41 protein-coding genes, 1 rRNA gene and 1 pseudogene (1 of these 43 running past the window's edge) are annotated in these 57671 nt (G+C 73.8%); 12 read left to right on the top strand and 31 right to left on the bottom strand.

The window, feature by feature from the left end; genetic code table 11:
* The 4 genes in view from ACFVVA_RS31070 to ACFVVA_RS31055 are tightly spaced (at most 9 nt apart) and all read right to left on the bottom strand, a layout consistent with a single transcriptional unit that may run on beyond the window.
* Nucleotides 1-1322 carry the 5' portion of an IucA/IucC family protein gene (locus tag ACFVVA_RS31070; protein ID WP_387694082.1) on the bottom strand. It extends 502 nt beyond the left edge of the window, so only the first 1322 of its 1824 coding nucleotides appear in the window; its start codon is at nucleotides 1320-1322; its stop codon lies beyond the left edge, outside the window.
* Nucleotides 1300-2700 carry a lysine N(6)-hydroxylase/L-ornithine N(5)-oxygenase family protein gene (locus ACFVVA_RS31065; RefSeq protein ID WP_387694081.1) on the bottom strand — a complete coding sequence of 467 codons (1401 nt, stop codon included), beginning with the start codon at nucleotides 2698-2700 and terminating at the stop codon, nucleotides 1300-1302. Before ACFVVA_RS31065 ends, ACFVVA_RS31070 begins: the two co-directional genes overlap by 23 nt.
* 9 nt (nucleotides 2701-2709) lie before the next feature.
* Nucleotides 2710-3438, bottom strand: a complete 729-nt coding sequence (locus ACFVVA_RS31060) for a GNAT family N-acetyltransferase (protein WP_387694113.1) — start codon at nucleotides 3436-3438, stop codon at nucleotides 2710-2712.
* Complete coding sequence (locus tag ACFVVA_RS31055; RefSeq protein ID WP_387694080.1) at nucleotides 3330-5126, bottom strand: IucA/IucC family protein; 1797 nt, start codon at nucleotides 5124-5126, stop codon at nucleotides 3330-3332. The genes ACFVVA_RS31060 and ACFVVA_RS31055 overlap by 109 nt, the downstream gene beginning before the upstream one ends.
* A gap of 431 nt (nucleotides 5127-5557) precedes the next feature.
* Between ACFVVA_RS31055 and ACFVVA_RS31050 the strand changes: the two genes are divergently transcribed.
* On the top strand, nucleotides 5558-6754 hold the full coding sequence (locus ACFVVA_RS31050) for a trypsin-like serine peptidase (protein WP_387694079.1): 1197 nt from the start codon (nucleotides 5558-5560) through the stop codon (nucleotides 6752-6754).
* Nucleotides 6755-6828: 74 nt separating this feature from the next.
* Complete coding sequence (locus ACFVVA_RS31045) at nucleotides 6829-7947, top strand: trypsin-like serine peptidase (RefSeq protein ID WP_387694078.1); 1119 nt, start codon at nucleotides 6829-6831, stop codon at nucleotides 7945-7947.
* A 67-nt stretch (nucleotides 7948-8014) separates the two neighbouring features.
* Here the strand turns inward: ACFVVA_RS31045 and hflX are convergent, their stop codons facing one another.
* From hflX to miaA, 5 genes and pseudogenes are all read right to left on the bottom strand, one after another.
* Entirely contained in the window at nucleotides 8015-9517 is a 1503-nt protein-coding gene (hflX, locus tag ACFVVA_RS31040; RefSeq protein ID WP_387694077.1) for a GTPase HflX, read from the bottom strand.
* A 232-nt stretch (nucleotides 9518-9749) separates the two neighbouring features.
* Nucleotides 9750-11987, bottom strand: coding sequence for a RelA/SpoT family protein (locus ACFVVA_RS31035; RefSeq protein ID WP_387694076.1), 2238 nt, complete (start codon nucleotides 11985-11987; stop codon nucleotides 9750-9752).
* 201 nt (nucleotides 11988-12188) lie between these two features.
* Complete coding sequence (dapF, locus tag ACFVVA_RS31030) at nucleotides 12189-13094, bottom strand: diaminopimelate epimerase (RefSeq protein ID WP_387694075.1); 906 nt, start codon at nucleotides 13092-13094, stop codon at nucleotides 12189-12191.
* 92 nt (nucleotides 13095-13186) lie between these two features.
* Nucleotides 13187-13699, bottom strand: a complete 513-nt coding sequence (locus tag ACFVVA_RS31025; RefSeq protein WP_387694074.1) for a hypothetical protein — start codon at nucleotides 13697-13699, stop codon at nucleotides 13187-13189.
* Between the two features lie 250 nt (nucleotides 13700-13949).
* Nucleotides 13950-14888 (bottom strand): annotated as a pseudogene (miaA, locus tag ACFVVA_RS31020) (tRNA (adenosine(37)-N6)-dimethylallyltransferase MiaA); the annotation flags it as partial.
* A 165-nt stretch (nucleotides 14889-15053) separates the two neighbouring features.
* Between miaA and ACFVVA_RS31015 the strand changes: the two are divergent.
* Nucleotides 15054-15314: an antitoxin gene (locus ACFVVA_RS31015; protein WP_359907083.1), complete on the top strand. Its 261-nt coding sequence runs from the start codon at nucleotides 15054-15056 to the stop codon at nucleotides 15312-15314.
* Nucleotides 15315-15370: 56 nt separating this feature from the next.
* On the opposite strand, the gene ACFVVA_RS31010 is transcribed toward ACFVVA_RS31015, so the two are convergent.
* Both ACFVVA_RS31010 and miaB read right to left on the bottom strand, forming a co-directional pair.
* On the bottom strand, nucleotides 15371-16069 hold the full coding sequence (locus tag ACFVVA_RS31010; RefSeq protein ID WP_387694073.1) for a class III extradiol dioxygenase subunit B-like domain-containing protein: 699 nt from the start codon (nucleotides 16067-16069) through the stop codon (nucleotides 15371-15373).
* A 78-nt stretch (nucleotides 16070-16147) separates the two neighbouring features.
* On the bottom strand, nucleotides 16148-17650 hold the full coding sequence (miaB, locus tag ACFVVA_RS31005) for a tRNA (N6-isopentenyl adenosine(37)-C2)-methylthiotransferase MiaB (RefSeq protein WP_387694072.1): 1503 nt from the start codon (nucleotides 17648-17650) through the stop codon (nucleotides 16148-16150).
* 95 nt (nucleotides 17651-17745) lie between these two features.
* On the opposite strand from miaB, the gene ACFVVA_RS31000 reads away from it, so the two are divergent.
* Nucleotides 17746-18765 (top strand): TAXI family TRAP transporter solute-binding subunit, encoded by a 1020-nt coding sequence (locus ACFVVA_RS31000; protein ID WP_359907091.1) that lies wholly within the window; start codon nucleotides 17746-17748, stop codon nucleotides 18763-18765.
* Between the two features lie 50 nt (nucleotides 18766-18815).
* Here ACFVVA_RS31000 and ACFVVA_RS30995 read toward each other — a convergent pair whose 3' ends face one another.
* Both ACFVVA_RS30995 and ACFVVA_RS30990 read right to left on the bottom strand, forming a co-directional pair.
* Complete coding sequence (locus ACFVVA_RS30995; protein WP_387694071.1) at nucleotides 18816-20240, bottom strand: sensor histidine kinase; 1425 nt, start codon at nucleotides 20238-20240, stop codon at nucleotides 18816-18818.
* Between the two features lie 6 nt (nucleotides 20241-20246).
* The gene (locus ACFVVA_RS30990; RefSeq protein ID WP_387694070.1) at nucleotides 20247-21005 is read right to left on the bottom strand and encodes a response regulator transcription factor; all 759 of its coding nucleotides are present in this window, start codon (nucleotides 21003-21005) and stop codon (nucleotides 20247-20249) included.
* Between the two features lie 391 nt (nucleotides 21006-21396).
* Here ACFVVA_RS30990 and ACFVVA_RS30985 point away from each other — a divergent pair, with 391 nt between their 5' ends.
* The 5 genes from ACFVVA_RS30985 to ACFVVA_RS30965 all read left to right on the top strand — a co-directional run bounded on the left by ACFVVA_RS30985 (nucleotide 21397) and on the right by ACFVVA_RS30965 (nucleotide 26589).
* Nucleotides 21397-22170 carry an amino acid ABC transporter ATP-binding protein gene (locus ACFVVA_RS30985; RefSeq protein ID WP_359907100.1) on the top strand — a complete coding sequence of 258 codons (774 nt, stop codon included), beginning with the start codon at nucleotides 21397-21399 and terminating at the stop codon, nucleotides 22168-22170.
* A gap of 115 nt (nucleotides 22171-22285) precedes the next feature.
* On the top strand, nucleotides 22286-23191 hold the full coding sequence (locus tag ACFVVA_RS30980) for a glutamate ABC transporter substrate-binding protein (protein WP_387694069.1): 906 nt from the start codon (nucleotides 22286-22288) through the stop codon (nucleotides 23189-23191).
* 52 nt (nucleotides 23192-23243) lie between these two features.
* The gene (locus ACFVVA_RS30975) at nucleotides 23244-23894 is read left to right on the top strand and encodes an amino acid ABC transporter permease (protein WP_387694068.1); all 651 of its coding nucleotides are present in this window, start codon (nucleotides 23244-23246) and stop codon (nucleotides 23892-23894) included.
* Nucleotides 23891-24739 (top strand): amino acid ABC transporter permease, encoded by an 849-nt coding sequence (locus tag ACFVVA_RS30970; RefSeq protein WP_387694067.1) that lies wholly within the window; start codon nucleotides 23891-23893, stop codon nucleotides 24737-24739. The genes ACFVVA_RS30975 and ACFVVA_RS30970 overlap by 4 nt, the downstream gene beginning before the upstream one ends.
* Before the next feature lie 122 nt (nucleotides 24740-24861).
* Entirely contained in the window at nucleotides 24862-26589 is a 1728-nt protein-coding gene (locus tag ACFVVA_RS30965; RefSeq protein ID WP_387694066.1) for an FAD-dependent monooxygenase, read from the top strand.
* A gap of 83 nt (nucleotides 26590-26672) precedes the next feature.
* On the opposite strand, the gene rny is transcribed toward ACFVVA_RS30965, so the two are convergent.
* From rny to ACFVVA_RS30930, 7 genes are all read right to left on the bottom strand, one after another.
* Entirely contained in the window at nucleotides 26673-28142 is a 1470-nt protein-coding gene (gene rny, locus ACFVVA_RS30960) for a ribonuclease Y (RefSeq protein WP_387694065.1), read from the bottom strand.
* Between the two features lie 134 nt (nucleotides 28143-28276).
* The gene (gene recX / locus ACFVVA_RS30955) at nucleotides 28277-29284 is read right to left on the bottom strand and encodes a recombination regulator RecX (RefSeq protein WP_387694064.1); all 1008 of its coding nucleotides are present in this window, start codon (nucleotides 29282-29284) and stop codon (nucleotides 28277-28279) included.
* 4 nt (nucleotides 29285-29288) lie between these two features.
* Nucleotides 29289-30413 (bottom strand): recombinase RecA, encoded by a 1125-nt coding sequence (recA, locus tag ACFVVA_RS30950; RefSeq protein WP_387694063.1) that lies wholly within the window; start codon nucleotides 30411-30413, stop codon nucleotides 29289-29291.
* Nucleotides 30414-30610: 197 nt separating this feature from the next.
* Entirely contained in the window at nucleotides 30611-31756 is a 1146-nt protein-coding gene (locus ACFVVA_RS30945) for an AI-2E family transporter (protein ID WP_387694112.1), read from the bottom strand.
* A gap of 118 nt (nucleotides 31757-31874) precedes the next feature.
* A complete protein-coding gene (locus tag ACFVVA_RS30940; protein WP_359907122.1) occupies nucleotides 31875-32069 on the bottom strand; it encodes a DUF3046 domain-containing protein in 195 nt (64 codons plus the stop codon).
* Nucleotides 32066-32656, bottom strand: coding sequence for a GNAT family N-acetyltransferase (locus ACFVVA_RS30935; protein WP_387694062.1), 591 nt, complete (start codon nucleotides 32654-32656; stop codon nucleotides 32066-32068). Before ACFVVA_RS30935 ends, ACFVVA_RS30940 begins: the two co-directional genes overlap by 4 nt.
* A gap of 112 nt (nucleotides 32657-32768) precedes the next feature.
* The gene (locus ACFVVA_RS30930; protein ID WP_387694061.1) at nucleotides 32769-34367 is read right to left on the bottom strand and encodes a S8 family serine peptidase; all 1599 of its coding nucleotides are present in this window, start codon (nucleotides 34365-34367) and stop codon (nucleotides 32769-32771) included.
* 210 nt (nucleotides 34368-34577) lie between these two features.
* Here ACFVVA_RS30930 and ACFVVA_RS30925 point away from each other — a divergent pair, with 210 nt between their 5' ends.
* Entirely contained in the window at nucleotides 34578-39287 is a 4710-nt protein-coding gene (locus ACFVVA_RS30925; RefSeq protein WP_387694060.1) for an ATP-dependent helicase, read from the top strand.
* A gap of 94 nt (nucleotides 39288-39381) precedes the next feature.
* On the opposite strand, the gene ACFVVA_RS30920 is transcribed toward ACFVVA_RS30925, so the two are convergent.
* The 9 genes from ACFVVA_RS30920 to ACFVVA_RS30880 all read right to left on the bottom strand — a co-directional run bounded on the left by ACFVVA_RS30920 (nucleotide 39382) and on the right by ACFVVA_RS30880 (nucleotide 52713).
* Nucleotides 39382-39690 carry a hypothetical protein gene (locus ACFVVA_RS30920; RefSeq protein ID WP_387694059.1) on the bottom strand — a complete coding sequence of 103 codons (309 nt, stop codon included), beginning with the start codon at nucleotides 39688-39690 and terminating at the stop codon, nucleotides 39382-39384.
* Nucleotides 39691-39745: 55 nt separating this feature from the next.
* Nucleotides 39746-40114: a helix-turn-helix domain-containing protein gene (locus tag ACFVVA_RS30915; protein WP_387694057.1), complete on the bottom strand. Its 369-nt coding sequence runs from the start codon at nucleotides 40112-40114 to the stop codon at nucleotides 39746-39748.
* 319 nt (nucleotides 40115-40433) lie between these two features.
* On the bottom strand, nucleotides 40434-40916 hold the full coding sequence (locus tag ACFVVA_RS30910; protein ID WP_387694111.1) for a CinA family protein: 483 nt from the start codon (nucleotides 40914-40916) through the stop codon (nucleotides 40434-40436).
* A 47-nt stretch (nucleotides 40917-40963) separates the two neighbouring features.
* A complete protein-coding gene (gene pgsA / locus ACFVVA_RS30905; protein ID WP_387694056.1) occupies nucleotides 40964-41602 on the bottom strand; it encodes a CDP-diacylglycerol--glycerol-3-phosphate 3-phosphatidyltransferase in 639 nt (212 codons plus the stop codon).
* On the bottom strand, nucleotides 41599-43119 hold the full coding sequence (gene rimO / locus ACFVVA_RS30900) for a 30S ribosomal protein S12 methylthiotransferase RimO (RefSeq protein WP_387694054.1): 1521 nt from the start codon (nucleotides 43117-43119) through the stop codon (nucleotides 41599-41601). Before rimO ends, pgsA begins: the two co-directional genes overlap by 4 nt.
* 96 nt (nucleotides 43120-43215) lie before the next feature.
* Nucleotides 43216-44079: a helix-turn-helix domain-containing protein gene (locus ACFVVA_RS30895; RefSeq protein ID WP_387694053.1), complete on the bottom strand. Its 864-nt coding sequence runs from the start codon at nucleotides 44077-44079 to the stop codon at nucleotides 43216-43218.
* A gap of 281 nt (nucleotides 44080-44360) precedes the next feature.
* A complete protein-coding gene (locus ACFVVA_RS30890) occupies nucleotides 44361-47033 on the bottom strand; it encodes a DNA translocase FtsK (protein WP_387694052.1) in 2673 nt (890 codons plus the stop codon).
* Nucleotides 47034-47179: 146 nt separating this feature from the next.
* A complete protein-coding gene (locus tag ACFVVA_RS30885) occupies nucleotides 47180-47818 on the bottom strand; it encodes a response regulator (protein ID WP_359913916.1) in 639 nt (212 codons plus the stop codon).
* A 293-nt stretch (nucleotides 47819-48111) separates the two neighbouring features.
* Nucleotides 48112-52713, bottom strand: a complete 4602-nt coding sequence (locus ACFVVA_RS30880; protein ID WP_387694051.1) for a HAMP domain-containing protein — start codon at nucleotides 52711-52713, stop codon at nucleotides 48112-48114.
* 481 nt (nucleotides 52714-53194) lie between these two features.
* Between ACFVVA_RS30880 and ACFVVA_RS30875 the strand changes: the two genes are divergently transcribed.
* Nucleotides 53195-55756 carry a SpoIIE family protein phosphatase gene (locus ACFVVA_RS30875; protein WP_387694050.1) on the top strand — a complete coding sequence of 854 codons (2562 nt, stop codon included), beginning with the start codon at nucleotides 53195-53197 and terminating at the stop codon, nucleotides 55754-55756.
* A 338-nt stretch (nucleotides 55757-56094) separates the two neighbouring features.
* Nucleotides 56095-56658 (top strand): GPR1/FUN34/YaaH family transporter, encoded by a 564-nt coding sequence (locus tag ACFVVA_RS30870; protein WP_387694049.1) that lies wholly within the window; start codon nucleotides 56095-56097, stop codon nucleotides 56656-56658.
* Between the two features lie 20 nt (nucleotides 56659-56678).
* Here ACFVVA_RS30870 and ACFVVA_RS30865 read toward each other — a convergent pair whose 3' ends face one another.
* Both ACFVVA_RS30865 and rrf read right to left on the bottom strand, forming a co-directional pair.
* The gene (locus ACFVVA_RS30865) at nucleotides 56679-57524 is read right to left on the bottom strand and encodes a phosphatase PAP2 family protein (protein WP_387694048.1); all 846 of its coding nucleotides are present in this window, start codon (nucleotides 57522-57524) and stop codon (nucleotides 56679-56681) included.
* 59 nt (nucleotides 57525-57583) lie between these two features.
* Nucleotides 57584-57671 (bottom strand): 5S ribosomal RNA (gene rrf, locus ACFVVA_RS30860); the annotation flags it as partial.

Below are 57671 nucleotides of genomic sequence, written 5' to 3'. Positions count from 1 at the left end.
ATGGCGTTCTCGCCGTGCGGGGAGAAGACCAGCCCGTAGCGGTAGAGGAAGTGCAGCAGCGGCGGCATCGTCGCGGCGAACAGCCGGGCGGTCCAGTCGCCGGGGAGCAGGCCGGAGCGGTCGATCAGCTCGGCGGCGAGCGCCCGCCCGTCGGAGCCGGTCTGCAGCAGCGCGGCCAGGGTGCGGGCCCGCTCGCCGCCGTCCAGGAAGGGGCCGAGCGGCTGGCGCCAGATCGCGCCGAGCAGCTCCTTGTACTGGTACGGAGCCTCGGGCAGCTCGCGGTAGAGCGGGTGGTCGACGGTGACGGAGGCGATCTCGCCGAGCAGGATCACCCGGCACTCGTCGCGCAGGTACGGGTCTGCGTCGCGCAGCCCGAGCAGCCAGGCGGTGACGGCGGGCGCGGCCAGCGTGCGCTCGACCGGCAGGCCGCGCCAGACCAGGGTGTTCAGGACGGACAGCGGCAGCTTGACGGTGCAGCGCTCGGGGTGGGCGGTGTTGAAGAAGGAGCGGATGGACTGCTGGGGCAGCCGTGGGTCGCCGTCCGAGGGCAGCGGGACGATCTCGCCGGAGGCGATCCAGGGGGCGAACAGCGGCAGGATCGTCTCGTCCCACTGCCAGGGGTGGACGGGCAGCAGCAGGTAGTCCCCGGCGTCCGGGCCGAGCGCGGCGCGCAGCGCGTCGACGTCGTCCAGCTCGCGGGCGTACAGCTGCTCGGGCCGTTCCAGGCCGGGCACCCCGCGGTACTCGGCGAGCCGGCGGTGGACGGCGATCCAGGGCAGCGGGCGGGGGCTGCGGGCCTCCGGGGCCCAGCGGGCGGCGTCGGTGCCGGAGAAGCCGATCCGGCCCTTGTTGGGCACGATCCAGGGGTGGCCGGTCTGCCGGCCCTCCAGGGCGGCGTGGTCGAGGTCGGCGAGTTCGGCGGCGGTCAGCGCGGTGGCGAGCTGGCGGGCGTCGGCGGTCAGGGTGGCGCAGAGCTCGCGGATCAGGTGGCCGGTGGTCTCGCCGCGCATGCCGAGGGTCTGCCGGGCGTACGGGAGGAAGCGCAGCGGGTCCAGGCCGTCCGGGCGGGTGCAGCGGACGGACTCGGGGTCGACCTGCCAGCTGTCGTAGGCGCCGCGCCGGGCGGTGAAGCGGTACTCGGCCTCGGGCAGCTCCAGCCGGTACTCGCCGGGCGCCTCGCCGGGGACGGGCCGGAGCAGGTCCTCGTAGGCGAACTCGCCCAGCATCTTGGCCAGCAGGGCGCGGCCGGCCCGCTGCCAGTGCCCGGCGGTGAGGTGCGGGGGCAGGTGGAGCGGCGGTTCAGCGGCCGACGGTTGCGGCACGGGTCAACTCCTGGGGGCGGGGGACGACGGGGGTCCGGTGGTGGGACGCGGGGTCGGCGGCGGGTACGGGCGGTGCGAAGCCGGTCCAGGCGGTGCGGTCGGGCAGCCGGTGGACGGTGCGCCCGGTGACGGCGTTGAGGATCACGGCGGCCCGGTGGGCGCCGAGTCCGAGGTCGGGGGTGCCGACGCCGTGGGTGTGGAGTTCGGCGTTCTGGACGTACAGCCCGCCGGTGAGTTCGGGGCGGGTGGCGACCCGGTGGTCCAGGTCGACCCGGTAGCGCCCGGCCTCGTCCCAGTCGATCAGCTCGGCGAGCGGTTCGAGGGCGGCCGGGCGGGCCGCCCGGTAGCCGGTGGCGAGCACCAGGGCGTCGGTGCGCAGCAGGTGCTCGGCGCCGGAGTCGGTGTGCCGGCAGTGCAGTTCGAGGCCGCCGCAGGGGCCCGGTCGGGCGGCGGTGACGGCGGTGCCGGGGGTGATCTCGACCGGGGCGGTGCCGATCGGGCGGCCGATGGTGCGCTCGTAGAGGTGGTCGTGGATCTCGGCGAGGGTCTCGGTGCTGGCGGCCTTGTGCAGCTGCCACTGGGCGGCGACCAGCGCGTCCCGGACGGGGGCGGGCAGGCTGTGGAAGTAGCGGGTGTAGTCGGGGGTGAAGTGCTCCAGGCCGAGCTTGGAGTACTCCATGGGGGCGAGCGCCCTGGTGCGGGTGAGCCAGCGCAGCCGGACGCCGTCGCCCTCGTGGCGCCGGAGCAGGTCGAGGAAGACCTCGGCGCCGGACTGTCCGCTGCCGATCACGGTGATGTCCCGGGCGCCGGCCAGGTCGGCGCGGCGGTCCAGGTACTCGGCGGAGTGGAAGGCGTGCGGGTGGCCGGCCAGCGCGGCGAAGGCCTCGGGGAGGACCGGCCGGGTGCCGACGCCGAGGGCGAGGTTGCGGGCCCTGACCTCGGAGCGCCGGCCGGTCGCGGTGTCGGTCAGCTCGGCGCGGTACCAGGGCGCGTCCCAGTGCAGGGCGGTGACCTCGGTGCCGAAGCGGCAGCCGGCCAGCCGTTCGGCGGCCCAGCGGCAGTAGTGGTCGTACTCGCGGCGCGGCAGCTGGAAGCGCTCGGCGAAGTAGAACGGGAAGAGCCGGTCCTGGTCGCGCAGGTAGTTGAGGAAGGACCACGGGCTGGTCGGGTCGACCAGGGAGACCAGGTCGGCGAGGAACGGCACCTGCATCCGGGCCCCGTCCACCAGCATCCCGTGGTGCCAGCGGAACTCCGGGCGCTGGTCGCAGAAGAGGGTGCGCAGGCCGGGGACGGGCTCGGCGAGCGCGGCGAGCGAGAGGTTGAACGGGCCGATGCCGACGCCGAGCAGGTCGTACGCGGGGGGTGTCGAGGTGTCCACAGGGGTTTCCTAGGCGGGGAGTTGGGCCTGCGCGGCGGGCCCGTCGGCCCGGTCGCGGACCATCAGGGCGGCGCGCTTGCCGGGCAGGTCGAGTTCGGCGGCGGCTCGGAATCCGGCCCGTTCGAAGGCCCGGACGGACCGCCGGTTGCGGACGTCCGGCTCGGCCACCACCCGTTCGCAGCGCGGATTCCCACGAAGAATCAATTCTGCGAGGGCGGCGAGGAGGACGGCGCCCAGCCCTCGGCCGCGGCTGGCGGCGGGGCCGAGCAGCAGGTGCACGCCGGTGTCGTGCGGCCGGGCGGGGTAGTGCGCGGCGAGCGGGTCGAGGTCGGCGCGGTAGACCTCCCAGTAGCTCATCGGCTCGCCGTCGAGCAGGCCGAGGCAGGGCAGGCTCCGGCCGTCGCCGTCCTGCTGGGCCCGGACGTGCCGCTCGGTGACCTCCGGCGGCCCGGCGAGCTCCCAGAAGGCGTCGACCTCCGGGTCGTTCATCCAGCCGGCGAGCAGCGCCAGGTCGGCGGGCAGCAGCACCGGGCCGAGCCGGAACTCGCCCGCCGGGGTGGGCACCGGACCGAGCCGGAACTCGCCCGCCGGGGCGGGCACCGGTGCCCGCCCGGGCAGCTCGTGCGGCATCAGGCGCCCGCCACCGGGTTGGGGATGTCCACGTACACGGACTGGCTGGCGACCGGGCCGACCAGCTCGTCCATGCCGTTGATCCGGGTGAGCAGGTTGGCCTTGCAGGGCAGTGTGGGGGCGTCCAGCAGCAGGGCGGGGAGCGCCGAGCCGGTGGCGGCGGCCCGCGGACCGGCCAGGAACCGGCGCAGCGCCGCCAGCAGCACCGTTTCGTCGGCGAGCCGCTGGGAGCCGAAGGCGCCGATCAGGCCGAGCACGTGGTTGATGCCGAGGTAGTAGGCGAAGTGGTGGTCGATCACCTCGTCCGGCAGGAAGGTGTCGCTGTCCGTGCCGAGCCCGGGCAGCCGGGCGGCGAGCGTGCCGGCGGCGCTCTCCCGGTAGTAGTAGCCCTGGTTGTCGCGGTAGCGGCCGCCGCACGGCCAGCCCTCGGCGTCCAGCAGCACGAGGCTGTTCTGCTGGTGCGCCTCCAGGGCGATGCCGCCCCGGCCGTCCAGCCAGAGGATGGGCAGCACGACCGCGTCCAGGTAGCGCAGGAACCATTCGGCGGCCACCGTCCGCAGCGGGCGGGCGCAGCGCAGGGCCAGCGCCCGCAGGAGGTCGCCGAGCCGGGAGGGCACGGTGTCGCCGCCGCCGAGCGGTTGTTCGGCGACCAGCCCGGCCACGCACAGCGCGCGGTCGGTGGGTGCGAAGGGCTGGGCGCGCAGCACGGTGTCCAGGCCGTTGGGGTCGCCGAGGTCGGGGTGGTCGACGCCGATCCAGGCGGGGTCGCGAACGATGTCGAAGCCGGGGTGGGCGGCCCGCCACTCGGCGGCCAGCCCGCTCTCCAGCAGCCGGTGCATCTCCAGGCCGCGGTGCAGTTCCTTGCGCAGGTTCTCCCGGCGGGAGTTGGTGATCCGCAGGCCGAGCGAGAGCTTGAGCATCCACGGGGTGCCGGGCCGGTAGACGGTGCGCACCGAGGAGGTGGGGTACCAGGGTTCGCCGGCCGGGCCGAGGTCGTGCAGCAGCCCGTCGGCGAGCAGGGCGGCGACGGCCGGGCGGTGGGCGAGTTCGCGGGCCTGCCAGGGGTGCAGCGGGACGGCGGCGGTGCCGGGCGGCAGCGCCGGGCCGCCGTCGAGCAGGCCGGCGGTGAGCTGCTCGGCGCTCTCGGCGACGGCGGAGCCGGCCGCGAGCAGTTCGCGGTCCACCGCGTACCAGTGCAGTTGGAAGGAGCCGTGCAGTTCGGGCGAGTAGGCGGCGCTCTGGGCGGGGCCGAGGCCGTCGCGGCTCTTGGGCGTGGGGTGCAGCGGGTGGCCGAGCAGCAGGGACTGTTCGGCGGCGAGGAAGTGCGAGCGCTCCGGCCCGCCGGGTACGGCGGCGGTGCGGCGGTGGGCGAGGATCTCGGCGGTGCGCACGACCGAGTCGGCGACCCGGCCGGCCAGGTCGGCGACCTGCCCGGGGTCGGGCCGTTCGGCGGCCGCGGCGGCGAGCAGCGCGGCGGCGGTGACGGCGTCCACCGGGGCCTCGGCGCCGCCCTCGCCGGCCGCGAGGGTGGCGGGGCCGAAGCGGTGCCAGCCGCCGGGCGACCAGTAGCGGACCGGGGCGGTGAGCCGGGCGGCCCCGCCGAGGACGGCGATCCGCAGTCGGCCGTCCGGGCCGGGCCGGGCTCCGGTCTCCCGCGTCCAGCAGCGCAGCAGGGCCTCCAGTCCGGCCTGTTCGGCGGCGACGGCCGGGTCGGGGTGCAGCAGCAGGTCGTGTCCGAAGGCCCGTGCCGCGGTGGGCGGCGGTACGGGCGGGGCTCCGGTGAGGGCGGTGCTCAAGGCTGCTCCTTGGGGCGCGTGGGGGTGCGGACGCGCACTGTGGTGGAGGGGATCGGCGGGCACTCGCACCGTCGCGTCAGGTAAGGGTTACCTATCCATGACGGGTGATCACAAGGAGCGCTCACTCGTCCGGGTGAGAATCGGCGATTGTGCACATTCGGGACCGGATGCCCTGCTGGGCCGGTGCACCGGCCGGGCCCGGATCACGGATCGGTGACCTCCGGCCGGCGCCGCAACCCGGGGGGCGGGCACCGCCGTCCTCCTGTGCGATGGAAGACTCCACGACGGCGGACCGCCGCACCGCGAACCGGCCGGGCACCCACCGCCCCGGTGTGCGGCCGCCCACCGCGGCACCGTCCGGCGAGCCGGGACCACCCGGTGACCCGGCACCGCCCAGCACCCACCGCCCGAGCACAGGGGGAAGCGCACAGATGCCAACGATCCACCGGTCAGCCCTGGCCGCCGCCCTGGCCGCGGGCACCCTGCTCGCCGTGAGCGCCTGCGGACCCGACGGCCCGGCGGGCGTCGGGACCAGCCCCGCGCCGCCGCCCTCCTCCGCGGCGGCCCAGGCCGCGGGCGCGGGCGGGGCGATCGGCGGAATCACCCTCCCGTCCGGGCTGCCGACCAGCCTGCTGGAGGGACTGCCCAGGAGCTGGGACGACCTGAAGAAGTGGAAGTTCGAGGACTGGGACAAGTGGGCGTCCACGCACGTCTTCAACAACCCGGTGGTGAAGGACTTCTGGGACCCGGACAAGATGGGCGACTCCAAGCCCGCCGAGCCGGCCCCGCCCGCCGCCAAGCCCGCCCCCGCCACCCCCGCGCCGTCCACCGACGACGGCGTGACCGACCCCGAGCCCCCGGTGGTCAAGGCCCTGGCGGTGCCCCGCCCGTACACGAAGCAGCCCTCCGGAAAGGTGTTCTTCTCCGCCCAGGGCGGCCGCGGCAACTGCTCGGCGACGGTGATCACCGACCCGCAGCACCCGGGGAAGAGCAACCTGGTCTGGACGGCCGGCCACTGCGTGCACGAGGGCAAGGGCGGCAACTTCTTCAAGGACCTGGTCTTCGTGCCCGCCTACAACAACTCGGGCGCCTCCAGCGGCGGCAAGCGGGCCCCGCTGTCCGAGCTGGCCCCGCTGGGCACCTGGTGGGCCGACCAGGTCACCGCCTCGCCGCAGTGGATGGTCGAGGGCGGCGGCAGCGGCGACGCCGCCAACCAGTACGACTTCGCGGTGATGCGCGTGCGCAACCAGAACGACACCGGCAAGTCCCTGGAGGAGACGGTCGGTTCGGCTGTTCCGGTCTGGTTCGACGCGCCGCGCGACCAGCTCAGGGTCTCGGCCGTCGGCTACCCGCTCGTCAAGCCGTTCGACGGCCAGGAGCTGTACAAGTGCGACGGCGGCAAGCCGACCCGGCTCTCCTTCGACGCCAAGCGCCCGACGATGCTGACCATCGGCTGCACCATGACCCAGGGCGCCAGTGGCGGCGGCTGGTTCGCCACCATGCCCGACGGCAGGACCGCCCTGGTCAGCAACACCTCGATCGGCACCCAGGAGCACACCTCGCTGAGCGGCCCCTACCTGGAGGCGGTCGCCCGGCAGGCACTGGACTGGATCTCGAAGAAGAAGTAGCAGCCGTACGAGGGAAGCAGCCGCCGCCGGGGGGCGGCACGGGACCACCAGCACAGCACGGGGGACGAGCCAGCATGCCGACAACCACCAGCCGGCGGCGCCGGGCCAGGGCGGCCGGCGCCGCGCTGCTCGCCGCGCTCGCGCTGGGCGCCGCCGGGTGCGGCCCGGACGGCCCGGCCCGGCCCGCCACCGCGCCCCTCGCCCTGCCCCGCTCCGCGCCCACCAGCCTGGGCGACCTGACCGGCTGGAAGGTGGAGGACTGGGACCGCTACGTCGCCGACAGCGCCTTCGCCGGCGACGCGGCGCCCGGTTTCTGGACGGCCGCCCGGATGGACACCGCCAAGCCCCGGCCCACCCCGGAGTACTCCCTGACCGCCCCCGCGGCGGCCGGTGTCGAACAGGACGCCGCGCCGGCCGCCGTCCCGGCCCAGCCGCTGCCGCACCCGTACGCCCAGGCCGGCGCGGTGGTCGGCCGGCTCTTCATGACCACGCCGCAGGGCGACGCGGCCTGCTCCGCCACCGTGGTCTCCGACCCGGTCAACCCCGGCCGCAGCAACCTCGTCTACACCGCCGCGCACTGCCTGCACGACGGCAAGGGCGGCGGCTGGCTGAAGAACCTGGTGTTCGTCCCGGCCTTCAACCGGGACGGCCGGGTGGTCCACGGCAAACCGAACCCGGACCAGCAGGCCGCCCCGTACGGCCGGTGGACGGCGGTGCGCGCGCTGGTCTCGCCGACCTGGCGCCAGGAGAGCGGCGTCGGTGCCCGCAACCAGTACGACTACGGCGTGCTGCGGGTGCGCGGCGAGGACGGCTCCGGCAGGTCCCTGGAGGAGACGGTCGGCGGCTCGGTGCCGATCTGGTTCAACGCCCCGCGCGAGCAGATCACCGCGGCCGCCGCCTACGGCTACCCGGCCGAGCGGCCGTTCGACGGCCTGGAGCTCGAACACTGCGACTCCCCGGCCGCGCCCGGGCGGCTCTCCTTCGACCGGACCCGCCCGCCGATGTACGTGATCGGCTGCTCCATGACGGCCGGCGCCTCCGGCGGCGGCTGGTTCGTCATCAGGGACGGCAAGCCCAACCTGATCAGCGTCGGCGCGGTCGGCAACCGCAACCCGGCCGGCTACCAGGCCGGGCCCTCCCTGCACGACCAGGCGAAGCAGGCCTTCGACTACTTCGCCAAGAACGTCCGGTAGCCCCCGCGGGGCACGGGAAGGGCCCCGGGACGGCGAACCGTCCCGGGGCCCTTCGTTCGCTCCGGCCTCAGCCCTGCAGGGCCACCGCGAAGTACTCCAGCTCGGCGGCCAGCTCGGCCTGCACCTTGGCGTGCAGCAGGGTGCCCTCGCCGGTGTGCTCGGCGGAGAGCAGCTCCCCCTCGGCGTGCACCCGGGAGACCAGCGCGCCCTGGGTGTAGGGCACCAGGGCCCGCACCTCGACCGCCGGACGCGGCAGCTCGTCGTCGATGAGCTGCAGCAGCTCCTCGATCCCCGCGCCGCTGCGGGCCGACACCACGATGGCGTGCGGCTCGCGGCGCAGCAGGCGCTGGAGCACGTGCGGATCGGCGGCGTCCGCCTTGTTGATCACCACGATCTCCGGCACGTTCTGCGCGTCGACCGAGACGATGACCTCGCGGACGGCGGCCAGCTGCGTCTCCGGCTCGGGGTGCGAGCCGTCCACCACGTGCAGGATGAGGTCGGCGTCGGCGACCTCCTCCATGGTCGAGCGGAAGGCCTCGACCAGGTGGTGCGGCAGGTGCCGGACGAAGCCGACGGTGTCCGCCAGGGTGTAGAGCCGCCCGCTCGGGGTCTCGGCCCGGCGCACGGTCGGGTCCAGGGTGGCGAACAGCGAGTTCTCCACCAGGACGCCCGCACCGGTGAGCCGGTTGAGCAGCGAGGACTTGCCGGCGTTGGTGTACCCGGCGATGGCCACGGACGGCACCTGGTGGCGCTTGCGCTCCTGGCGCTTGGTGTCGCGGCCCTTCTTCATGTCGGCGATCTCCTTGCGGAGCTTCGCCATCTTCTCGCGGATCCGGCGCCGGTCGGTCTCGATCTTGGTCTCACCGGGACCACGGGTGGCCATGCCGCCGCCCGAGGTGCCGGAGCCACCGCCACCCATCTGCCGGGACAGCGACTGACCCCAGCCGCGCAGGCGCGGCAGCATGTACTGCATCTGCGCGAGCGAGACCTGCGCCTTGCCCTCCCGGGACTTGGCGTGCTGGGCGAAGATGTCCAGGATCAGGGCCGTCCGGTCGACGACCTTGACCTTGACCACGTCCTCCAGGTGGATCAGCTGGCCGGGGGTGAGCTCACCGTCGCAGACGACGGTGTCGGCGCCGCTGGCGGCGACGATGTCGCGCAGTTCCTTCGCCTTGCCGGAGCCGATGTAGGTGGCCGCGTCGGGCTTGTCGCGGCGCTGGATGACGCCGTCCAGCACCTGGGAGCCGGCCGTCTCGGCAAGCGCGGCGAGCTCGGCCATCGAGTTCTCCGCCTCCTCCAGCGTGCCGTCCGTCCAGACGCCGACGAGCACCACGCGCTCCAGACGGAGCTGGCGGTACTCGACCTCGGTGACGTCTTCGAGTTCGGTGGAGAGGCCGGCGACACGGCGCAGGGCGGCTCGCTCGCTGCGGTCGTACTGGTCGCCGTCGTAGTGGTGGCCGAGGTCCTCGTCGATGGCCGCGAGGTCCTCGTCCATGAGGGCTTCCGCCCGCCGACCGTCGAGGCGGCGCGGAGCGTCGGCGTGGTCGCGGGTGTCGAACGTGGAGGTCATTCTGTCCTTTGGCTCGCTGGTACGGGTGGCCTTCGGGGACCGCTTCCGCGCTCCCGTACGGAGTCTGCCCAGCTGCCGCCCCGGTTACCGTCCGGGCGGGGGTGAGCTGCCCCTCGGGTCCTCGGATGAGACCCGGGCTCCTGTGCCCGGACAACGCCGTGGACCGGCCGTGAATTCCCCATGATGGTCGCACGCCCGGCGCGGGCCGGTCATCCCCATTTCCGCGGGCCGGTCATCCCCGTTTTCCGCGGGCCGCCGGGCCGAGCGGCCGCTCCCCCGGTTCCCGGCCGCCGTCCGGGGCCTGCGGGCGGCTCACGTCGTACACCCCGGAGACCTTGAGCATCGCCCGCATCAGCCGCGGCAGGGCGGCCGGCTCGGGCAGTTCGACGGTGTAGGTGTGCCGGACCCGGGACTCCTGCGGCGGCTCGACCTCGGCCGAGACGATGCCGACGCCGGCGCCGGCTCCGGAGATCGCGGCGGTGAGGTCGGCGAGCAGCCGGGGCCGGTTCAGCGCCTCGGCCCGCAGGGTGACCCGGTGCCCGGTCGCCGGGGCGTCCTCCGGCCGCCAGCGGACCTCCAGCTCGGCCCGCCCGTCCGCGCGCATCCGCTCCCCCGCCGGGCAGCCGGTGCGGTGCACCGCGACCGCGCCGCCGCGGATCGGATAGCCGGCCACCTCGTCCGGCGGCACCGGGGTGCAGCAGCGCGCCAGCCGGACCGGCGCCCCGGGCCGGCCGGCCACCGCGACCGGGGCGGCCCGCCGCTCGGCGGTCGGGCGCCCGGGCGGGGCGGGCTGGCCGCCGGTCGGGCCGGTGCGGACCACCGGCTGCCGGGCCGGGTGGTCGGCCAGCCAGCGCTCGATGGCCAGCCGGGCGCCCGGGGTGCGGGCGTGCGCCAGCCACTCGGGGGCGGGGCCGGAGGGCTGGCCGCCGCCGGCCGGGGGGGATTCGGTGAGCACCGCGATCTGGTCGCCGTCCTCCAGCACGGTGGACAGGGCGGTGAGCCGCCCGTTGACCCGCACCCCGATACATCGGTGGCCGGTCTCCTCGCCGAGCAGGTAGGCCGCGTCCACGCAGGTGGCGCCGGCCCTCAGCTGAAGCGTTTCGCCGCTCTCCGTCACCACGGTGATCTCGCGGTCGCCGGCCAGGTCGGCGGTGAGCGCGGACCAGAAGGCGTCCGGATCGGGCGTCTCCTGCTGCCACTCCAGCAGCCGGCTGAGCCAGCCCGGGCGGGCCGGGTCGGTACGGTCCAGCTCGTCGGCGTCCTGCACGGCTCCGGCCGGGGACGGGTCCCCGAGCGCGACCACCCCGGTCTCGGCCACCTCGTGCATCCGCCGGGTGCGGACCAGCACCTCGACCACCGCGCCGCCGCTGAGCGCCACGGCGGTGTGCAGCGACTGGTAGAGGTTGAACTTGGGCGCGGCCACGAAGTCCTTGAACTCCCCGGGCAGCGGCGTCCAGCAGGTGTGCAGCTCGCCGAGCACGGCGTAGCAGTCGGCGTTCTCCTCGACCACCACCAGCAGCCGCCCGAAGTCGGCCGGCCGCGGCCCCTGCGGCCGGCCGTCCGGCCCGGGCACGGCGGCCCGGCGGAGCAGCACCCGGTGCAGCGAGACGCAGTGCCGGGGGCGGACGGTCACCTCGGCGGTCACCCCGGCCTCGGCCAGCTGGCGGGCCAGCTGCCGGGCGAAGGGCTCCAGCAGGGTGTCCGGCTCGGCCTCGTGACCGGTCATCAGGGCGCGGGTGCGGGCGTGTTCCTCGGGGTGCAGGGTGGCGAAGACGATGTCCTCCAGCTCCGCCTTGAGCACCTGGATGCCGAGCCGCTCGGCCAGCGGGATCAGCACGTCCCGGGTGACCTTGGCGATCCGCACCTGGCTGGCCGGCTTCATGTGCCGGATGGTGCGCATGTTGTGCAGCCGGTCGGCCAGCTTGATCACCATCACCCGGACGTCGTCCCCGGTGGCGACCAGCATCTTGCGGAAGGTCTCGGCCTCGGCGGCGGCGCCGAAGTCGACCTTCTCCAGCTTCGTCACCCCGTCGACCAGGTAGGCGACTTCGGGCCCGAACCCGGCGCCCACCTGGTCCAGCGTCAACTCGGTGTCCTCGACCGTGTCGTGGAGCAGCGAGGCGACCAGGGTCGTCGTCCCGGCGCCGAGTTGGGCCAGGATCATGGTCACGGCCAGCGGGTGGGTGATGTACGGCTCGCCGCTCTTGCGCTTCTGGCCGCGGTGGCTGGCCTCGGCGAGCCGGTACGCCCGGGCGAGCAGGCCGAGGTCGGCCTGCGGGTGGTGCCGGCGGTGGACCTGGACGAGCGGCTCCAGGGCGTCCGGCACCGGCGGCCGGCCGGTGGCCAGCAACGCGGCCCGCCCGGCCCGGCCGAGAGCGGCCCGGCCGAGCTCCCCGAGGGGCCGCCTGGCCCCGGCCTGCCGTACGGTCGTCGGCTGCCCCGTCAGGGACTGCCCGGCTTCGATGGTCATCGGCACCTCCGGCAACGGTCGCCGGGCGCCGCCCCGTCCGAGGGGGTGATCTCGACACCCCTCCCCATGGGGTGATCGACCCGGTGGTCCATGCTACCGAGCAGAGCACGTTCCGCGACGCCCTGATTCCCGTCCGCGACCGGTATCACCCGATCGGGGGGATTCGTCACCACACGAATTGGGCAAACCGGGCCGCAGGCCTCAGCGCACCGACTCCCACCAGTGCCCGTCCAGCCGCCCCTCGGCCACGATCACCGCCGACCCGGTCATCTCCACCCGGCCGTCCGGGTGCTCGGTGATGACCAGTCGCCCGCCCAGCACGTCCACGGTGTACGCGACCGACTCGCCGGTGACCGCCGGGTCGGCGCCGTCCCGGCGGATGGCCGCCACCGCCACCGCGCAGGCGCCGGTGCCGCAGGAGCGGGTCTCGCCCGAGCCGCGCTCGTGCACCCGCATCGCGACGTGCCGCGGCCCGCGGTCCACCACGAACTCGACGTTGACGCCCTCCGGGTAGGCGCTCGCGGGGCTGGTGAGCGGCGCGGCGAACAGGTCGCCGGCGTGGTCCAGGCTCTCCACGAAGGCCACCGCGTGCGGGTTGCCCATGTTGACGTTCAGGGCCGGCCAGCGCCGCTCGCCGACCGCGACCTCGATGCCGTCCGGCCCGGGCAGCCGGGCCCGGCCCATGTCGATGGTGACGTCGCCGGGCGTGCCGTCCTCGGCGGCCTCGGCGACCTTCGCGGTGAGCACCCCGGAGCGGGTGGCGACGGCCAGCTCGCCCGGCTCGGCCAGGCCGGCCTCGACCAGGAAGCGGGCGAAGACCCGCAGGCCGTTGCCGCACATCTCGGCGACGCTGCCGTCCGAGTTGCGGTAGTCCATGAACCACTCGGCCCGGTCGGCCATCGCCGCGGCCGCCGGGTCGGCGGCGGCGCGCACCACGCGCAGCAGCCCGTCCCCGCCGAGGCCGGCCCGCCGGTCGCACAGCGCGGCGACGGTCTCGGGACCGATCTCCAGCGCGCCGTCCGGGTCCGGGACGATGACGAAGTCGTTCTGGGTGCCGTGCCCCTTGAAGAAGGGGATGCCGCCCTGCTGGGGAGAGGATGCGCTCACCCCTCCGATGGTACTGAGCGGCGACCCGCCCGCTCGGGGCGGGAGGCTCCCGGAGCGGGAGGCACCGCGGAGGTGCTCCCGGCGGGAGGCGCTCAGCGCAGGTAGGCGACCCGCCAGACCGCGAGCGCGCAGGCGGCCAGCGCGATCAGGGTGTAGACCGCGATTGCCTTCCAGCCGGCCCGCTGCCCGGAACCCCGCCGCGGCAGCCCCGGCCACTTGTAGCCGGCGTGCCGGGCGGCCATCGCGCCCCAGCCCATCGAGGCGGCGGTGAACAGCAGCCCGAGCATCCCGACCATGGTGGCGCGCGCCCCGGCCGAGCCGAAGGCGAGCGGGAAGGCGAACATCAGCGAGCCGAGGGTGCCCAGCAGGGCGATCGGCAGCGTCTGCCACCAGCGCAGCCGGCGCAGCGGACGGATCTCCCGTTCGTGCACCGCGGCGTCGGGCGGCGTGCGGGTGTCCAGGGCGGGCACCGCGGCCGCGTAGGAGGTCGGCGCCTCCAGCCCGGTCAGCACGGGGAGGTCACCCATCGTCGACTCGTCGAACTCCTCGGCCGGCGCGGTGACACTTCCGCCCTGGCCGGATTCGGGGCCGGTACCCGTCGACACGCGGCCTCCCCTGACAGTTCGACACGAGCGGACTCGCGGCCGGGCACGGTCGGCCCGTTTCGGCCGACCCCTACGGCATCGATGATGGCATGTCCAGAGAGGCGTTCCGGGCCTGACCGGGGTCGACGGGTGATCCGTGGCCATCACGTGATCGGGCCGTGACCGCCGGTTCGTCCTGCACGGTCGCCTGCGCGCGCAGGTGCACCGCCGGATTGGCCAAAAACCCGTCCTGTACGGCCGGAACCGCCTGACGGCCGATCAGTTCGAGGGATCGTTCCAGCAGCTCGACGGGGTCGGTTCCGGCCGGCCGGGAGAGCCATTCGATGCGGTCGTCGCGGCGGAACCAGGACTCCTGACGCCGGGCGAATCGCTTGGTCGCCCGGACGGTCTCGGCCCGGGCCTCGTCCTCGGTGCACTCCCCGGCGAAGTGGTCCAGCACCTGCTGGTAGCCGAGCGCCCGGGAGGCGGTCCTGCCCTCGCGCAGCCCGGCCCTCTCCAGCTCCCGCACCTCGTCCAGCAGTCCGTCCTCCCACATCCGGTCGACCCGCAGCGCGATCCGCTCGTCCAGCTCCGGACGCGGCACGGCGACGCCGATCTGCACCGCCTCGTACACGGCGGTGTTGCTCGGCAGGTTGGCGGTGAACGGCTGCCCGGTGATCTCGATGACCTCCAGGGCGCGGACGATCCGCCGGCCGTTGCTGGTGAGGATCGCCTCGGCGGCCGCCGGGTCCAGCTCGGCCAGCCGCCCGTGCAGCGCGGACGGGCCGACCAGCTCCAGCTCGGCCTCCAGCCGGGCCCGCACCTCCGGGTCGGTGCCCGGGAACTCCATCTCGTCGATCGCCGCCCGGACGTACAGCCCGGAGCCGCCGACCAGGACGGGCGTGCGGCCGGCCGCGAGCAGCCGGTCGATCTCGGCCCGGGCCAGCCGCTGGTACTCGGCGACGCTGGCGGCCTCGGTGACGTCCCAGACGTCCAGCAGGTGGTGCGGCACTCCCCCGCGCTCGGCCGTGGTGAGCTTGGCGGTGCCGATGTCCATGCCCCGGTACAGCTGCATCGAGTCGGTGTTGATCACCTCGCCGTCGAGGCTGCGGGCGATGGCGACGGCCAGGTCGGACTTGCCGGCGGCGGTCGCGCCGACGACGCAGACCACACGGGGAGGGGCGACATGCGGGGTACGGGAGCTGCTCACCGTTCCAGTCTCCCAAAACCGCCGGGCCACCGGGGACCGGGCTGCCGCCCGCCCGCGACTGCGCGACGATATGACTGTTTCCCGGACATTTTCCGGCCGTTTCCCCGGCTTGGGCCCGTTTTGCGAACGCTTTGCCCGGCCCGCTCGTTGTGCGGGGAACAGCGGATGAAGGAGATCGTCATGGGCCTGATGGACAACCTCAAGGGCAAGGCCGAGGAGCTCAAGGGCAAGGCCGGCGAGTTCGCGGGCAAGCACAGCGACCAGATCGAGAAGGCCGTGGACAAGGCCGGCGGGGCCATCGACAAGGCGACCAAGGGCAAGTACAGCGACAAGATCGAGCACGGCGCCGAGAAGGCCAAGGACGCGGTCGGCGACTTCGCCCAGAAGCCCAAGCCGGGCGACGAGGGGCAGCCCCCTCGGTCCTGACTCCGCGGTCCTGACCCCGCGGTCCCGGTCCTGGCCGGTCCGGCGGCCCCGACCGGCTAGGACCAGGACGCCACGACGTACCCGACCCCGTACGGCGCCTCCTGGTAGCCCAGCCGCCCGGTGAGGCCGGCGCCCTCCGCGGCGCCGGCCAGCACCTGCCAGGGCGCCCGGCCGTCGGCCTTGAGCTCGGCGGCCAGCCCCGGGTCCAGCGCGGCCAGGGCGGGCAGGTCGGCCGTGCCCAGGGCGGCGGCCAGGGCGGTGTCGAAGCCCTCGGCCCGCTCGTCCAGGTAGCCGGGCGCCTTCACCGAGCGGCAGGCGCTGCCGTCGCCGAGCACCAGCAGGGCGACCCGCTCGGCCAGGCCGGCCAGGCCCTGGCCGAGGCCGAGCATCCGGTCGGCGGGGGCGTCGGCGGGCACCGCGCAGGCGTGCGTCGGCAGGGTCACCCCGGCGCGCTCCAGCAGCCAGGCGCCGACGGTCAGCGAGGGGGCCAGCTCCGGCCCCTCGACCCGGTCGCCGGGCAGCTTGGCGACCAGCGGCACCCCGTAGCGGCGGAAGGAGCCGGCTCCGCCCTCGGTCCAGACCTCGGCCGTCGGCCCGGTGCCGACCACCACGACCAGCTGCGGCCCGGCCGCGACCAGCGCCGCCAGCGCCTCGTCGCAGGCCGTGCGCAGGGCGTCCAGCTCGGGCGCGGCCCCGGCGGCGACCTCGGGGACGAGCAGCGGCGGACAGGGGCACACGGCGGCGGCTACCAGCATGTGAATCACTCTAGCCAAGAAGCCGGGCGGCCCGGCCGGAGCCGAAGCTCCCGCCGGGCCGCCCGGAACACCCGCGGGTCAGTCGCCGCAGCAGGCCCCGCCCGCCGGCGCGGCCAGCGGCAGCTCGGCCGGGGCGCCGATCTTCGGCAGCCCGAGCATCACTCCGGCCGGCTTGGCGGCGGGCGCGGCCTGGCGCTTCTCCCAGGCGTCGCCGGCGCGGGTGCGGCGCACCGCGAGCGCCGGGCCCTCGGCGAGCAGGTGGTGCGGGGCGGCGTAGGTGATCTCGACGGTCACCACGTCGCCGGGGCGCACCGGCTCGTCCGGCTTCGTGAAGTGCACCAGCCGGTTGTCGGGGGCGCGTCCGGAGAGCCGCCGGGTCTGATCGTCCTTCTTGCCCTCGCCCTCGGCGACCAGGATGTCCAGGGTGCGGCCGACCTGCTTCTTGTTCTCCTCCCAGGAGATCTCCTCCTGGAGGGCGATCAGCCGGTCGTAGCGGGCCTGGACGACCTCCTTCGGCACCTGGTCCGCCATGTCCGCGGCGGGGGTGCCGGGGCGCTTGGAGTACTGGAAGGTGAAGGCGTTGGTGAAGCGGGCCTCGCGGACGGTGTGCATCGTCTCCTCGAAGTCCTCCTCCGTCTCGCCGGGGAAGCCCACGATGATGTCGGTGGAGATGGCCGCGTCCGGCATCGCCTCGCGGACCTTGCGGATGATCCCGAGGAAACGGTCCTGCCGGTACGAGCGGCGCATCGCCTTGAGGACGCGGTCCGAGCCGGACTGCAGCGGCATGTGCAGCTGGTGCATCACGCTCGGCGTCTCGGCCATCGCGGCGATCACGTCGTCGGTGAAGTCGCGGGGGTGCGGCGAGGTGAAGCGGATCCGCTCCAGGCCCTCGATCTGCCCGGCGGCGCGCAGCAGCTTGGAGAAGGCCTCGCGGTCGCCCAGGTCGGAGCCGTAGGCGTTGACGTTCTGGCCGAGCAGGGTCACCTCGATGACGCCCTCGTCCACCAGCGCCTCGATCTCGGCGAGGACGTCGCCGGGGCGGCGGTCCTCCTCCTTGCCGCGCAGCGCGGGGACGATGCAGAAGGTGCAGGTGTTGTTGCAGCCGACCGAGATGGCGACCCAGGCGGCGTACGCGGACTCGCGGCGGGTCGGCAGGGTGGAGGGGAAGGTCTCCAGCGACTCCAGGATCTCGACCTGGGCCCTGCGCTCGACCGCGGCCCGCTCCAGCAGCGCCGGCAGGTGGCCGATGTTGTGGGTGCCGAAGACCACGTCGACCCAGGGGGCGCGCTTGACGATGCTCTCGCGGTCCTTCTGGGCCAGGCAGCCGCCGACGGCGATCTGCATGCCCTTGTGGCGGGTCTTGACCGGCGCGAGCTGGCCGAGGTTGCCGTACAGCTTGTTGTCGGCGTTCTCGCGCACCGCGCAGGTGTTGAACACCACCAGGTCCGGGTCGCCCTCGGGCCCGGCCTTGACGTACCCCGCGTCCTCCAGCAGGCCGGACAGCCGCTCGGAGTCGTGGACGTTCATCTGACAGCCGTGCGTGACGACCTTGTAGCTCTTCAATCCGCTCTCACCGCTCACCAGACCAGGGTACGGGCAGCGGCGAAGGGCTTTTCCCTGAGCTTCCACCACCCGTTCCACTCCCGTTCGGCCGGAGCGCCTGGCAGTATCCCTGCATGACCCCCACCACTGCGTCCCGTCTCGGCGCCGCCGTCCGCACCGCGGCCCGGAGCCCGCTGTGGCGCACGGTGCTGGTGGTGGTACTGCTGGTGGCCGGGTTCGGCGGCTGGTGGCTGTCGGCGGGCCGCTCGCCCGGGTACCCGCGCGGCGAGGTCCGCTTCGCCACCGGCGTGCAGCGCGGCGTCTACGACCGGTACGGGCAGCTGCTCCAGGCCCACGTCTCCCGGACCATGCCCGGGGTGCGGCTGGCCCTGGACAACTCCGAGGGCTCGATCGACAACCTCACCCGGGTGATCAGGGGCCGGGACGCCTTCGCGATAGCCACCGCCGACGCGGTCGCCGACTACCAGGGCCAGGGCAAGGAGAAGCTGCGGGCCATCGCCCGGCTGTACGACGACTACCTGCAGCTGATCGTCCCGGCCTCCTCCCCGGTGCGCCGCACCGCCGACCTCAAGGGCCTGCGGGTCGGCGTCGGCCTGCCGCAGTCGGGGGTGAACCTGGTGACCAAGCGGCTGCTGGGCGCGGCCGGCCTGGACCCGGACCACGACATCGTCCCGGTGCCGAAGGGGATCGGCGAGGCCGCCGACGACCTGCGCGCGGGCAGGCTGGACGCCTTCTTCTGGTCCGGCGGCCTGCCCACCAGCGCGCTCACCGACCTCTCCGACCACTTCCCGATCCGGGTCGTGCCGCTGAGCGACCTCGCCGAGGCCCTGCACAAGGCCGAGGGCGGCGGCACCGACGCCTACCGGGCGGCCACCATGCCCAAGGGGACGTACCCGAACGCCGAGCCCAAGGACGCCGTCGCCACGGTGGCCGTGCCCAACCTGCTGATCACCCTGGACGACGCGGACCCGCGCCTGGTCGAGGGCATGACCCGCGCGGTGATCGACAGCCGCGACCAGATCGGCGCCCAGGTGCACGCGGCCCAGCTGGTCGACCTGCGCACCGCCGTCTACACCGACCCGCTCCCGCTGCACACCGGCGCGGCCCGCTACTACCGCTCGGTGAAGCCGTAGCGCGCGGCCGCCGCCCGGTGAAGCCGTAGGCGCAGGGCGTGCCCCGGCGGCTACTTCTCCGGCCGGGGCACCGCCAGCGTCACCGCGAGCCCGGTCGGCCTGACCGGCGCGAAGCCGAGCGTGCCGCCGCCGGCCGCCAGCAGGGTGCGGGCGATGGACAGCCCGAGCCCCGAACCGTCCACGTTCTGGTGCCGCGTGCTGCGCCAGAACCGGTCCCCGGCCCGGGACAGCTCGTCCTCGGTGAGACCGGGCCCGGCGTCGGTGACGGTCACCGCGACCTCGTCCCGGCGCACCGTCACCCGCAGCCGCACCTCGCTGCCGGCCGGGCTGAACTTGAGCGCGTTGTCCACCACGGCGTCCAGGGCCGAGCCGAACCCGATCGGGTCGGCCATCCCGATCGCCAGCGCCGGGCCGTCCCAGCGCAGCCCGATCCCGCGCTGCTCGGCCACCGGCCGCCAGGCGTCCACCCGGGACAGGGTGAGCTCGGCGAGGTCGGTGCGCTCCGGTTCGGGGCGGGCGTGCTCGGCGGTGGCCAGGCCGAGCAGGTCGTCCAGCACCCGGGCCAGCCGGGCGCCTTCCTCCCGTACGCCGCTGAGCTCCTCCTCGTGGCCCTCGGGCAGTTCCAGGCCGAGCAGCTCGACCCGCAGCAGCAGTGCCGACAGCGGGTTGCGCAGCTGGTGGGAGGCGTCCGCGACGAAGGCCTTCTGCTGGTCCATGGCGAGCACCACGTGGTCCGCCATCTCGTTGAAGGAGCGGGCCAGCCGCTGGAGTTCGGGCGGTCCGCCGCCCGGGGCGACCCGGGCGGCCATCCGGCCGGTGGCGATGTCGTGGGTGGCCCGGTCCAGGGTGCGCACCGGGCGCAGCACCCACTCGGTGAGCCGGACGGCGAGCAGCACGGCGACGATCATCGCGGCGGCCTCGCCCGTGCCGATCACCAGCCACTTGTGCACCACCCGGGTGCGCAGCGCCTGGGCCGGGGATTCGCTGAGCACCACCGCGACCACGTCGCCGTCGCGCACCACGGGGGCGGCGACGGTGATCGTCCGGTCCGGCGTCCACGGCCAGACCTGCGGCGGGTTGTGGCTGCGCCGCCCGTCCAGTGCCTCCTGGAAGGCCTGGGCGCCCCAGCCCCCGGAGGGCACCCGCCAGTCGTCCGGGGCGACGGCGAGCGGAACGCCGTCGCGCTGGAAGATGCCCAGGCGCACGCCGTACAGGTCGTGGTAGCGGCGGACCTCGGCCTCGATCGCGCGCTGCCGGCTGCCGTCGCCCGGGGCGGGTTCCGGGTCGCCCTTGCGGGCGGAGTCGGCGGCGCCGGAGGTGGGCAGGTCCTGGGCGAGGCGGGCGGCGTCGTCGAGCCGGTCGACGACCACCTTGGTCTGCTCGGCCGCAGCGACCGCCGCCGCGAGCGGCAGCCCCAGGGCGGCCAGGACGCAGAGCATGAGGGCGATCAGGATGCCGAGCAGGCGGGTGCGCACGTGCGGTCAGTGCTCCGCGGGGGCGCTCGGGGCCGGTTCGGCCGCGGCGGGCGCCGGGCAGTCGGGGATCAGCCGGTAGCCGACCCCGCGCACGGCCTCGACCAGGCCGGGCAGTGCCAGCTTGTTGCGCAGCGAGCCGATGTGCACCTCCAGGGTGCGCCCGTTGCCCTCCCAGCCGCTGCGCCAGACCTCGCTGAAGATCTGCTCGCGCCGGTAGACGACGCCGGGGCTCTGCGCGAGCAGTGCGAGCAGGTCGAACTCCTTGCGGGTGAGCGGCACGTCGCGGCCGTCCACGCTGACCCGGCGGCGCTCCCGGTCGATCCGGATGCCGCGGGACTCCAGCGGGCCGCGCTGCTGCGGCACGGTGTCGGGCGCGGGCGCCGCCACCGCGGCGGGGGCGGCGCCGCGGCGGGCCACGGCGTGGATGCGGGCGAGCAGCTCGCCCATGTCGTACGGCTTGGTGACGTAGTCGTCGGCGCCCAGGTTGAGGCCGTGGATCCGGGAGCGGACGTCCGCGCGGGCGGTGACCATGATCACCGGCACGCCGCTGCCGGCCCTGATCCGGCTGCACACCTCGAAGCCGTCGCGGTCGGGCAGTCCGAGGTCGAGCAGCACCACGCGGTACGGCTCGTTGCCGTCCGGCACCAGGGCGTCCAGCGCCTCGTGCCCGCTGCGGGCATGCCGGACCTGGAAGCCGTGCCGGCCCAGCACCGCGACCAGCGCGGCGGCCACGCGTTCGTCGTCCTCGACGAGCAGCAGTCGCATCCTGTCCTCCTCCTTCCCCCACGTGATCACCGATGATCACCGGGCCGATCGTTCAGGTCCCGGTCCTGCGCAGTATGGGCCAGCGAACGGCCCGGCGCCAGGTTCGACCGCGCACCGGGCCCGGGGGGAACGGGGAGCACCGGAGCGGATTCCCGCTGTGACATGCCCCGTCGGCGCCCGCGCGAACAGCGTGCGAGCGCCGTGTGGCCGTTTCGTGATCCTCAAGTTCCGCTCAGATCGGCTGACGGCGCGCGGTCATGGCTCCTAAGGTCGGCCCACCGGGGGCCGCGGCTCCGCCGGCCTCGGCCCCCGGATCCGTACCACCATTGCCTGTCAAGGGAGTTGAGACTTCTCGGACAGGCGTGATTCGACGACAGAGGGAGCAGGCGCGATGACCGAGAGCCCGGTCGAGGACTCCACCCCCGCAGCCGCCCCACTGGTCGTGCTGAGCAACGTCAACAAGCACTACGGTGCGCTGCACGTCCTGCAGGACATCGACCTCCGGATCGCCCAGGGCGAGGTGGTCGTGCTGATCGGCCCGTCCGGCTCGGGCAAGTCGACGCTCTGCCGGACGATCAACCGGCTGGAGACGATCGACTCCGGCGCGATCACGATCGACGGCCGGCCACTGCCCGACGAGGGCAAGGAACTGGCCCGGCTGCGCGCCGAGGTCGGCATGGTGTTCCAGAGCTTCAACCTGTTCGCGCACAAGACCGTGCTGGAGAACGTGGTCATCGGCCAGGTGAAGGTGCGCAAGGTGCCCCGCCCGCAGGCCGAGAAGACCGCCCGGGAGCTGCTGGAGCGGGTCGGCGTCGGCGCGCAGGCGGACAAGTTCCCGGCCCAGCTCTCCGGCGGCCAGCAGCAGCGCGTGGCGATCGCCCGCGCGCTGGCGATGAAGCCCAAGGTGATGCTCTTCGACGAGCCCACCTCGGCGCTGGACCCGGAGATGGTCAACGAGGTGCTGGAGGTCATGCGCCAGCTCGCCGCGGACGGCATGACGATGGTCGTGGTCACCCACGAGATGGGCTTCGCCCGCTCCGCCGCCAACCGGGTCCTGTTCATGGCCGACGGGAAGATCGTCGAGCAGAACACCCCGGACGCCTTCTTCACCGCGCCGCGCTCCGAGCGCGCCAAGGACTTCCTCTCGAAGATCCTCCACCACTGACGCTTCGAGACCGGCGGGACCGCCCCCGGCCGCAGTGCCGGCCCGCCCCGCCCGTGCACGCCTTCCAGACGCCAGAGCCCGGTTGACACCGCGGCCCAGCCCCAGGAGAACCCTCATGAGGACGTCCCGCACCCTCGCCGTCGCGCTCTGTGCCGTCGCGCTCACCGCCACCGCCGCCTGCGGCAAGGACGGCACCCCCGGCGCCACCGCCGCGAGCAGCGGCGCCGGCGCCCCGAAGCTGCCGAGCTACACGGTCAAGACCGACGTCAAGGTGGACTCCGCGATCCTCGCCGAGGCCAAGAAGCGCGGCCAGCTGATCATCGGCGCCAAGGCCGACCAGCCGAACCTCGGCTGGGAGGACGTCGCCAGCGGCGACCGCAGCGGCTTCGACATCGAGATCGCCAAGATGATCGCCGCCGACCTCGGCTTCACCCCGCAGCAGATCAAGTGGCAGACCCTGGTCTCCTCGCAGCGCGAGCCGGCCATCGCCAAGGGCCAGATCGACTTCTACGTCGGCACCTACAGCATCAACGACGAGCGCAAGAAGAGCGTCTCCTTCGCCGGCCCGTACTACATCGCCGGCCAGGACCTGCTGGTGAAGGCCGACAACACCACGATCACCGGCCCGGAGAGCACCGGCGGCAAGAACGTCTGCACCGCCACCGGCTCGACCTCGATCAAGAACATCCAGCAGTACAACCCGAAGGTCACCCAGTTCGACACCTACTCGGCCTGCGTCGAGAAGCTGATGTCCGGCGAGGTCGACGCGGTCACCACCGACGACGCGATCCTCAAGGGCTACGCCTCCAAGTACAGCCCCAAGCTCAAGGTGGTCGGCAAGCCGTTCACCAAGGAGAACTACGGCGTCGGCCTCAACAAGGACGACAAGGCGCTGCGCGACGCGATCAGCGACGCCCTCAAGGCCCACGAGGACAACGGCGACTGGAAGAAGGCCTACGACGCGACCCTGGGCGCCTCCGGCTCCCCGGCGCCGGACGTCCCGGCCCTCGAGCGCTACTGATCCGCCCGCCGTACGTCGACTCCCGACCATGAACTGAGAGGAGGGCCGCCGGATGGGGTTCCTGTTCGAGGACGACAACTTCGCGTTGTTCCGCGACGGCTTCCTACAGACGATCGAGGTGAGCGCGCTCAGCGCTCTTCTCGCCCTGCTGCTGGGCACCCTGCTGGCGGCCTTCCGGGTCTCCCCGGTGCCGGTCCTGCGCGCCTTCGGCACCACCTGGGTGACGCTCTTCCGCAACACCCCGCTGACCCTGCTGTTCTTCGCCGTCACCTTCGGCCTGCCGCCGCTGGGCGTGCACTTCAGCCACCTGGCGTTCGCGGTGCTGGCGCTCGGCGGGTACACCGCCTCGTTCGTCTGCGAGGTCATCCGCTCCGGCATCAACACCGTGCCGCTGGGCCAGGCGGAGGCCGCCCGCAGCCTGGGCATGACCTTCGGCCAGACCCTCACCCTGGTCGTCCTGCCGCAGGCCGCCCGGACCGTCCTGGGCCCGATGAGCAGCGTGTTCATCGCCCTGCCCAGGAACTCGGCGATCGCCGGCGCGTTCAGCGTCCCCGAGCTGTACAGCGCCCAGCAGACCTTCTCCGAGCGCGGCTACTCGATCTTCGCCATCTTCTTCTGGGTGGCCTGCGCCTACCTGCTGATCAGCGCCACGGTCGCCACGTTCTTCCGCTTCCTGGAATCCCGACTGGCGGTGGCCCGATGAGTATTCTGAGTCGTCAGGCGTCGGCGAGTGTCCTCTACGACACCCCCGGCCCGAAGGCCCGTACCCGGTACCGCATGTTCGGCGTCCTCTCGGTGCTCGGCATCGCCGGTCTCCTCTGGTACGTCTTCAGCGCGCTGAACGACAACGGCCAGTTCGACGCCGGCCTCTGGGACGCCTTCCAGTACACCTTCGTCCAGCAGCAGATCGTGGACGGCCTGCTGTCCACCCTGGAGGCCTTCGGGCTCGCGGCAGCCTTCTCGCTCACTCTGGGCGCGCTGCTGGCGGCCGGTCAGCTCTCCGACCACCGGCCGGTCCGCTGGTTCTGCACGGCCTTCACCCAGTTCTTCCGGGCGATGCCGCTGCTGATCCTGATCGTCGGGCTCTACTACGCCTTCTTCGCCCAGCAGCCGATGTGGGCGCTGGTGCTCGGCCTCAGCCTCTACAACGGGGCGGTCCAGGCCGAGATCATCCGCAGCGGCGTCAACGCCGTCCCGCGCGGCCAGGGCGAGGCGGCGTACGGGCTCGGCATGCGCAAGACCCAGGTGATGATGTCGATCCTGGTGCCGCAGGCCGTCCGCTCGATGCTGCCCTCGATGATCGGCCAGCTGGTCGTCACCCTCAAGGACACCTCGCTCGGCTTCGTCATCACCTACAGCGAACTGTTGTTCATGGGCAAGAAGATCGCCAGCCAGCCGATCAACGCCGCGGGCTTCCCCTACATCCCCGTGGTGCTCGTGATCGGCCCGATCTACATCGTGATGTGCCTTCTGTTGACCGCGCTCGCACGCTGGATCGAAGCACGTGGCCGTCGCGGCGCGAACCGGCGCACTTCAGCTTCTGCTTGACGGACACGCAGGTGAACTGTTGCATTGCTCTTCGTGACACCTCCCGGGAGCATCCACGCGGCATATGCGGCAGCGGTAACTGACGCCGGCCGATCGGCCGGTTCGCGCCCGGAGGTTCCCTCATGGACCCGGTGATCGTGGTCGGGGCCGGACCGGTCGGTCTGGCCCTGGCCCTCGCCCTGGCCCGGCACGAGGTACCCACCATCGTCCTGGACGAGGGCTCCGGGCTCTGTCCCGAAGGTCCGCGCAGCCTCGTGCTCGGCGCCGACACCGCCGCCTTCCTGACCCGGATCGGCTACCCGCGGGCCGCCTCGGACTCCGCTCTGTGGGACTCCTTCGCCGTCTGGCGCCGCCGCCAGGAGGTGCTGCGGATCGACCTCACCGATTCGCCCACCTACCACCTGCCCCAGCACCGCCTCCAGCGCGGGCTGCGCGACGCCCTCACCGGCACCCCGCTGATCAAGCTGGTCCCGCTCAACCGGGTCGTCGAACTCGAACAGGACCGGGACGGCGTCAGCATCCGCACCATGGGCACCCAGGACGGCTCCACCACCTGGTGGCGCGGCAGCCACCTGGTCGGCTGCGACGGCGCCAGATCCACCGTCCGCAAGCTCCTGAAGATCCGTTTCCCCGGCCGCCCCGCGGTCGACCGCAACGCCATCGCCACCGTCCGGGTCGACCTGCCCTTCGACGGCGCCCGACTGCACCGCGAGCCCCCGTGGCGGGGCGACCGCGAGGCCTCCGCCCGTCCGCTGCCGGACGGCGTCTGGCGGCTCGACTGGCGACTGCCCCCCGGCCGGCCCGCCGCCACCGAGACGGTCGACCCGCACGCCACCTGGCCCGGCATCGTCACCGGCGACACCCTGCTCACCCGGGTCACCTCCACCCTCACCGGCTGGTGCGGCGAGCTGCCCCGCTTCGAACTGCTGGCCGCCGCCGACCACACCGCCCAGCAGCGGCTCGCCGCCCGCTTCCGGATCGGCCGCTGCTTCCTGGCCGGCGACGCCGCACACCTGCACGGCGCCCTCGGCATGCAGAACCTCCCGGACGGGCTGCGCGACGCCGACAACCTCGCCTGGCGGCTGGCCCTCGCCTGGCACCTCCACTCCGGCGGCCCGCAGCCCGGCGGAGCGCTGCTGGACGGCTACGAGGCCGAGCGGCGCGGGGCGGTCGGCGCCCGGCTGCGCGCGGTCGACCAGTCCATGCCGCTGCTGCGCCCGCTGCGCGGCTGGCAGCAGACCCGGCGCTCGCTGCTGGTCGGCGGCTTCCGCAAACACGCCCCGCTGCTCGCCGACGGCCAGCTCGGCACCGGCCGGTTCGGCGGCGCGCCCGCCTACCCGGCGGCGCCCTCCGGTGTCCCCGGCCGGGTCCCGCTGCAACGCGGCGCGCGCGGCGCCACCTCGCTCAGCGAGCTGCTGCCCGCCACCGCCCCCGGGGTGCTCGTCCCGGACCTGCCGGTGCTCGCCGACGACGGCACCCCCGACCACCTGCACGCCCGGCTCGGCACCACCTTCCTGCTGCTGCTGGTCGCCCCCGGCACCGCCGTCTGGTCCTCCGAGCACTGGCTCGGCGCCGGCCTGATGCCCCGCCTCGCCGAGGTCGCCGCCGCCCTGCCCGTCCCCGCCGAGGTGCTGGTCACCGAGGACTACCCGGGCGCCGGCCCGCACACCGTCCTGCTGATCCGCCCGGACGGCCACCTCGTCGGCGTCACCCAGGGTGCCGTCGCCGAGGACCTCCTCGCCCTCGCCGACCGCGCCCGCGGCTGCCCGGCCACGCTCACCCCGACCCCCGACCCGGCCGAGCAGCCCGCGCCCCGCGAGGTGGACTCCCCGAGCCAGGGCGTGTCCTGACGGGTCCTGGCGGATCATGGCGGGACGGCCCGGGCAAGTCCTTGCAGGTCCTGGCAGGTCCTGGCAGGTCCTGGCGGGGCGTCCTAGCCGGCCACCGCCGTGGCCCGGCTCTCCCGGACCACCGTCACCCGAATCCGGCCCGGGTAGGTCAGCTCGGTGGAGAACTGGCGGGCGACCTCACGGGCGATCAGCTCCGCGCCCAGGTCGTCCACCGCGTCCGGGCGGACCATCACCCGGACCTCGCGGCCGGCCTGCATCGCGTACACCTCGGCCACGCCCTGGTGCGAGCGCGCGATCTCCTCCAGCCGCGCCAGCCGCCGCACGTACAGCTCCAGCGACTCCTTGCGCGCGCCCGGCCGACCGCCCGAGCAGCCGTCCGCGGCCTGGGTCAGTACGGCCGTCACCGTCCGGGGATCGACCTCGTTGTGGTGGGCGGCGATCGCGTGCACCACCTCGGGGGACTCGCCGTACCGCCGGGCGAGCTCCGCGCCCACCGCCGCGTGGCTGCCCTCCGACTCATGGGTGAGCGCCTTGCCGATGTCGTGCAGCAGCGCCGCGCGCCGCACCGGCTCCGGGTCCACCCCGAGCTCGGCGGCCATCATCCCGGCCAGGTGCGCGGACTCCAGCAGGTGCCCGAGCACGTTCTGCCCGTACGACGCCCGGTAACGCAACGAACCCAGGGTGCGGACGAGTTCGGGGTGCATCGCGCCGACCCGGGCGTCCAGTAGGGCGTCCTCGCCGGCCCGGACGCAGCGCTGCCCGACCTCCTCGCGGCTGCGCTCGTGCAGGTGCTCGATCCGGGTCGGGTGGATCCGGCCGTCCTCGACCAGCTGCTCCAGGGTGAGCCGGGCGGTCTCCCGGCGGACCGGGTCGAAGCAGGACAGCTGCACCGACTCCGGGGTGTCGTCGACGATCAGGTTCACGCCGGTGACCGCCTCGAAGGCCCGGATGTTGCGGCCCTCCCGACCGATGATCCGGCCCTTGATGTCCTCGTTCGGCAGCGGCAGGACGGTGACCGCGCTCTCCAGCGTCTGCTCCGTCGCCAGCCGCTGGATCGCCCCGGCGACGATGTCCCGGGCCCGGCGCTCGCCCTCCTCCTTGGCCTCGCGCTCGATTTCCCGGGCGGTGACCGCGGCCTCCCGCCGGACCGACTCCTCGGCCTCCCGCAGGAGTTCGGCGCGGGCCTGCTTGGCGGAGAGCCCGGCGGCCCGCTCCAGCGCCGCCACCCGGCGGGCGACCAGCGCCTCGGACTCGCTCCGGGACCGCTCCAACTCGGTCGAGCGCTCCACCAGTTCGTCCTCGCGGCGGCGCAGCCTGCGCAGCTCCTCGGCCATGTCCTGCTCGCGCCGGGCGAGTTCGGCCCGCTGCCCGGCGCTCTGCTCCTCGGCCCGCCGACGGGTCTGCTCGGCCTCGGCCAGCGCGCTGTGCCGGGCCGCCCGGAGCCGCCTGACCACCAGCCCGGCGGCCACCGCGAACACCAGCAGCAGGAACGCGGCCGATCCGGCGACCGCCACCAGCGAGCCGCCCGGGTCGGTGCCCGCCGAGATCCCCATGTGCTGCCCACTCCCCCGTCTCCGCGCGGGCCGCCGTACGGAGGCGCCCCGGGAACTGATGGCGAGGCTAGGTGGGGGTCATGAAAGGGTCAAGGGTTGACCTGGTTCACTCCAGGACGCCTACAGAACTGCCACTACTCCCGACCCGACAGTTCACTCCGCTCCTCCTCCAGCGCACTGCGCACCACCCGGAACGCCAGTCCCTCGGAGTAGCCGCGCCGGGCCAGCATCCCGACCAGCCGCCGGGTGCGCACCTGTTCGTCCAGCCCTCGGGTGGCACGCAGTCTGCGCTCCACCAGCGCCCGGGCCGCGTCCGTCTCGTCGTCGTGGTCGACCTGGGCGACGGCCTGCTCGACCAGGTCGGCGGCGACGCCCTTGGTGCGCAGCTCCTGGGTCAGCGCCCGCCGGGACAGGCCCCGAACGGCGTGCCGGGACTCCACCCAGGCCGCGGCGAAGGCCGCGTCGTCGATCAGCCCGACCTCTTCGAGCCGGGTGAGCACCTCGTCGGCGACCTCGTCCGGGATCTCCCGCTTGCGCAGGGCGTCGGCGAGCTGCTTGCGGGTCTTGGCGGCGCCGGTGAGCAGCCGCAGGCAGATGTCCCGCGCGCGGGTCTCCGGATCGACCGACTCCTCGGCCTGCTTCCGGGAGGCACGGCCGACGCCCTCCTCGCCGGACGGCCCGGCCGCGGAACGGCCCCGACGGGCGCCGCGACGGGAGGCCGAGGCGGCCGCACCCCCGTGACCGGCCGCCTCGCCTCCGCCCCGGCCGCTCTCCATGGCCGCCGGTGCCGAAGCGGGCCCCGCCGCTTCGAGTTCCTCGGCCTCCAGGGCCGAGCGCCGCCGTCGGCGGCCGGTGGGCAGCTCGGAGGCGGAGACCAGGCCGAGCTCCTCGACCGATGCTTCCGCCGGCTCCGGCCCGGGCGCCGCGCCGCGCACCGCCCGGTCCGGAGCCAGGTCGAACTCCGGCTCGGGGCCGGATGCCCACTGCGTGATGGAGCGGCGGTCGCGCCGGGAGGGCCGCCGCCCGGGCCTCTCGGCCGCCGGCTCCGGTTCCTCCGCGACCGCGGCGAACCAGTCCGGCGGGCCGTAGTCGTCGTCCTCCGGGCCCGCCGGGCCGCCGCCCACCGTGTCGTACTGCGTCAACGGATCAGGCCTTGGCCGCCGCCGTCTTCTTCGCCGCGGCCGTCTTGGTGGCGGTCGCGGTGATCGGCTTGGCGGCGCCGTCGGCGGCGGGAGCGGCAGCGGCGTCGGCCCCGCCCTCGGCCGGCTCCTCCACCTTCGGGCCGATGCCGAGCTTGCCCTTGATCTTCCGCTCGATCTCGTCGGCGAGCTGCGGGTTGTCCCGCAGGAAGTTGCGGGCGTTCTCCTTGCCCTGGCCGAGCTGGTCGCCCTCGTAGGTGTACCAGGCGCCCGACTTGCGGATGAAGCCGTGCTCCACGCCCATGTCGATCAGGCCGCCCTCGCGGCTGATGCCCACGCCGTAGAGGATGTCGAACTCGGCCTGCTTGAACGGCGCGGCGACCTTGTTCTTGACCACCTTGACGCGGGTGCGGTTGCCGACCGCCTCAGTGCCGTCCTTCAGGGTCTCGATCCGGCGGATGTCGAGGCGGACCGAGGCGTAGAACTTCAGCGCCCGGCCACCCGTCGTGGTCTCCGGCGAACCGAACATCACGCCGATCTTCTCGCGCAGCTGGTTGATGAAGACCGCGGTGGTGTTCGACTGGTTCAGCGCACCGGCGATCTTGCGCAGCGCCTGGCTCATCAGTCGGGCCTGCAGACCGACGTGCGAGTCGCCCATCTCGCCCTCGATCTCGGCGCGCGGCACGAGCGCCGCGACCGAGTCGATGATCACCAGGTCGATCGCGCCGGAGCGGATCAGCATGTCGGTGATCTCCAGCGCCTGCTCACCGGTGTCCGGCTGGCTGACCAGCAGGGCGTCGGTGTCCACGCCGAGCTTCTTGGCGTACTCCGGGTCGAGCGCGTGCTCCGCGTCGACGAACGCGACCGTGCCGCCGGCCTTCTGGGCGTTGGCGGCCAGGTGCAGGGTCAGGGTGGTCTTGCCGGAGGACTCGGGGCCGTAGATCTCGACCACCCGGCCGCGCGGGATGCCGCCGACCCCGAGGGCGACGTCCAGGGCGGTGGACCCGGTGGAGATCACCTCGATCGGCTCATTGGCCTTCTCGCCGAGGCGCATCACCGAGCCCTTGCCGAACTGCCGCTCGATCTGGGCGAGAGCGGTCTCCAGGGCCTTCTCGCGGTCCGTACCTGCCATGGCTTTTTCCCTCGGGTTCTGTGCTGTGCGCTTCATCGTCCTCGACGCTAGCGCGTCCCACTGACAAACGGGCTCGACCGGGCTCGGCCTGTGGAAAACTCCTCGCCGGAGAGTACAAAGAACATCTGTTCGATTCAAGCGTCGCACGTCCGGGCCGTGCCGCCCCCGGGGACACCCCCCGGGGGCGGCGCCCCGGGTCACTCCCCGCGCCTCGTCCCGTCCCCGCCGACCATCCGGCGCAGCCGCCGGGCCGCCTCCCGGCGCAGCTCCCGCCGCGCCCGCCGCTGCTCGCCCCGGTCGATCCGCGGATCGGTGGCCACCTCGTACCGCCGCACGTACGTCCCCACGAAGCCCTGGAGCGTGGCCGCCGCCGGGATCGCGATCACCGCGCCGACCGCGCCGAGCAGCGCCGCGCCCGCGATCACCGAGCCGAAGGCCACCGCCGGGTGCACGTCCACCGTCCGCGCGGTGATCCGCGGCTGCAGCAGGTAGTTCTCGACCTGCTGGTAGACCACCACGAAGACCAGCACCCAGAGCGCGTCCACCGGCTCCACCGTCAGCGCCACCAGCACCGGCAGCGTCCCGGCCAGGTACGTCCCGAGGGTCGGCACGAACTGCGACATGACGCCGACCCAGACCGCCAGCGCCGCCGCGTACGGCAGGTCCAGCAGCTCGAACATCACCCAGTGCCCGGCGGCCGACACCACCGCGAGCAGCGCCCGGGAGTACAGGTAGCCGCCGGTCTTGGCGAGCGCGATCTCCCAGGCCCGCAGCACCTCGCCCTGCTTGGCGGGCGGCAGCATCGAACAGACCGTCCGGCGCACCCGCGGGCCCTCGGCGGTGAAGTAGAAGGTGAACAGCCCGACCGTGAAGGCCTGGAAGAGCCCGCCGATCACGGTGGACGAGACGCCCCAGACATTGTCGGCGGCCTGCTGGACGTAGTTCTCGATGGTGCCGGAGTCCTTGAGCAACCGATTCTGCAACTCGCCCAGCGAGAGGTCCTGGTGGAAGGTCTGGTTGATCCAGCCGATCAGATTGTCGACCAGGTGCGGAAGGTCCCCCGCGATCTTCGCCACCTGGTCGACCAGCAGCGTGCCGAGCGCGGCGAGGAAGCCCACCACCGCGGCCCCGACCGCCACGAACACCAGGAAGGTCCCCACCCCCCGGCGCACCCCGCGCGCCGCCATCCGGTCCACGGCCGGCTCCAGCGCCAGCGACAGGAAGAACGACACCAGCAGCATCACGAACAGGTCGATCAGCTGCCGGAACGCCCAGTCGGCGAGCTGGAACACCCCCACCAGCACCAGGAACAGCACCATCGCCCGCGGCAGCCAGCGCGGCATCCCGCCGCCCCAGAGCCCCCCGCCCACCGGAGCGCCCTCGGCACTCCGGTCCGAATTCTTCTGCTCTGCGCTATTTGTCACCCGAACAGTCTGTCCCATGCCGCCCGGGGGCCGGCACTCAGCGCAGCACGCCGGAGACGCCCTGGGTGTCGCAGACCACGCGCCAGACGTCCTTGGCCTCCCAGCCCGACTCCAGCGCCTGGCGCACCGTCCGCCCGCCCAGCTCGCTCATCACATGATCGGTCGCGAACGACTCCGCGTACGACTCCCCGAAGTGCGCGTACATCCGTCGCCAGAAATCCGTCAGCCTCATGCCTCGAGTATCCCGGACCGCGCCCGCCAGTCCCCGGCCGTCAGCGCGTACTCGACCTCACCGTGCTCACTGCCCGGGATCGTCTCCGGGCAGTCCTCGCGGAACGTACGGACGTACGAGAGCCCGCTCTTCTCCATCACCCGCCGCGAGCCCGCGTTCACCGTCATGGTGTACGCCACCACCCGCTCCACCCCCAGCTCCGCGAACCCGCGCCGGACCAGCGCCCGGGCTCCCTCCGTCGCGTACCCGCGCCCCCACGCGGCCCGCCGCAGGCGGTACCCGAGCTCGACCTCCCCGCGCTCCCCCTCCCGCGTCGGCCGGAACTCGAACCACCCCAGGAACGCCCCGCCCGCCCGCTCCTCGGCCGCCCACCAGCCGAGGTCGCCGTACCGCCGGTAGTGCTCCAGGTACTGCGGCAACAACTCCCCCTCGACCCACTCCCGCGGGCTCGGCCTCCCCCCGGTGAGGAAGCGCATCACCGCGGGGTCCCCGTCCAGCTCCACGAGCCGGTCCGCGTCCGCCGCCGTGAAGCGCCGCAGCACCAGCCGCTCGGTCGTCAGGAACACCGCCGCGTCCGATTCACCCATGCCCCGATCCTCACCCCCGTCCCGCCGCCCCGTCACCTGCTTTTCCCCGCCCCACCACCCGACGGGCGCGCGGGGCGCAGCCCGCGCGCCCGCAACGGAAACCGCGCCCCCGTCACCGGGGCAGCGCCAGCAGCCCCGCACCGAAGTACTGCCGCTCCCCGCAGCCGAACACCCCCGCAGGACACCCCGGCGCCGCCGCCCCCGCCAGCACCCCCGCCAACCCGTCCGCCCCCAGCTCCGGACGCAGGGCCGCCACCACCGCCACCGCCCCGGTCACGTGCGCGGCCGCCATCGAGGTCCCCGCCAGCGCGGCGTACCGCCCGTCCGGCCAGTCGGAGACGATCGCGCCCTGCGGCCCGCCGTCCGGGTCGCCCCCCGGCGCGGCCAGCGAGACCCGTCCGCGCCCGTAGTTGGAGTAGCCCGCCGGGTGCCCGTCCCGGTTGACCGCGGTGACGGTGACCACCCCGGGCAGCTCGCCGGGCAGCCGCACGCACTCGGTGCCCAGGTGGCGGACGGGCGCCGGCCCCGAGACCCGGTCGTTGGGGCTCCGGTCGTCGGTCCGCCCGGCGCCGAGGTCCTGCCCGTCGTTGCCCGCCGAGGCGACCACCACCGCCCCCTTCCGCCGGGCGTACCCGACGGCCCGCCCGACGGCCGCGGTCAGTGCGGCCTGGTCGCGGTCCTCGGGGCAGTTGTACTTCCACGGGTCGGCGAAGTAGCTGTTGTTGATCGCCCTGGCCCCGTGGTCGGCGGCCCAGAGCATGCCGCAGACGACGTTCTCGGCGTAGTACTGCCCGAGCGGCCCGAGCAGCCGGACGGCGGCGATCCGTACGCCCGGCGCGACCCCGGTGACGCCGTGGCCGTCCCGGGTGGCGCCCACGATCCCGGCGACGTGCGTGCCGTGGCCGCTCTCGACCACCCCGGGGTCCGGCCGCCAGGCGCCGGTCCGGGCGTCGGGCCGGCCGTCCGCGCAGGAGGCGGAGGCCTTGGGGTCGACGGCGGCACGCAGGTCCGGGTGGGTGTCGTCGACGCCGGAGTCCAGCACGGCGACCAGCACCTTGTGCAGCACGTCGGCGCCCGGCACCGCACCCCCGCCCTGCACCGAAGCCCCGCCCTGCACCGCGCCTGCGGCCGGCGGCGCGCCACCGGACACCGCCGAGGCATCGCCCGCCCGGACGCCGGCGCCCCCGACCATGGCGAGGTTCCAGGCGCCCGCCTCCCCCGGATCGGGCACCGTCACGGTCCCCGAGTCCGCCCGGTCACCACCGCGCGAAAGGATGTCCCCGCTCCGCCCCGTCCCGGCCGCCGGCCCCGCGCCGGTGCCCGCCGAGAAGTCGCCCGCCCCCGCCACCGCCCGCGGCGGCGCGACCACCGGCGCGGTCCTGGTCGCCCCGACGGCGGCGATCCCGGGCCGGGCTCGCACCCGGTCGGCGAACGGGCCGGTCGCGTACACCAGCGCGGCCCCGATCTGCGGGTACTCCTGGACCACCTGCCCGCCCGCGGCCCGGCTCTCCGCACCGGCCCGGGCCGCGCCGGCGGCGTCCTCGCCCTCGGCCAGCACCAGGTAGCTGAGGTACGCCCGCCCCGATCCGGACACGTACGGGACGGCGCCACCCACCACGAGCGCCGTGAGCAGCATCGCGAGCAGCGCCCGGGCGGGCCCGCCCACCCGGCGGCGCCGGACGGTCCTGCCCGACGGGTGCACCTGCGCCATCGCACGGTCTCCGCTCGTCGGTCCGGTGGGTCACGGCTGGATCAAGCATCCGATTCCTCACCATATGAGCGGATTGTTGTTTCTGCTCCCCGGCTTGCACCCCTCCCCCCGCGCCTTCCGCCCTCCCTCCCCGCACCTCAAGCCCGTCCCCTCCCGGCCCCCCGTTCCGGCCCACCTCCACTTGTCGGTCCCACCCGGCACCATGGGGGCATGGCGCCCCAGCACCCGACCCCGCCCGCCGACGACCCCCTGGCCGGTTTCGCCCCGGCCACCCGGGCCTGGTTCACCGGCGCCTTCTCCGCCCCCACCGCCGCCCAGTCCGAGGCCTGGCGGGCCATCCAGCGGGAGACGGACGTCCTGGTGGTCGCCCCCACCGGCTCCGGCAAGACGCTGGCCGCCTTCCTCTCCGCCCTCGACCGCCTCAGCACCACCCCGCCCCCCGCCGAGCCCAGGCGCCGCTGCCGGGTCCTCTACGTCTCGCCGCTCAAGGCGCTCGCGGTGGACGTCGAACGGAACCTGCGCGCCCCGCTGGCCGGCCTGCGCCAGGCCGCCGTGCGGCTCGGCCTGCCCGAACCGGAGGTCCAGGTCGCCATCCGCTCCGGCGACACCCCGGCCGCCGAGCGCCGACGCTTCGCGACCCACCCGCCGGACATCCTGATCACCACCCCCGAATCGCTGTTCCTGCTGCTCACCTCCGCCTCCCGGGAGGCCCTGCGCGGCGTGGACACGGTGATCCTGGACGAGGTGCACGCGGTCGCCGGCACCAAGCGCGGCGCGCACCTCGCGCTCAGCCTGGAGCGGCTGGACGAGCTGCTGGACCGCCCGGCCCGCCGGATCGGCCTGTCCGCGACGGTCCGCCCGGTCGAGGAGGTGGCCCGCTTCCTGAGCCCCCGGCGCGGCGCCGCCGTGGTCCAGCCCGCCTCCGAAAAGGACTTCGACCTCTCGGTGGTCGTCCCCGTCCCCGACCTGGACGACCTGCCCGCCGCCCCGGCCACCGGCGGAGCCGCCGGCACCGACCCGCAGCGGCAGGCGTCGATCTGGCCGCACGTCGAGGAGCGGATCGTCGACCTGGTCGAGGCGCACCGCTCGACCATCGTCTTCGCCAACTCCCGCCGGCTGGCCGAGCGGCTGTGCAACCGGCTGAACGAGATCGCCCACGAGCGCGCCACCGGCACCGCCGTCCCCGGGGCGCACGCCCCGGCCGAGCTGATGGGCGGCTCGGGCGCGGCCAAGGGCGCGCCCCCGGTGATCGCCCGGGCCCACCACGGCTCCGTCTCCAAGGAGCAGCGGTCGCTCGTCGAGGAGGAGTTGAAGGCCGGCCGGCTGCCCGCCGTGGTCGCCACCTCCAGCCTGGAGCTGGGCATCGACATGGGCGCCGTCGAACTGGTCGTCCAGGTCGAGTCCCCGCCCTCGGTCGCCTCCGGCCTGCAGCGGGTCGGCCGGGCCGGCCACCAGGTCGGCGCCGTCTCCACCGGTGTGTTCTTCCCCAAGTACCGGGGGGACCTCGTGCAGTCCGCCGTGGTCACCGAGCGGATGCGGGCCGGCCGGATCGAGTCGCTGCGCGTCCCGCGCAACCCGCTGGACGTGCTCGCCCAGCAGCTGGTCGCGATGACGGCCCTGGACGCCTGGCCGGTGGACGAGTTGCTCGCCGTGGTCCGCCGCGCCGCCCCCTTCGCCACCCTCCCGCAGTCCGCGTTCGACGGCGTGCTCGACATGCTGGCCGGCCGCTACCCCTCGGACGCATTCGCCGAGCTGCGCCCCCGCCTGGTGTGGGACCGGGTGGCCGGCACGGTGACCGGCCGCCCCGGCGCCCAGCGGCTGGCCGTCACCTCCGGTGGCACCATCCCCGACCGCGGCCTGTTCGGCGTCTTCATCGCCGGCACCACCGCGTCCGATTCGAAGACGGGGAAGAAGGACGGCGGCGGGCGACGGGTGGGCGAGCTCGACGAGGAGATGGTCTACGAGTCCCGCGTCGGCGACGTGTTCACCCTCGGCACCACCTCCTGGCGGATCGAGGAGATCACCCACGACAAGGTGCTGGTCACCCCGGCTCCCGGCGTCCCCGGCCGGCTCCCGTTCTGGAAGGGCGACACCCTCGGCCGTCCGCTCGAACTCGGCCGCGCCCTCGGCGCCTTCACCCGCGAACTGGGCGCCCTCCGGCCCGAGGCCGCCACCGCGCGCCTCCAGCAGGCCGGCCTGGACGACTGGGCGGCCGCCAACCTGCTGGACTACCTGGCCGAGCAGCGCGCCGCGTGCGGCCACCTCCCGGACGACCGCACCATCGTGGTCGAGCGCTTCCGGGACGAGCTCGGCGACTGGCGGATCGTCATCCACTCCCCCTTCGGCGCCCAGGTGCACGCCCCCTGGGCGCTCGCCCTCGGCGCCCGGCTGCGCGAGAAGCACGGCCTGGACCCGCAGGTCATGCACGCCGACGACGGCATCGTGCTGCGCCTGCCCGACGCCGACCTGCTGGCCGCCGACTTCGACTTCGGCGGCCCCCCGGAGCAGGCGGTCCCGGACGAGGCACCGGTCGGCGCCGACGCCGCCCTGTTCGACCCCGGCGAGATCGAACAGCTCGTCACCGACCAGGTCGGCGGCTCCGCCCTGTTCGCCTCCCGCTTCCGGGAATGCGCCGGCCGCGCCCTGCTGCTCCCCCGTCGCAGCCCCGGCCGCCGCACCCCGCTCTGGCAGCAGCGCCAGCGCGCCGCCCAGTTGCTCGAAGTCGCCTCCGAGTACGGCTCGTTCCCGATCGTCCTGGAAGCCGTCCGGGAGTGCCTGCAGGACGTGTTCGACGTCCCCGGCCTGGTCGAGCTGATGGGCGATCTGGAGTCCCGCGCCGTCCGCCTGGTCGAGGTCACCACCCCGGAGCCCTCGCCCTTCGCCCGCTCGCTGCTGTTCGGCTACGTCGCCCAGTTCCTCTACGAGGGCGACACCCCGCTCGCCGAGCGCCGTGCCGCCGCCCTCTCGCTCGACTCCCGGCTGCTGTCCGAACTCCTCGGCCAGGCCGAACTGAGCGAACTGCTCGACCCGCAGGTGCTCACCGAGCTGGAGGCCGAGCTCCAGCGCCTCACCCCCGAACGCCGGATCAGGGACGCCGAGGGTGTCGCCGACGCCCTGCGCCTGCTCGGCCCGCTCACCGAGGCCGAGTTGACGCTCCGCGGCGCCGATCCGCTCTGGGCCCTGGAGCTGGAGGCGGCCCGCCGGGTGATCCAGGTCCGGATCGCCGGCGAGCGGCGCTGGACCGCGATCGAGGACGCCGGACGGCTGCGCGACGCGCTGGGCACGCCGCTGCCGGTGGGTGTCCCGGAGGCCTTCACCGAACCGGTCAAGGATCCGCTGGGCGATCTGATCGCCCGCCACGCCCGTACCCACGGCCCGTTCACCGCCGCGGAGGCCGCCGCCCGCTACGGCCTGGGCGGCGCCGTGGTCGCCGGCACCCTGCACCGCCTGACCGCCGCCGGCCGGCTGGTCCAGGGCCGCTTCAGGCCCTCCGAGAGCCACACCGCCCCCGAGTGGTGCGACGCCGAGGTGCTGCGCCGGCTGCGCCGCCGCTCGCTGGCGGCCCTGCGCCAGGAGGTCGAGCCGGTCCCGCCGCGCGCCCTGGCCGCCTTCCTGCCGCAGTGGCAGCACCTGTCCGGCCACCGGCTGCGCGGCCCGGACGGCCTGCTGCGGGTGGTCGAGCAGCTCCAGGGCACCGCCCTGCCCGCCTCCGCGCTGGAGAAGCTGATCCTCCCGGCCCGGCTCACCGACTACTCCCCCGGTCTGCTGGACGAACTGATGGCGGCCGGCGAGGTCGGCTGGTGCGGGGCCGGCGCGCTGCCCGGCAAGGACGGCTGGCTCAGCCTGCACCTCGCCGAGAACGCCCACCTGCTGCGCCCCGAGCCCGTTCCGCCCGCGCTCACCCCGGTGCACAGCGCCCTGATGTCCGCGCTGGCCGGCGGCTACGGCCTGTTCTTCCGCCAGCTCGTCCAGCACCTGCCGGAGGAGACCGCCGAGGCGGAGATCGTCGAGGCGCTCTGGGACCTGGTCTGGGCCGGTCACGTCACCAACGACACCCTCGCCCCGCTGCGCGCCCTGCTCGGCTCCGGCCGGACGGCGGGCGCCACCGCCCACCGCGCGCCGAGGTCCACCCCGCGCGGCCGCTACGGCGGTGCCGGCCGCGCCTTCGGCCGGGTCGGCGGCGCCCTGCGCAGCGGCCCGCCGACGGTGGCCGGCCGGTGGTCGCTGCTGCCCGCCTTCGCCGCCGACCCGACGGTCCGGGCCACCGCCCGGGCGCAGAGCCTGCTGGACCGGCACGGCCTGCTCACCCGGGGCACGGTGGCGGCCGAACGGGTGCCCGGCGGCTTCGCCGGCGTCTACCGGGTGCTCGCCGCGATGGAGGAGCGCGGCCGGGCCCGCCGGGGCTACTTCGTCGAGGGCCTGGGCGGCGCCCAGTTCGCCATGGAGGGCGCGGCGGACCGGCTGCGCTCGGTGAACGGCCGGCTGGAGCGGGCCCGGGCCGCCGAGTGGCCGGCCGCCCCGGTGGGCGAGCCGCCGCAGACGCTGGTGCTGGCGGCCGCGGACCCGGCCAACGCGTACGGCGCCGCCCTGCCCTGGCCCGAGCCGCCCACCGCCCCCGGCGGCAAGGAGTCCACCGCCCACCGCCCGGGGCGCAAGGCGGGCGCCCTGGTGGTCCTGGTGGACGGCGAGCCGGCGCTGTACGTCGAGCGCGGCGGCAAGTCCCTGCTGGCCTGGCCGCAGGACGGAGCCACCCTGGCGCTGGCGGCCGGGGCGCTCGCGGCCGCCGTCCGGGAGGGCGCGCTCGGCAGCGTGACGGTCGAGCGGGCCAACGGCGAGCCCGCCCTCGGCTCGGATCTCGGCCGGGCCCTGGAGGAGGCCGGCTTCCACGCCACCCCGCGCGGCCTGCGCCTGCGTCCCTGACCGCGCGGTCCCGGCCCCGCCGCGGGGACCGGCGGGGAACGCCGAAAGGCCGGAGGCCGCGGGGTCGGGCCCCGCGGCCTCCGGCCCCGTCGAATCACCCGGTCGGCGGCGGCTGTACCTCCACCGGCTCCACCGGTGCCACCGGCTCCGCGCGCGGACGCCGGGCCGGTCCGGTCGCGTTCCAGTCGGCGTGGACCGGGATGAGACCGAGTCCCCAGCCGCCGGCCGCGAGCAGCCCCAGCACCGCACCGTCGGTCAACTGCCCCCGGACCACCAGGAGCCACCAAACGAGCCCGGCCGCCGAGAGCGCCAGCAGCCCGCGCACCGGACGCCGTACCCGGGTGGACAGCCGCGCCCAGGCCCGTATTCGGGCCATCGGGCGCGTCTGCGCGTCTGTTCGCACGACCGCCCTCCCTTCGCTCGCCCCGGGCAGGGGCGCCCGGGAGTCGAGGCCGGGATCAGGCGGCGACCACGTCCATCGCGGCGGCCTTGGGCGACAGGGTCGCCCGGTCGGTGCCGGGGGCGGGCAGCGGAACCGGTTCGAGTACCGGCCTCAGCAGATCACCTTCGGAGAGGGTGGCCATCGCCGCAAGTTCGGCGAGCGACAGTTCGTCGCTGACCTCGCGCATGACCTCGGACATCCGGACATCGAGTGCGTCGCAGATGGCGGAGAGCAGCTCCGAGGACGCCTCCTTCTGTCCCCGCTCGACCTCGGAGAGGTATCCGAGCGAAACCCTGGCGGCCGCCGACACCTCGCGGAGTGTGCGGCCCTGGCGCTGGCGCTGCCGACGCAGTACATCGCCCAGTAGGCGACGAAGCAGGATCATCGGTGCCTCCCTCCTCGGACTGCGGATCGAGATGTCACGACCCCACCGTACCGCCTTGCCCGCTTCGCGTGCGGGGACCCTGGTCGTGTTCACTCTGGGCTGCAAGGCCGTCCCCCTCCTCGTTCCGGTGTCGTACCGGGGTTCGCGGGCCCCTCGTGGTACCCGTCGCGACCCGCCCCGCCACCGTCACGCAACTCGTTCGCCACCTGGTTTCTGCCCAACCAGGGTGTTGGATGTAACACGATCCTCCAGCTGTCCCATACCCGCGCACCGGATCGCCGGATCCCGGTTCGGTGGAGATCCCCGCCCGGCGGGGCCCCTACCGTGCGAACCGACCGACCAGCAGCTCCAGCGCCGCGGTCACCGCCCCGTGACGGATTGTGGCACGACCCCCCGACAGCAGGGGCGAACTGACCAGAGTTCCCCCCGGGCCGGCGACCGCCAGGTGCACCGTGCCCACCGGCCGCCCGTCCTGCGGGTCCGGCCCGGCCACCCCGGTCGTCGCGAGCCCGTACGTCGCCCCCAGCAATCCGCGCACGCCCTCGGCCATCTGCCGGGCCACCACCGGATGGACCGGCCCGTACACGTCCAGCAGGCCCTCGTCCACCCCGAGCACCGAGGCCTTCAGCTCGGTCGCGTACGCGGTGACCGAGCCCCGGAAGGTCGCGGACGCCCCGGGGACGTCCACCAGCGCGGCGGCCAGCAGACCCCCGGTCAGCGATTCGGCGACCGCGAGCGTGCCACCCTCGGCCCGCAGCGCGGCGTGCGCCCGCTCGGCCAGCTCGTAGTCCCGCTCCGCCATGCCCCGCTGCGCCACGTCCCGCTCCGCCACCCGGTCTCCCCCGTCGCTCAGCGGCCGGCCCGGGCCGCGGCCTGTCCCTCGCGGCGCAGTCGCAGCGCCTGTCCGATGTAGTCCAGCGCGGTGCCGACGGTCAGCACTACCGCCAGGCCCATCAGCACGGCCCGCCCGGTGGCCAGCCAGCCGGTCAGCGGCAGCACGTACATGCCAACCGCGGTGCCCTGGGTGAGCGTCTTGAGCTTGCCGCCGCGGCTGGCCGGGATGACGCCGTAGCGGATCACCCAGAAGCGCATCAGCGTGATACCGAGCTCGCGGGCCAGGATCACCACGGTGACCCACCAGGGCAGGTCACCGAGCACCGAGAGGCCGATCAGCGCCGAGCCCATGATCGCCTTGTCGGCGATCGGGTCGGCGATCTTGCCGAAGTCGGTGACCAGGCCCTTGCGCCGGGCGAGCTCGCCGTCGAACAGGTCGGTGATCATCGCGATCGCGAACGCCGCCCAGGCGACCGCGCGCCACTTGGGGTTGTGCCCGTCGTCGGCGAACAGCAGGGCCACGAAGACCGGCACCAGCAGCACCCGGACCATCGTGAGCACGTTGGCGATGTTCCAGATCCCCGGGGCGGACGCCGCCGCGGCCACCGGTCTGCCCGGGTGGGCCGCGGCCGGGGCGACGGGCCCCTTGGTCATTCCCCGACTCCCGAGACCGTGGCCCCCGCGACCTCGGCGCCCGGGGTCCTGGGCGGTCGCACCTGCTCCAGCGCCTCGGCGATCAGGTCGACGCCCTCGCTGGCGACCACCTTGGCCCGCCAGAACTGGCCGATCCCGGGCGCCTCGACGCCGGTGAGGGTGGTCAGGCCGTCGGTCTCCGGGGCCTGGTGGGCGGAGCGGCCCTCGACCACGCCGTCCTCGACCGACTCGATCAGCACCTCGACCTCGGTGCCGATCCGCTGCTCGGCCCGCTGGGCGGTCATCTCCTCGGCCAGCCGGCTCAGCCGGTCCAGGCGGTCGGCGATCACGTCCTCGGCGAGCTTGCCGTCGTAGGTCGCGGCCTCGGTGCCGTCCTCGTCGGAGTAGCCGAAGACGCCGATCGCGTCCAGCCCGGCGTGGGTGACGAAGCGCTCCAGCTCGGCGAAGTCCTCCTCGGTCTCACCGGGGAAGCCGACGATGAAGTTGGACCGGGCGCCGGCCTGCGGGGCCTTGCCGCGGATGGTCCCCAGCAGTTCCAGGAACTGGTCGGTGGAGCCGAAGCGGCGCATCCGGCGCAGCACGGCGGGTGCCGAGTGCTGGAAGGACAGGTCGAAGTAGGGCACCACGTCGGCGGTCCCGGTCATCGAGTCGATCAGGCCCGGGCGCATCTCGGCCGGCTGGAGGTAGGAGACCCGGACCCGCTCGACGCCCTCGATCGCGGCGATCTCGCCGAGCAGCGTCTCCAGCAGCCGGATGTCGCCGAGGTCCTTGCCGTACGAGGTGTTGTTCTCGCTCACCAGGACGATCTCGCGCACGCCCTGCCCGGCCAGCCACTGGGCCTCGTTCAGCACGTCGGAGGGGCGCCGGGAGATGAAGGAGCCGCGGAAGGCCGGGATGGCGCAGAAGGAGCAGCGGCGGTCGCAGCCGGAGGCGAGCTTGACCGAGGCCACCGGGTTGTCGTCCAGCCGCTTGCGCAGGGTGCGCGGGCCGGAGGCGGGGGCGAGGCCGTCGGGCAGGTCGGTGATCGGCTCGGCGGGGGCCTCGGCGCCGTGGCCGGGCAGCGCGACGGTCTCGGCGGCGGACTGCCGCTCGGCCGGGCTGACCGGCAGCAGCTTGCGGCGGTCGCGCGGCAGGTGCGGGGCGTGGTGGCCGCCGGAGAGGATCGTCTGCAGGCGGTCGGAGATGTTGGTGTAGTCGTCGAAGCCGAGCACGCCGTCGGCCTCGGGCAGCGCGTCGGCGAGCTCCTTGCCGTACCGCTCGGCCATGCAGCCGACCGCGACGACGGCCTGGGTGCGGCCGTGCCCCTTGAGGTCGTTGGCCTCCAGCAGGGCGTCCACGGAGTCCTTCTTGGCGGCCTCGACGAAGCCGCAGGTGTTGACCACGGCGACGTCCGCTTCGGCGGCGTCGTCGACGAGCAACCAGCCGTCGGCTTCCAGTCGCCCGGCGAGTTCCTCGGAGTCCACCTCGTTGCGGGCGCATCCGAGCGTGACAAGGGCGACAGTACGGCGTTCAGGCATAGGCCCAAGATTAACGCGCGGGCTCCGGTGCCGTTGGCCCCGGAGCCCGCGCGCCTCGGATCAGCTGATCATCAGCGGGCTGTTCGGCCCCTGTGGTCAGCCAGCCTGCGGGTCTCCGGGGGTGTACGTGACGTGCACCACCTGGCCGTCCTTGCCGAGGAGGCCGAGGTCCTTCCCGTTGACGTACGCGTGCACGGCCCCGCCGTTGCCGAGCACCAGCTTGATCTGCCGGGGGTCGGTGAAGGTCTGGTCCTGGCCGTTGCTGATGTTGTTCTGGAACAGCGATTTGCCACTGCCGTCCATCGCCGAGACCCAGCTGGTGCCCTCGGCGACCAGCTTCACGGTGACCTTGTCGGCCGGGACGGCGGCGATCGCGGCGGCGCTGGGCACAGGAGCCGGCGGCTGGACGGCGGGCGTGGCGGCGGGGGCCACCGAGCCGGTCCCGGAGCCGCTGGGCAGCGGCGCGCTGGCCGAGCCGGTGCTGCCGCGCCCGCCCGTGCCGCTGACCAGGTTGAAGCCGATCAGCGCGACCACGGCGACGATCGCGGCGACCATGGCGGCCGCCCAGTTCGGCCGGCCGCGGCGGGGCACCTTGATCGGGCCGCTGTCGATCAGCTGGGTCGCCGGACGCCTGGCGGCGGGCGGGCCGCCGTGCGCGGCGTCGTACCGGGCGACCAGCGCCTCGCCGTCCAGGCCGACCACCCGGGCGATCAGGCGGATGTGCCCGCGGGCGTAGAAGTCGCCGCCGCAGCGGGCGAAGTCGTCCGCCTCGATGGCATGGACGATCGGCACCCGGACCCGGGTGGCGGTACTCACCTGGTCCACCGTGAGCCCCGCGTCGATCCGGGCGGTGGACAGCACCCGGCCGATGCTCGGGGCATCGGCCGCCTGCACCACGTCGTCGGCCGGTTCGAGGGACGGCATGGTGTTCTCGCGGTCGGAGGACTTGCCGATGGTCACGGGGCACGCCTTTCGAGCGGATGGCCACCTGCTGGGGAACAGTCTAGGGGCGTGGGCGGATCGTTTCTCAAGCGGAACGGGCCGAATGCGCACTCCCGGTCCGACCGGGGTCCGGAACCGCGCCGACGGGCCGTCAGCGCGGCCGCGCGGGGAATCCGGGGTCCGCTTTCCGCGGTGTGACGCGGTGTACGCACGTTCGGTTCCCCACGCGGCGCCTACCCTCCTCCGAACGAGTGACACCTCGCCCAGGACACGGGCCGGGCCCCGTCGGGGCCCGGCCGTCAGCCCCGAAGGGTGATCAGCACCCCGTCCAGCTCGTCCGGCTTCACCAGCACGTCGCGGGCCTTGGAGCCCTCGCTCGGACCGACGATCCCGCGCGACTCCATCAGGTCCATCAGCCGGCCCGCCTTCGCGAAGCCGACCCGGAGCTTGCGCTGGAGCATCGAGGTCGAGCCGAACTGGGTGGAGACCACCAGCTCGGCCGCCTGGATCAGCAGGTCCAGGTCGTCGCCGATCTCCTCGTCGATCTCCTTCTTCGGCCCGCCCCCGACCGTCACGTCGTCCCGGTAGACGGCGGTCAGCTGGTCCTTGCAGTGCTGCACCACCCTGGCGATCTCCGCCTCGGTGACGAACGCGCCCTGCATCCGGATCGGCTTGCTGGCGCCCATCGGCAGGAAGAGCGCGTCGCCCTTGCCGATCAGCTTCTCGGCGCCGGGCTGGTCCAGGATGACCCGGGAGTCGGCCATCGCGGAGGTCGCGAAGGCCAGCCGGGACGGCACGTTGGCCTTGATCAGGCCGGTGACCACGTCCACCGAGGGCCGCTGGGTGGCGAGCACCAGGTGGATGCCGGCCGCGCGGGCCAGCTGGGTGATCCGGACCACCGAGTCCTCGACGTCGCGCGGCGCGACCATCATCAGGTCGGCCAGCTCGTCGACGATCACCAGCAGGTACGGGTACGGCGTCAGCTCGCGCTCGCTGCCGAGCGGCGGGGTGACCCTGCCGGCCCGCACCGCCGCGTTGAAGTCGTCCACGTGCCGGAAGCCGAACGCCGCGAGGTCGTCGTAGCGCATGTCCATCTCGCGCACCACCCACTGGAGGGCCTCGGCGGCCTTCTTGGGGTTGGTGATGATCGGCGTGATCAGGTGCGGGATGCCCTCGTACGCGGTCAGCTCGACCCGCTTGGGGTCGACCAGCACCATCCGCACCTCGTCCGGGGTGGCCCGGGCGAGGATCGAGGTGATCAGGCAGTTGATGCAGGAGGACTTGCCCGCGCCGGTCGCGCCGGCCACCAGGATGTGCGGCATCTTGGCGAGGTTGGCCATCACGGTGTGGCCCTCGACGTCCTTGCCCATGCCGACGACCATCGGGTGGGTGTCCTCGGCGGCCGTGCGCGAGCGCAGCAGGTCGCCGAGGTTGACCATCTCGCGGTCCCGGTTGGGGATCTCGATCCCGACCGCGGACTTTCCGGGGATCGGGCTGATGATCCGCACGTCCGGGCTGGCCACCGCGTACGCGATGTTCTTGGCGAGCGCGGTGATCCGCTCCACCTTGACGGCCGGGCCGAGCTCGACCTCGTAGCGGGTGACCGTCGGCCCCCGGGTGAAGCCGGTGACCCTGGCGTCCACCTTGAACTCGGCGAAGGTGCCGGTGAGCTGGGCGACCACCTCGTCGTTGAGGGCGCTGCGGGCCTTGGCCGGGCCGCCGCGCTCCAGAAGGTCGAGCGGGGGCAAGGCATAGGTGACGCCCTCGCCGAACTGCAGCTGCTCCATCCGCACCGGCGCCGCGCCGTGCTCCTCGGGCGCGCCCGGGCCGCCGCTGCGGGCGGCGGGGACGGCGGCCTCCTCCGGCGGGGCGGTGCGGTCCTGCACCTGGTGCATCATGTCCGCCACAGCGGAGGAGGCGGGCACGCCGTAGACCAGGGCGCCGTCCAGGTCCGCGGCCGCGCCGGCGGCGAGGTCGCGGGTGGCGTAGGGGTCCAGCGGCTCCTTGTCCAGGGAGATCCGCTCGGCGTCCTCCGGCTCCTCGGCGGGCTTGCGCCGGCGGCGGCGCCGGCGGGCGGCCACCTCGTCCGAGGGGTCGTCACTGTCGGTGTCCACGGTGAACGGCAGCGCGTCGGGGTCGGCGTCCTCCGGCGGGTCGGTGGACAGCTCGCGCTCCGGCGCGCGCCCCCACCGCCCGTCCTCCGGCCCGGGCTCGACCACGCCCAGCCGTATGCCGATCCCCCGCACCCGCTCGCCGATCCGGTTGATCGGGGTGGCGGTGACCACCAGCAGGCCGAAGAAGGCCAGCAGCAGGAGCAGCGGCACGGCGAGCGCCGGCCCGGCGGCGGCCATCATCGGGGTGGACGCGGCCCAGCCGATGATTCCGCCGGCCGCCCTTATCCGGGAGGCGCCGCTGCCCATCATGGGCGCGCCGCAGCCGATGTGGACCAGGCCGAGGACGCCGACCAGCAGCGCGCTCAGCCCGATCATGATCCGCCCGTTGGCCTCCGGCAGCTCCGGGTGGCGCCAGAGCCTGATCGCCATCGCGGCCAGCAGGAACGGCACCAGCACGTCGAGCCGGCCGAACAGCCCGGACACCACGGCGGTGGCCCCCTCCCCCAGCCAGCCCTGCGGGCTGAACCAGGTGCCGGCCGCGGTCACCAGCGCGAGCGCGAACAGCAGCAGGCCCACACCGTCCTTGCGGTGGTCCGGATGCAGGTTCTTGGCGCCGTCGCCGAAGCCCCGGAAGATCGCCGCGATCGGGCTGGCCAGGGCGTTGAGCGCGCCCATCAGCACCGATCTGGACGGCTTCGGCGCGGGTGCGGCCGGCTTGGCCGCCGCCTTCTTCGCGGGAGCCGCCTTCCCGGCCGCCGCCTTCTTCGCCGGCGGCTTGCCCGGGGCCTTCGCCGCGGCCTTCCCGGACGCTCCCGGACTCGACTTACGTGCTGCGTTCCCGGGCGTGCGAGTGGCCATGGGTCAGCAGCCTACCGGGGCCGACGACCACTGCACATGTGCCCGAGCCCGGGCGCCGGGACGTGTCGCAGACACACCGTCACCCTGACCGGGATTCACCCGGTCGCCGCACCGGACCACCCGGACGGGTGAACCCCGGCAGGGGATCAGGAACTGCCCGGGCGCATCGCGTCCAGGGCCCGGCGCAGCCCGGCGAGCTTGCGCTCCAGGTGCGCCGCGGTGGCGGCCACCCCGGCGTCCTCGCCGCCGTCCAGCTGCTTGCCGAGCGCCTCCGCCTGCTCCTCGACCGCCGCCAGCCGCGCGGACAGCTCACCCAGCAGCGCCCCGCCGAGGGCCCGCTCGTCGCCGCCCTCCTCCAGCTGCAGGCGCAGCAGCGCGGCCTGCTCCTTCAGCTGGCAGTTCTTCGCGTACAGGTCGACGAAGACGGAGACCTTGGCGCGCAGCACCCACGGGTCGAAGGGCTTGGAGATGTAGTCCACCGCGCCGGCCGCGTAGCCGCGGAAGGTGTGGTGCGGGCCGTGGTTGATCGCGGTCAGGAAGATGATCGGGATGTCCCGGGTGCGCTCGCGGCGCTTGATGTGGGCGGCGGTCTCGAAGCCGTCCATCCCCGGCATCTGGACGTCCAGCAGGATCACCGCGAAGTCGTCGGTGAGCAGCGCCTTCAGCGCCTCCTCACCCGAGGCCGCACGGACCAGTGTCTGGTCCAGGGCCGAGAGGATCGCCTCCAGCGCCAGCAGGTTCTCCGGTCGGTCGTCGACCAGGAGGATCTTGGCCTTCTGCATCAGGGCTCGCCCTCCTGTCGCCTGCCTGCCGCCCGGTGCAGGCACCCGCGTACTGCCCACCGCTACCCCGGTCATGCTAGCCGCACCCCCTCGCCCGGCACATCGCCCCGTCGTGACCCGATCCGGGGCGGCGCGCAGCCAGTGCTCCGGCGCACGCTCAGCAGCGTGTCGCCATCCGGTCACTGTTCGCAACGATCGGTGACCCTACCCGGTTCCCGGGCCCGACCGCCAGCAAACCGGCCGACCGGCCGACGTGAACCCCGGGGCCCGATCCGGGGTTCACGCCTCCCCCGCGATCACGCGCGGTCCGCGTTCAGCCACTCGCGCATGACCGACAGCAGGTGGTCGGTCTCCACCGGCTTGGTGATGTGGTCGGTGGCACCCGCCTGCAGCGACTTCTCCCGGTCGCCCTTCATCGCCTTGGCGGTCAGCGCGATGATCGGCAGGCCCGCGAACTGGGGCATCCGGCGGATCGCCTCGGTGGTCGCGTAGCCGTCCATCTCCGGCATCATGATGTCCATCAGGACCAGCGCCACGTTCTCGTGCTGCTCCAGCATCTCGATGCCCTCGCGGCCGTTCTCGGCGTACAGGACGGTCAGGCCGTGCTGCTCCAGCACGCTGGTGAGCGCGAACACGTTGCGGACGTCGTCGTCCACGATCAGCACCTGCTGGCCGTCGAAGCGCCGGTCGCCGTTGACCGGGCGGGGCTGGAGGGGCTCCACCGTCCGCGGTCCGGCGGCGCTCTCCAGGGCGGCACTGCGCCGGCGCTCCACCGCGCCGCGGCGGCGCTCCTCGGCCAGCTCGCGGACCTCCTGGGCCCAGTGGTCGGCCGGGTTCTCGCCGACCGGCACCGGCAGGCCCACCGGGGTCACCCCGACCGAGGCGCGCGGCGCCAGGGCGGCCGGCACGGTCGGGCGGGGGTCGCCGACGGCCTCCGGGGCCTCGGTGCGCAGCGGCAGGTAGAGCGTGAAGGTCGAGCCCTTGCCCAGCTCGCTCTCGGCGTGGATCTCGCCGCCGAGCAGCCGGGCGATCTCGCGGCTGATGGACAGGCCGAGGCCGGTGCCGCCGTACTTGCGGCTGGTGGTGCCGTCGGCCTGCTTGAACGCCTCGAAGATCTCGCGCAGCTTGTTCCCGGGGATGCCGATGCCGGTGTCGGAGACCGCGAAGGCGATCAGCTCGTCGTCCGGGCCCTGGATCGAGCCGGACTCCAGCAGCCGCTCGCGCACGTCCTGCGGGACCTCCCGGCCGGCCGGGCGGATCGAGAAGTCGACGGCTCCGGCGTCGGTGAACTTCACCGCGTTGGAGATCAGGTTGCGCAGCACCTGCTGGAGCCGCTGCTCGTCGGTGTGCAGGGTGACCGGCAGGGCGGGCGAGACCCGGACGGCGAAGTCCAGGTTCTTGTCCAGCGCGACCGGCTGGAAGGTGGCCTCGACGTAGTCGACCAGCTGGACCAGCGCGATCCGGGCCGGGCGGACGTCCATCTTGCCGGCCTCGACCTTGGACAGGTCGAGGATGTCGTTGATCAGCTGGAGCAGGTCGGAGCCGGCGCCGTGGATGGTGTCGGCGAACTCGACCTGCTTCGGCGAGAGGTTGCCCTCGTTGTTGTCGGAGAGCAGCTTGGCCAGGATCAGCAGCGAGTTGAGCGGGGTGCGCAGCTCGTGCGACATGTTGGCGAGGAACTCGCTCTTGTACCGGGAGGCCAGGGCGAGCTGCTCGGCGCGCTCCTCCAGGACCTGCCGGGCCTCTTCGATCTCGCCGTTCTTGATCTCGATGTCGCGGTTCTGCTGGGCGAGTTGCTCGGCCTTCTCCTGCAACTCCTCGTTGGTGCGCTCCAGTTCCTCCTGGCGGGCCTCCAACTCGGCGGACCGCATCGAGAGTTCGGCGGTGAGGCGCTGGGACTCCAGCAGCAGGCCCTCGGTCTTGGTGTTGACGCTGATGGTGTTGACCGTGACGCCGATGAGGTCCGCGATCTGGTTCAGGAAGTCCAGCGCGACGGTGGTGAAGGAGCTGAAGGTGGCCAGTTCGATCACGCCCAGCAGCCGGCCCTCGAACAGCACCGGCAGCACCACGATGTGGGCCGGGGAGGCCTCGCCGAGCCCGGAGGCGATCTTCAGGTACCCGGGCGGCGCCTCCTTGAGGATGATCGCCCGCTTCTCCACCGCGGCCTGGCCGATCAGCGACTCGCCGGGGCGGAAGGTGGTCGGCATCGCCCGCCGCTGGTAGCCGTAGCTGCCGATCAGGCGCAGCACGGTGTCGTTCTCGTCGTCGTCCTCGGTGATCAGCTCGGCGGTGCGGCCGGCCGGCTGGGCGAGGAAGAACGCTCCGTGCTGGGCGGAGACCACCGGGGTCAGCTCGGTCATGATCAGCGAGGCGACCGCCTCCAGGTCCCGGCGGCCCTGGAGCAGACCGGAGATCCGGGCCAGGTTGGTCTTGAGCCAGTCCTGCTCCTGGTTGGTGCGGGTGGTCTCGCGCAGGTTGGCGATCATCTGGTTGATGTTGTCCTTGAGCTCGTCGAGCTCGCCCGCGGCGTCCACGTCGATCCGCAGGCTCAGGTCGCCCCTGGTGACCGCGGTGGCGACCTGGGCGATCGCGCGCACCTGCCGGGTCAGGTTGTTGGCCAGCTCGTTCACCGACTCGGTGAGGTCCTGCCAGGTGCCGTCCACGCCGGGCACCCGGGCCTGGCCGCCGAGCCGCCCGTCGGTGCCCACCTCGCGGGCCACCCGGGTCACCTCGTCGGCGAACGCCGACAGCTGGTCGACCATGGTGTTGATGTTGGTCTTGAGCTGGAGGATCTCGCCGCGCGCGTCGACGTCGATCTTCTGCGAGAGGTCGCCGCGGGCCACCGCGGTGATCACCAGCGCGATGTTCCGCACCTGGCCGGTGAGGTTGTTGGCCATCTGGTTGACGTTGTCGGTCAGGTCCTTCCAGATGCCGGCCACGCCCGGCACGCTGGCCTGGCCGCCCAGGGTGCCGTCGGTGCCGACCTCGCGGGCCACCCGGGTGACCTCCACCGCGAAGGAGGACAGCTGGTCGACCATGGTGTTGAGGGTCGCGGCGAGCGCCGCCACCTCGCCCTGGGCGTCGATGGCGATCTTCTTGGAGAGGTCGCCGCGGGCCACCGCACCGGCGACCTCGGCGATGTTGCGCACCTGCCCGGTCAGGTTCGACGCCATGAAGTTGACGTTGTCGGTCAGGTCCTTCCAGATGCCCGACACCCCTCGCACCCGGGCCTGGCCGCCCAGGATGCCCTCGGTGCCCACCTCGCGGGCCACCCGGGTCACCTCGTCGGCGAACGCCGACAGCTGGTCCACCATCGTGTTGACGGTCGTCACCAGCTCCAGGATCTCGCCCCGGGCGTCGACGGTGATCTTCTTGGAGACGTCGCCGCGCGCCACCGCCGTGGTCACCTCGGCGATGTTCCGGACCTGGCTGGTCAGGTTGTTGGCCATCAGGTTGACGGAGTTGGTCAGGTCCTTCCAGATCCCGGCCACGCCGGGCACGCTGGCCTGGCCGCCGAGGATGCCCTCGGTGCCCACGTCCCGGGCGACCCGGGTCACCTCGTCCGCGAAGGCGCCCAGCTGGTCCACCATCGTGTTGATGGTGTTCTTCAGCTCGAGGATCTCCCCGCGCGCGTCCACCTGGATCTTCTGCGACAGGTCGCCCTTGGCGACCGCGGTCGTCACCTGGGCGATGTTGCGCACCTGATCGGTGAGGTTGTTCGCCATGAAGTTGACGTTGTCGGTCAGGTCCCGCCAGACCCCGGCCGCCCAGGGCACCTGCGCCTGACCGCCGAGCCGCCCCTCGGTGCCCACCTGACGGGCCACCCGGGTCACCTGCTCGGCGAAGCCGGAGAGCTGGTCGACCATCGTGTTGATGGTGTTCTTCAGCTCCAGCATCTCTCCGCGCGCGTCCACCTCGATCTTCTGCGACAGGTCGCCCTTGGCGACCGCGGTCGTCACCTGGGCGATGTTGCGCACCTGGCCGGTCAGGTTGTTCGCCATGAAGTTCACCGAGTCGGTCAGGTCGCGCCAGACCCCGGCCACGCCCGGCACCTGGGCCTGCCCTCCGAGCCGGCCCTCCGTCCCCACGTCCCGGGCCACCGTGGTGACCTGGGCGGCGAACCCGTTCAGCTGGTCGACCATCGTGTTGACGGTGTTCTTCAGCTCCAGCATCTCGCCGGCCACCTCGACGGTGACCTTGCGGGACAGATCGCCCTTGGCCACCGCCGTGGTCACCTGGGCGATGTTGCGCACCTGGGCGGTCAGCCGGCCCGCCATGGTGTTGACCGAGTCCGCCAGGTCCTTCCAACTGCCGGACACGCTGCGGACCTTGGCCTGGCCGCCGAGCTTGCCCTCGGTACCGACCTCGCGGGCCACCCGGGTCACCTCGTCGGTGAACTCGGAGAGCTGGTCCACCAGCCCGTTGACGGTCCGCCCGATCTTCAGGTACTCGCCGCGCAGCGGGTGGCTCACCCCGTTGCTGTGCAGCGAGCGCAGCTCCATCTTCTGGTCCAGGTCGCCCTCGGCGATCGAGGTGAGCACCCGGCCCACCTCGGCCATCGGGCGGGCCAGGTCGTCGATCAGCGCGTTGCAGTTGTCGACCGCCGCCATCCAGGCGCCCTCGCCCGCGCCGGTCTCCAGCCGCTCGTTCAGCCGGCCCTCGCGGCCCACCGCGCGCCGGACCCTCGCCAGTTCACCGGTCAGGTGCTGGTTGCGCTCGGCGACCTCGTTGAACACCGCGGCGATCTCGGCCAGCGGCCCGTCCCCCGGGACGGTCAGCCGGCGGCGGAAGTTGCCGTCCCGCATCGCGGTCAGCGCCGACAGCAGCTTGCGCAGCTCGGCGGGCTCCGCGCCACGATTGTGGCCCGGCGCCCGTCGGCCGGCCGCGTTCCGCGGCACGGCCCCGGGGCGTCCACCGCGCACAGTGGGCGGCGTCGTTCCGGTTGCGTCCTTGGTGGCCGAACTCAACGGGCCCCTCCCACATCGTGAACTGTCCGGTGACCGACCGTGCCGGTGCGGCACGCACCCGGGCACCGGCCCGGCTGGGCTGCGTGCCGACGGTCCGCGACGCGCCGGCACCCACACGACCGTACTGCTCTCACCGGCCGTCGCGGACCCCCCAGTCTGGCAGCACCGGCACCGGGTGCACGGCCGGTTGTGCTCGGTTCGTACCGCACCGTCCGAAACAGGTGGGCAGAATCACCCTCAGGTGCCTGTTTCGACTCCCCGTCCCCACGGGGAACCAAGCGGAAAGTAGGGTGGAGCGCTGCACCGGGCCACGACCCGACCCAGCGCCGCCGCTCACCCCGACGGCGCGCACGGGGATTCGGCGCCGCACCCCGGACAGCCAGGGCAAGAGCAGCAGAGGAGAAGTGGCAACGTGGTCACCGCGCGCGCAGCCGCCACCTTCGATCCCGACGGCCGGTCCGCGGCCGCCGCACGGGGGTTCGTCCGGGACGCGCTGCTCGGCTGGGGCCTGCCCGAGGTCGTCGACGACGCGGTCGTGCTGGTCAGCGAGCTCGTCACCAACGCCGTCGTGCACGCCGGCACCGCCGCGGAGGTCTGCTGCCTGCGCGAGGAGGAGAGCGTCCGGATCGAGGTCACCGACCACCACCCCGAGCGCGGCCTGCCCTCGCTCGGCGACGGTCCGGTCACCGGCTCCGACCGCTACGCCGACCCGGACGGCGAGGGCGGTCGCGGCCTGCTGATGTGCTCCGCCCTCTCGGAGCGGTGGGGCGTCGAGTACGCGGCCGGCCGCAAGACCGTCTGGTTCCGCCTCGCCCTGCCCGCACACGTGTCCGGGACCCGCTACGCCGTTCCCGCGACCCCCGGCAGCGATCTGCCCAGCGGCCCCGGCCCGGTGCGCGTCGCCGTCGTCCAGCTCGACGAGGACGGCCGGGTGCTGGCCTGGAACCCGGACGCCGAGGCGCTCTTCCAGTACCCCGCCGCGGCCGTCCTCGGCCGCCCCTGGGCCGACCTCGCGGTCTGGCCCAAGTCCCCCGCCCGCGGCCTCGGCCTGACCGACACCCTGCGGATGGCCCGCTGGGAGGGCGGCTACGGCATCCGACGCCAGGACGGCCAGGAGGTCGAGGTGTACGGCGCCCAGGTCCGGCTGCGCGACACCGAGGGCGTCCCCTCCACCCTCTGCCTGCTGGTCCTCGAACCCGACCGCGCGGTGCTGCGCTCCCCCGCCCGGGCCCTGCCCGGCGAGCGCCCCGACCCGGCCGGCCCCCGGCTCGACCTGCTGGCCGGCCCGGTCGCCACCGACGACCTCGACACCCTGCTCCAGCGCACCGTCGAACGCGCCCGCGACCTGCTCGACGGCGACGCCGCGTACCTGCTGCTCACCACCGACGACGAGGCCGAGTTCGAGGTCCGCGCCGCCACCGGCCTCACCTCCGGACACCGCAGGCACACCCGCTTCCCGGTCGGCACCGGCAACCGCTACGACTCCGCCCGGCTGCCCTCCGTCCACGAGGACCTCTCCGCCCGGCCCACCGGCCTGCCACTGCTCTCCGACAGCGGAATGCGCTCCCTGATCACCGTCCCGCTCAAGGTCGAGGGCCGGCTGATCGGTTCGCTGGGCATCGCCGCCGCCGTGCCCGGCCGCTACGACAACGAGGACGCGCTGCGCCTGCAGTTCGCCGCCGACCGGGTCGCCCTCGCCGTCGAGAGCACCCGGCTGACCGAGCTCGAACAGCTGCGCCGCGGCTCGCTCTCCTTCCTGGTCGAGGCCTCCGACCTGCTGGCCGGCACCCTCGAACACGAGCAGACCCTCGCGCTGATGGCCCAGATGGCCGTCCCCACCCTCGCCTCCTGGTGTGCCGTCTACACCACCGCCGACCGCTCCTCACCGGCCAGGCTCGCCTTCGTCCTGCACGAGGACGAGGACCGCATCGACCCGCTGCGCGACCTGCTCGACAAGACGCCCGTACCGGAGGCCGGCCCCGCCCACGGCGTCCGGTTCTGGACAGCCCTCGCCGAGTCCGCCGAGGCGGGCGGTCTCGCCGACAGCCCGGAACTCGCCGGCCTGCTCGGCGAGACCGTCGTCCTCGCACTGACCGCCCGCAACCGCGTCATCGGCCTGCTGGTGCTCGGCGTCCCGGCCGGCGTCGGATTCCGCCAGGAGATCCTCGAACTCGCCGAGGACCTCTCCCGCCGGGCCGCCCTCGCCCTGGACAACTCCCGCCTCTACTCCGAGCGCACCGCCACCAGCCAGGCCCTCCAGCGCAGCCTGCTCCCGCCGGACCTGCCGGAGATCCCCGGAGTCGAGGTGGACGTCTACTACCAGGCGGCCGGCGAGGGCAACGAGGTCGGCGGCGACTTCTACGACCTGTTCACCATCCGCGAGGGCACCTACGGCTTCGCCATCGGCGACGTCTGCGGCACCGGCCCCGAGGCCGCCTCGGTCACCGGCCTGGCCCGGCACTCGCTGCGGCTCCTCGCCCGCGAGGGCCTGGACGCCCCGCAGGTGCTGCGCCGGCTCAACGCGGCCATCCTGGACGAGGGTTCGCGCAGCCGCTTCCTCACCCTGCTCTACGGCGAACTGACGCCCCGCCCGGACGGCAGCACCGAGCTCTCCCTGGTCTGCGCCGGCCACCCGCTGCCGCTGCGGCTGCGCACCGACGGCCAGGTCGACCGGGCAGCCACCCCGCAGCCGCTGCTCGGCGTCATGGACGACCTCGACCTCACCGCCGAGCACCTGGTGCTCGCCCCCGGCGAGGTCCTGCTCTGTGTCACCGACGGGGTCACCGAACGCCGCGAGGGCCGGCGGATGCTGGGCGACGACGGCCTCGCCGAGGTGCTCACCGGCTGTACCGGCCTGACCGCCGGGGCGGTCGCGGCGAGGGTGCAGCGTGCGGTCGAACGCTTCGCCCCGGAGCCGCCGTCCGACGACATGGCGATCCTGACCCTGCGGGTGCCCACCCAGCGCAAGACCTGAGCGTCCGGAGGCCGGCGCATGCCGGCGAGTGTCGGCGCATGTCGGCGCGGCGTCTGTGCCTTGCCGGCGCCGTGCTGACGCAGTCACAAATTGTTATATTCACAAGGGTACAAGCGAAACGGGGTCGGGTAGACCGATCTCACCGGAGATTCCCTCCGGCGGGGGCACGACCAGCGGCTCTCCGCTGGCCCACCACTTCCGATGGCCCCTCACTTCCGACCGCAGCCCGCGCACACTCACAGCCGTGCGCCTTCGGCGCGGTCGCGCGCATCCACTCATCGAGACGACACCACAGCGTTACTGCGCCCTGCGCGCGCCCAGAGTGAAAGGAGCCTCCGGTGAGCAACGAAGCTTCCGGGGCAACGAACGCCCGCTCCACCGGAGCCGACGCGGGTAACCTCGGCTACCTCGCGCTCGGTCTCACACTGCTCGCCTACGGCCTGCTCTCCACCGGCATCCTGCACGGCGCCGGAGCCGGGAACGCGGCCCACCTCGCCCATATCCTCGGCGGCGTCACCCTCTTCATCGCGGGCCTCTGGCAACTCCGCGGCGGCGAGGGCTTCACCGGAACCGCCTTCACCACCCTCGGCGCCTTCTGGGCGACCTGGTCAACGGCCGCGGGGGCGGGCAAGAACGCCGCCGGACTCTTCCTGCTGCTGTGGGCCCTGCTCGCCCTCACCCTCACCGCCGCGAGCTGGGGTTCGGGCCTGCTCGGCCGGGCCGTCTACGGTCTGCTGACGGTCTCCCTGCTGCTCTCCGCCATCGCCACCTTCGGCGGCTACGGCGGCCTGGCCAAGGTCGCCGGCTGGATCGCGGCCGTCTCCGGACTCGCCGCCTGGTACTGGGCCACCTCCGCACTGAGCAACGGCTCCTGGGGAAAGATCGCCCTGCCGGTCAAGTAACCGGCCGGGAACGACCTCGGTCAGCCCACCTGCTCCAACTGCTCCTCGGCGGTGCCGCGGGGCCGGATCTCCGTCCCGACGGAGGCCCGGCCCCGTCGGCGTGCCGCCAGCGCCAGCACAGCGTAGGCGAGGAGCAGGATCACCACCGCCACGATGCCGTCCGACCAGAAGTGGTTCGCCGTCACCACCACCACGGCCACCGTCAGCACCGGATGCAGCACCATCACCCATCGCAGTGAACTGCGCGACACCCGGATCACCGCGACCGCCGCCAGCACGCACCAGGCGACGTGCACCGAGGGCATGGCCGACAGCTGATCGGCCACCACCACACCGCCGACCGCGCCGCCGTAGACCGACTGCCCGTACTGGGCGGCCACGTCGACGAAACCGCTCTCCGGCAGCATCCGCGGCGGCGCCACCGGGATGAACTGCACCAGCAGGCAGACCGCGGTCGTGATCACCACCGTGTTGCGCACCCACGCGTAGCGCTCGCGGTGCCGCACGAACACCCAGAGCAGCACGCCCAGCATCACGGCGAAGTGCATGGCCGCGTAGTAGTAGTTCGCCAGCCTCACCAGCACCGGGTACGGCGTGACCGCCCGCTGCCAGGACGCCTCGTCCGGCAGCCCGACCACCTGCTCGGTGTGGTGGATCCAGCTCGCTCGGTCCAGCGCGTGGTCCGTACTCATCACCGAGAGGTGCCCGACCAGCTGCCAGAGCGCGAACAGCGCCAGCAGCGTGCCGGCCTCCCGCAGCAGAGCGGACAGCGCCGGCTTCCGGCCCTTCGCCGCGGCGTACGCGCCCGCGTGGAGGCCGATGGCGGCGGCCCCGGCGGACTGCCAGGTCAGGGTCAGGTTCTGCATTGGCAGAGGGTAACGCAAAAAGCCCCTTCCCGGAGGGGAAGGGGCTTTTTGAAATAATTGTTCGGCGGCGTCCTACTCTCCCACAGGGTCCCCCCTGCAGTACCATCGGCGCTGTAAGGCTTAGCTTCCGGGTTCGGAATGTAACCG

It is taken from the genome of Kitasatospora sp. NPDC058048, from assembly GCF_042885555.1.
GTDB classification, from domain to species: Bacteria; Actinomycetota; Actinomycetes; order Streptomycetales; family Streptomycetaceae; genus Kitasatospora; species Kitasatospora lactacystinica.
This window is presented reverse-complemented; position numbering and strand designations above follow the sequence as displayed.

Bases quoted from the DNA above. Each gene is read 5' to 3' on its own strand.
- ACFVVA_RS31050 (WP_387694079.1), top strand. From the start codon at position 5,558: ATGCCAACGATCCACCGGTCAGCCCTGGCCGCCGCCCTGGCCGCGGGC.
- ACFVVA_RS31045 (WP_387694078.1), top strand. From the start codon at position 6,829: ATGCCGACAACCACCAGCCGGCGGCGCCGGGCCAGGGCGGCCGGCGCC.
- hflX (WP_387694077.1), bottom strand. From the start codon at position 9,517: ATGACCTCCACGTTCGACACCCGCGACCACGCCGACGCTCCGCGCCGC.
- ACFVVA_RS31035 (WP_387694076.1), bottom strand. From the start codon at position 11,987: ATGACCATCGAAGCCGGGCAGTCCCTGACGGGGCAGCCGACGACCGTA.
- ACFVVA_RS31015 (WP_359907083.1), top strand. From the start codon at position 15,054: ATGAAGGAGATCGTCATGGGCCTGATGGACAACCTCAAGGGCAAGGCC.
- ACFVVA_RS31010 (WP_387694073.1), bottom strand. From the start codon at position 16,069: ATGCTGGTAGCCGCCGCCGTGTGCCCCTGTCCGCCGCTGCTCGTCCCC.
- ACFVVA_RS31000 (WP_359907091.1), top strand. From the start codon at position 17,746: ATGACCCCCACCACTGCGTCCCGTCTCGGCGCCGCCGTCCGCACCGCG.
- ACFVVA_RS30990 (WP_387694070.1), bottom strand. From the start codon at position 21,005: ATGCGACTGCTGCTCGTCGAGGACGACGAACGCGTGGCCGCCGCGCTG.
- ACFVVA_RS30985 (WP_359907100.1), top strand. From the start codon at position 21,397: ATGACCGAGAGCCCGGTCGAGGACTCCACCCCCGCAGCCGCCCCACTG.
- ACFVVA_RS30980 (WP_387694069.1), top strand. From the start codon at position 22,286: ATGAGGACGTCCCGCACCCTCGCCGTCGCGCTCTGTGCCGTCGCGCTC.
- ACFVVA_RS30975 (WP_387694068.1), top strand. From the start codon at position 23,244: ATGGGGTTCCTGTTCGAGGACGACAACTTCGCGTTGTTCCGCGACGGC.
- ACFVVA_RS30970 (WP_387694067.1), top strand. From the start codon at position 23,891: ATGAGTATTCTGAGTCGTCAGGCGTCGGCGAGTGTCCTCTACGACACC.
- ACFVVA_RS30965 (WP_387694066.1), top strand. From the start codon at position 24,862: ATGGACCCGGTGATCGTGGTCGGGGCCGGACCGGTCGGTCTGGCCCTG.
- rny (WP_387694065.1), bottom strand. From the start codon at position 28,142: ATGGGGATCTCGGCGGGCACCGACCCGGGCGGCTCGCTGGTGGCGGTC.
- recA (WP_387694063.1), bottom strand. From the start codon at position 30,413: ATGGCAGGTACGGACCGCGAGAAGGCCCTGGAGACCGCTCTCGCCCAG.
- ACFVVA_RS30945 (WP_387694112.1), bottom strand. From the start codon at position 31,756: ATGCCGCGCTGGCTGCCGCGGGCGATGGTGCTGTTCCTGGTGCTGGTG.
- ACFVVA_RS30940 (WP_359907122.1), bottom strand. From the start codon at position 32,069: ATGAGGCTGACGGATTTCTGGCGACGGATGTACGCGCACTTCGGGGAG.
- ACFVVA_RS30935 (WP_387694062.1), bottom strand. From the start codon at position 32,656: ATGGGTGAATCGGACGCGGCGGTGTTCCTGACGACCGAGCGGCTGGTG.
- ACFVVA_RS30930 (WP_387694061.1), bottom strand. From the start codon at position 34,367: ATGGCGCAGGTGCACCCGTCGGGCAGGACCGTCCGGCGCCGCCGGGTG.
- ACFVVA_RS30925 (WP_387694060.1), top strand. From the start codon at position 34,578: ATGGCGCCCCAGCACCCGACCCCGCCCGCCGACGACCCCCTGGCCGGT.
- ACFVVA_RS30915 (WP_387694057.1), bottom strand. From the start codon at position 40,114: ATGATCCTGCTTCGTCGCCTACTGGGCGATGTACTGCGTCGGCAGCGC.
- ACFVVA_RS30910 (WP_387694111.1), bottom strand. From the start codon at position 40,916: ATGGCGGAGCGGGACTACGAGCTGGCCGAGCGGGCGCACGCCGCGCTG.
- pgsA (WP_387694056.1), bottom strand. From the start codon at position 41,602: ATGACCAAGGGGCCCGTCGCCCCGGCCGCGGCCCACCCGGGCAGACCG.
- rimO (WP_387694054.1), bottom strand. From the start codon at position 43,119: ATGCCTGAACGCCGTACTGTCGCCCTTGTCACGCTCGGATGCGCCCGC.
- ACFVVA_RS30890 (WP_387694052.1), bottom strand. From the start codon at position 47,033: ATGGCCACTCGCACGCCCGGGAACGCAGCACGTAAGTCGAGTCCGGGA.
- ACFVVA_RS30865 (WP_387694048.1), bottom strand. From the start codon at position 57,524: ATGCAGAACCTGACCCTGACCTGGCAGTCCGCCGGGGCCGCCGCCATC.